Here is a 56,281-nt window from a genome sequence, read left to right on the forward strand (position 1 = left end):
AATACCGTTTCAATCGTCGAGCAGACCTGTGCGCTCTGATTCCTCGATTACTCAAAGCCGTGATGCAGGCTAAACCTTGTCCAAGAGGGGTATTTCAAGCCTTAATTGAGCAAGAGACATAATCAGGTCAATTGATACGATGAAATCACCCGCTCTGTTTACACAATAATATCCCGGCAATACTGCCAAAAATAATACTGTATTTTCTTTCAATGTTTTTGCACTGTCAGCACCTGAGTTTTACTAAAAGATCAGGTAAAGCGCTGCGGTTCATCTTTAAATAAGCAGCGGCCAGCGCTGATTGCCCGCATTTTTTAAAAATGCAGGAACAGCAGACTTAAGCAGCCAAACTAAGAAGCAATCACATGCCTTCCTTAATGCAAGACAAAGACGTGTTTTTATCGCCAAGCTGCGCCCAACTTTTGCCTTGGCAGGTAAAAAAAACAAATATTTTCCTGTTTTACAATTACTGACCTACGAATACCCGCAAGGCTCAGTTATGCTTGAAGTCGTGCTTGCCTGCCCCATACCTATGAAAAAAATATGAAAAAACTTTTATTGATTGCTTCGCTCTCTCTTTCCGCCAGCGCACATGCACGGCTGGATTTATCTTCCCTGCGTGAGGCGGCCCGCAGCCGTGATCTGCCTGCTATCGCAAAAATGGCCGATGCAAGCAATGGCGAAGCGTTAGAAATGTATCCGCGCTATTACTGGCTAAGCAGCCAGCTCACCACAATCAGTGAAAACGATGCACAAAGCTTTTTAAAAAACTACGATAACAGCCCTCTGGCAGAGCGCTTTCGTGGTGAATGGTTAAAAGAGCTGGGTCGCCGTAAAAGCTGGGCAAGTTTTAATCTGGAATATGCCAAAACAGACGCTCCAAGCAGCGAATTGCAATGTTTGCGTGCGCAATCGGCCATCGCCAGCAATGAAGCAGCGCCGCTATCGGCCGCCAAACCACTCTGGTTTTCTGCCAGACCACAAAGTGAAGCGTGCAACCCGGTCTTTGACGCCTTATTTAACAATGAAGAACTAAACCAGACCGATGCATGGGCGCGCATTCGCCTGGCACTGGCCGACAATCGCACGGATCTTGCCCGCCAATTGGGCGCGCGTGCAGGCAATCCTGCCGAATTCACGGCAAGAAATATCAGCGCGCTCGCCGCCAACCCTGAAAACCAATTTGCAAAGCAATCCTTATCCACTCAGGCAGGCCGCGAGTTGGCCATCTATGCCCTGGGCCGGATTGCACGGGCGAACCCGGATCGCGCAGCCAGCCTGCTCAATAACATAGAAAAGCAATTACCAGCAGCTGATCAACGCTATGCATGGCAGCAAATCGGCTTAATTGCCGCGAAGAAACAACATGAACAAGCCTCTGCATGGTTAAGCAAGGGCGATACGCTGGGCATGGATAGCGAAGATCGCGCATGGGCCATTCGCGCCGCGCTGCGTTTCTCTGATTGGGAAACCACGCTGGCCCGCATCGAAGCCCTGCCAGCCCAGGAGCAACAAACCAGCACCTGGCTTTACTGGAAAGCGCGCATTCTGAAAAATCAGAATAAAACCATAGAAGCCAATCAGCTTTGGGCCGCAGCCGCAGAAAGCCATGATTTTTACGGTCTGCTTGCCAGAGAAGAGCTCGGCCCCAGCATGGAGCCCGCTAATATCCGCTACAAGGCCAGCGATGCAGAAATCAAACAAATCCGCGCCATGCCGGGTGTGCAGCGCGCTTTAGCCCTGATCGATCAGGACTGGCGTATCGAAGCCATCCGCGAGTGGAATTGGGCCATGAAAGGGCTGACAGACCAGCAGCTGCTGGCCGCTGCTGAATTAGCGCGCAAGCAAAACTGGTATGACCGATCGATTTATTCGGCCGAGCGCACCCGCCAGCTGCATGATTTTACACTGCGTTACCCTACACCTTATTTAGATTTGATCGGGCCCGCAGCCAAGAACGAAGGCATTGATCCGGCCTGGGTTTACGGCCTGATGCGACAAGAAAGCCGCTTTATCAGTATTGCCCGCTCAGGCGTTGGGGCCAGCGGCCTGATGCAACTGATGCCTGGCACCGCCAAATGGGTAGCCAGCAAAATGGGCAAAAAACACTTTAATCTGGCAGAAGTTAATGAATTAACGACCAATATCAGCTTTGGCACCTTCTATTTGCGCTATATATGGGAGCGGCTGGACGATAACCAGATTTTAGCCACTGCGGGGTATAACGCAGGCCCCGGCCGGGCAAGGGCCTGGCAATCCAGCCAAGCGATGGATGGGGTAATCTATATCGAAACCATTCCATTTAACGAAACACGCGACTACGTTAAAAAAGTAATGGCCAACGCCATCCACTACGCCCACGCCTTTGAAGGCCAGGGCCTGCCACTGAAGCAACGCATCGCCAAAGTCGCAGGGCGGGGTCAGGCAGTAGACGCACCTTAATACTCAGGGCGGGCAAGCCACAGCAGGCTGCACCCGCCCTGCAACTTCAAAGAAGACTCGCATGTCAAAAATCTTATTAATCGGTGGTAGCGGATTTATTGGTAAACAACTGGCCGCCAAGCTGGCAAAAGCCGGGCATGCGGTCACCCTGCCAACACGCCACAAAGAAAACAAACGTGAAGATTTGCTGCCCCTGCCCTTCCTCAGCTTGGTCAGCGCAGATATCAATGAAGATGCCGCGCTCACTCAGCTGGTCGCAGGGCAGGATGTGGTCATTAATCTGGTAGGTATTTTGCAGGGAAACGAGGCGAGTTTTAAAAAAGCCCATGTCACGCTTACTGAAAGAATTATTGCTGCGTGCACCGCTCAAAATGTAAACCGCTATTTACATATGAGCGCCTTAGGGGCAGATATTTATGGCCCGTCCATGTATCAGCGCAGCAAAGGCGAGGCCGAAGCCCGAGTTAAAGCCAGCCTTCTGGACTGGACAATTTATCGCCCTTCGGTGGTATTTGGCCAGGAAGACCAGTTTCTCAACCTTTTTGCCTCGCTGCTGAAAATTGCGCCCTTTGTGCCATTAGCAGGTGCGGATACACGCTTTCAGCCAGTATGGGTGCAAGATGTCACCCAAGCTTTTGCCTTAGGTATTACAGATAAAACGCTAATTGGCAAAACACTCAGCCTGGTTGGCCCCAAGATCTACACGCTTAAAGAGCTGGTCGCTTATACGGCACAAACTATTGGCGTTTGTCGCCCAATTATTTCCTTACCCAATTGGGCTGCCAGGGTGCAAGCTGGTTTAATGAGCGTATTGCCAAACCCGCCGCTCAGCCAGGACAATCTGGATTCGCTGAAGGTTGATAATATCGATCCGGCAGGCTTTGCTCCTGAATTAGGCTGGCAGCCTGCGGCGCTTGAAGCCATTGCTCCCCTGTATTTAGCAGGAAAACAGAGCCGCTATAATCAGCTGCGCGGCCACGCTCACAGAAGTTAAGCCTGTCCTTTTTCCATCTTTAAAGGGTATTACCATGCAAATTGTAATCGGCAACCTTCCTCCGGAAACCTCGGCAGAAGACGTACGCAGCCTGCTGACTGATGAAATTGGCCTGAACGACTTTGGCTCAATCACCATCACCGACAGCAATAGCGAAAGTGTCCTTGCTCTCGTGCAGCTTCTTACCGATAGTGCAGCTGCGGCCGATGTGCTCACCGCAAAAATCACTGATTTTCACTGGAAAGGCCGCAACCTCACCAGCAGCCATACCCATATGTTTAAAGAAGGCTGAGCCTGGCCGATTGCATAGCCGCAACACCAGCTCATTTCACGATGAAACACGGGGGTAAAATCAGCCCCTGTTCTTCTTCTCAGCTCATGGGATCTCCCCAAAAATGACGGGGCTTTGCTTCTTGCCCAAACAATCGCTTCGCATCCATGATGCACAACATAATCAAAGTGCCGCAGGCACTACAACTATTGAACAAGCAGGTTTCCCATGCGCATTGCCGTTTTTGACAGCAAACGATACGACCGGGCCACGCTCAGCCAGGCCAACGAACACCATGGCCATGAGCTGGTGTTTTTTGAAGACCGCTTAAATATCCAGACCGCCGCACTGGCATCTGGCTTTGAAGTGGTTTGCCCTTTTGTAAATGACCGGGTTGACGCCCCTACTCTGACACAGCTGGCAAAACTAGGGGTCAAACTGGTCGCGCTTCGTTGTGCAGGCTTTAATGGCGTCGATTTAGCCGCCGCAGCAAAACATGGCATCGCCGTCACGCGCGTACCGGCTTATTCCCCCGAAGCCGTGGCCGAGCACGTTTTTGCCCTGCTGCTCACCCTCACCCGCAAAACACACCGCGCTTATAACCGCATTCGCGAAGGCAATTTCTCGCTGGATGGCCTGGTTGGATTTAACTTGCACGGGCGCACTTTTGGCGTGGTTGGCGCAGGTAAAATTGGCGCAGCCACCATTGCCATTGCCCGTGGCTTTGGCTGCAAAGTACTGGCGTTTGATCGCAGCCCCTCCCCCGAGCGGGCAGAAACATTAGGCTGCACCTTTGTTTCACTGCCTGAGCTGCTGGCACAATCGGATATCATCTCGCTGCACACCCCGCTCACCAATGAAACCAAGCATATGATCAATGCCGAAACGCTGGCGGGCATGAAGCCAGGCGCGGTGATTATCAATACCAGCCGCGGCGGGCTGATCGACAGCAGCGCCCTGCTCGACGCACTAAAAAGCGGCCAGGCAGGGGGTGTGGGGCTGGATGTTTACGAATACGAAGAAGGCGTATTTTTTGAAGACCTGTCCGGCTCAGCATTAGAAGACGACGTTCTGGCAAGGCTCACCACCTTCCCCAATGTCATGATCACCTCGCATCAAGGCTTTTTAACCGCTGAAGCGCTGGAAAACATCGCCGATACAGTACTGTGCGAAGTCAGCGCCTTTGCCCGGGGCGAGCCGCTGATTAATCCGGTCAGGTAGCTGCTTACGGCGCTCAATGATTTATGGCAGATCAATAAGCAAATATTTTGCGGGAAGGCCTGCCACACATGAATCAACGGGCCAAAAACAGTAATAAGCTAGGTACTGCGTAACAACAGCTAAAGCGTTTTAATCAGCCTTAAACTGACAATTGCAGTGTTACCTGGAGTACAAGGACGCAGCACTTGTACTCCATCAGCTGCATACAAAAGCCAGGGCGGCTGACATGCAACACACCTATATCAAGCCCAAAACTTAGGCTCTCCTGGACAATTACTGACATCTGTGGATAATTAATCTTTCACAGCCCGACTTTTTCGGGGTAACACCATGGCTTATCCAGATTGACTCTGCACCCTATCACCTTGTCCCCCCGTCTTGGCCGCTGGCTTCAACTGCTGCCCGGCCTGATTGCAGCGCTGTTTACGCTGGCTTTTGCCAGCTGGCTGCTGCTTACCACTGATGCCGATCAAAAACAGCGCAATAACCAACTGGAGCAGGATTTGCTCTGGCAAAAGCAGGCTATTCAGCAACAAATTACCGCCAATACCGACGCCATCAATGCCCTTGCGGTGACCGATTACAACAAACAATCGGCACTGTTTCAGGCACGCGCTTTTTCTTTAATTCAAAACAGCCCGGAAATTGTCAGCCTGGTGGTCAGAAATCAGGATGATTTCAAAGTCTGGTGGTCTGCCCCCCAACAAAAAGTACGGGCATTTAATGGGGAAAGCGGCTGGAGCACGCTGCCAGCAAAACATGATCAGCCCCCACTGGCCCAATATGCGGTGTCCAGCGCCGACGGGCACAACTTTATTATTGCTACTTTTTCTTTTGACCGGCTTTTGCAGCAGCAAGTGCCGTGGTGGATTGCCCAGCGCTATCAGGTTTTACTGCTTAACCATAATTATGTGACGCTGGCAGCCAAATCCAGCCGCCAGCTTGATCCAAGCGGCCTGAGCACGCGCATTGCTCTCGATACCCCGCCTCTGGGGCTGTCGATACAGGCCGAGCTTTATCATGTGCCCCGCCACCGGCTGACTGAATCGCTGCCCTGGGTGCTGCTCTTTTTAGCCATCGGCATGCTGGCTTCTACCGCGCTATTACACCGTGTGATGCGGGTTCGCTCTCAGGCAGAAATGCAATTACGCGCCGAAACCGCGCTGCGCCAGGCCATGGAAGACTCGCTGGTCAGCGGTATGCGGGCGATGGATAAGGATGGCCGCCTGATCTATGTAAACCGGGCTTTTTGTGAAATGACCGGCTTTAGTGCCGACGAGCTGCTGGGCCAGCAACCGCCGCTGCCCTACTGGCCCCCGGAAGAGCTGGAGCGCTGTCAGGCTGCATTTGATGCGATCCGTTTAGGCCGAGCCGATCCCAATGGGCAGGCGGTGCGCTTTATGCGCAAAAATGGCGAACGTTTTGATGTCAGCCTGCATGGCTCCAGCCTGATCGATGGCGCCGGGCGGCATATTGGCTGGATGGGCTCTCTCTACGATATTACCGAGCTAAAACGCGAGCGCGAAGTGCTGCAGGCCTCGCATCAGCGTTTTGTCACCGTGCTGGATGGTCTGGATACGGCGGTTGCCGTGAGCGATGCCGACAGTGGCGAGCTGCTGATGAGCAACCGCCAGTTTGATCGCTCGTTTAACCTGCCCGACTGGCGTGGCCGCTGCTGTATCGTGCCTTTCAGCGCCCGCCGCTTTGATACCCCTGTCGATTCAGAATGGTACGACCCGATTAAAAAACGCTGGTTTCAGATCAAAAGCCGCCACAGCCTGTGGGTGGATGATTCGGATGTCTGGCTGGAAGTAGCCACGGATATTACCGCGCTCAAATCTGCGGCCGAGCGCGAGCGCATGCAAAATGAAAAACTACAACAAACCAGCCGGCTGATCTCGATGGGCGAAATGGCCTCCAGCCTGGCCCACGAGCTGAACCAGCCCCTGGGCGCGATTGCCAGCTATGCATCAGGCTGCCGCAATATTCTGGCCAATCCTCAGCCAAATTTACAGCAATTATCCCAAGCCATCGAAAAAATGGGCGAACAGGCGCGCAGAGCCGGGCAGATTATTCGTGGTATTCGTGAGTTTGTGCAGCGCCGGGCACCACACCGCCGCCGCTGCACCATTACCGGCCTGCTGGATACCGTACTGGATTTACAATCGCACGAGGCAGTACGGCGCGGGGTAGAGATCAGTATTTCAGAATCGGGAGACTTACCGCCTTTATATGTCGATCCGATTATGCTGGAACAGGTATTATTCAATTTAATCCGCAATGCTATGGAAGCCATGAACGATACGCCTGCATCGCAGCGTACCCTGGCCATTATGCTGAGCAGGGAGCATGATTACTTACAAGTTATCATTGCGGATCGTGGCACTGGTATTAGTTCTGAACAAATGGAACAATTGTTTAAACCGTTTTACACCACCAAAGACACCGGAATGGGAATGGGGCTGAATATTTGCCGCTCTATTATCGAATATCACCAGGGCCGTCTTTGGGCAGAAAATAATCCTGGCGGCGGTTGCCGCTTTATCTTCACCGTACCGTTTTCCGAGGAAACCCAGGCAAATGAACCCTGATCGCCGCATTGCAATCGTTGATGACGATGACGCCATTCGCGATGCCCTCGTCTGGCTTTTTTCCACCCGCAATCACCGTGCTGACAGCTATGCCAGCGCTGAAGCGCTGCTTGCTGATTACACGCCCGAGCGCTACGGCTGCCTGCTGCTTGATGTGCGTATGCCCGGCATGGGTGGCTTAGAGCTGTTTGACCGAATCAAAGAGCATCCCTATTGCCCGCCCGTGGTGTTTTTAACCGGCCACGGCGATGTACCCATGGCCGTGGGTGCTTTAAAACAAGGCGCAACTGATTTCGTTGAAAAGCCATTTAACGATAACGATATCGTGGATCTGGTGGAACGCTGCCTAGCCAACGACGCCACCAAGCGCGGCGTTTGGCAAGTGAAGATGCAAATCACCAAACGTCTTGGCACCCTCACCCCGCGCGAGCGCGAAGTGATGAAGCTGATCCTGACCGGCCGTTTAAACAAGCAAATTGCAGATGATTTATCCATCTCAATGAAAACCGTCGAAGTTCACCGCGCACGGATTTTAGAAAAGATGCAGGTTAAAACCGCCATGGAACTCGCCGCCCTGCTGCGCGGATCCGGGGTAGAGCCTTAAACACCATTGCAACTGCACTGGTGTGCAAGAAAACCCAAATCTTGAACCACAAAGAACACAGAGTTCCACGGAGAAAATCCTGTACTATTTTTTTCTCCGTGCCCCTCCGTATTCTCCTTCCCTCCGAGGTTTAAGGTTTGGGTTTTATACTGTCAACGATCATTCCGTCTTCAAAGTCCGCCATGCTTATGCTGCTCTCTCCAGCCAAAACGCTGGATTACACCACTGCTCCCATCACCAAAGAATTCAGCCAGCCTGATTTTCTGGATCATTCTGCCAGGCTGATTGCTTTACTCAGGCAGCAGACGCCTGCGCAAATTGCCAGCCTGATGAAATTATCCGATCCGCTGGCAGTGCTGAATGTGGGGCGCTATCAGGCCTGGCATCCTAATTTCACACCGGACAACGCCAAGCAAGCCGTGCTGGCCTTTATGGGCGATGTGTACGAGGGGCTAAATGCAGGACAAATGACACCGCAAGAGCTGGCCTATATTAGCCAACATCTGCGTATCTTATCCGGCCTCTACGGCCTGCTGCGCCCACTGGATCTGATTCAGCCCTATCGCCTGGAAATGGGCACATCCCTGCCCAATGCGGCAGGCAATAATCTCTACGCTTTCTGGGGCGAAACCATTACGGCAGCAATTAACGCGATACAGCCCAAAGTCGTCGTCAATTTAGCCTCCACCGAATACTTTAAATCCGTCAAACCCAAGCTCTTAAACTGCCCGCTGATGACGCCAGTATTTGAAGACTGGAAAAACGGCAAATACAAAATCATCAGCTTCTACGCCAAACGCGCCCGCGGCCTGATGGTGCGCTGGGCGGCAGAGCACAACATCACTCAAGCCAGCGACTTAAAAGCGTTTAATGCGGAAGGCTATGCTTTTGATGCCGATGCATCCAATGGCGTGAGCTGGGTATTCAGACGGCAGCTGGCGGATTGATGTGATGTGATATGACAAACCCAGATCTTGAACCACGGAGGCCACAGAGAGCACGGAGTTTCACGGAGAAAAGCAAGTTTTGAATAATGTTGTTTGCCAAGTTTTAAGTATTTCAAAATTCAGCAATCAGGATTCGTATCGCAGCGGGTAGCACGCGGCTTAAATCTCCGCTTGAAACACGCCAGAGTGAGGAACAAGCGGGGCGGGGTTTCGGCCAGGGAAGGAGGATCCAGCCAATCCCGCCCGCCGCCGCTGTCCGCAGCGAAGGGGCTTTCGTGTTTCGTGGGGTCGCCTTCTTTGCTTACTTTCTTGGCGAAGCAAGAAAGTAAGGCCCCTGCGGGGGCTACCCGCACCTAAATCAACCTGCCGAAGGCACTGCATTGCTTTTGACTCTGCTAGAAGCTCATAACACACACCACGCTGAGTTTAATAATGCAAAACACTGCGGGTTGCAAAATTCAAACGCCCCCTTCCTTCTTTCCCTGCTGCCAATCCGCCAATTTACGAAACACCCAGCTTTGCGGTTCGGTTTTGCCTGTGCGGGCAAAATCTAATAGGTGAGTGGCTTCCTGCATGGCTTCATGGGCGCTCTGTGCTTCGCGATTACCCGCAAACAGCAGCTGATCGCCAAAAGTCAGCTGTGTATCTAAAGAAGGCCATGCCTGCAGCTCGTCACCGTGCACGTGCAGCAAAGGCAGGCATTGCAGCTTGTAGCCATGATCAAAAGGGTTATTAATCAAGTGTGCAAGGCGTAAAGGTGGCGAAGGATTGGCTAAAAAGGCGTGTACGGCTGCGGTGTTTTTGGCATCCAGCGTAATGCTCCAGATCTCCGGCACTTTGTGATCGCATAACAAAGCCAATTGATCAGACAATGCCTTGGCCCATGCTTCATCTTCTTCTTTAATTAAATCCAGAAATTGCGCCAATAATGGCGTTTCAATCGCGCGTAAACATTCATGCGCCACAATCTCACTGCGGATTGAGGTGATATCAGGCTTAAAAGCTTCAAATAATAAGTGGTTATCGCGCAGATTCTGCCTTGCCACAATAAACAATTTGGGATTAATCGCCCGGGCCGTTGCCAGCGCAGACAGATTATTAATATCGTGATCATGGCAAACCAACAGCCCCGAAGCGTGCTCAATACCTGCGGCAATTAATGAATCGGCACTCACACCCAGCGCCTGCACAAATTGCTCCGGCAATAAATCAGGCTGCGGCTCCGGATCAATCACCGTTACCGTAGCACCCTCTTTAAGCAGTGCGGCCCGCATCGAGATGCCAAATCGCCCATAACCGACCACCACCCAATGCCCGCAAGGCGGGCGCACTAAGGCCGCAATAGGCTGGCCAGGAAAATCAGAAAGCAAATTCCATAAGCGATAGCTATGCGGCGCATGCAGCAACATCTGAAAGCGCTGCCCCACCGCATTAAACATATTGATCACTTTATTTGCGCCAAACGACTGCATATTATCGGCCACAGCCTTATTTTTGCAGCGGCACACCGACACCAGATTAGGCTGTAAAACAAAAGCCGCCATTGCAATCGCCAAATTCACATTTTCATCGCCGGTAATGGCCAATACGCCCCGGCAACGCGGATGGGTAATTCCGGCAATCTTTAATAATTCAGGATTAGAAGCGTCCCCCGCATAAAAAACCGGGTCAGAATGAAAATCAGCTAAAGCCAAATTATTAACGCGCTCTTCTCTAAGCTCTATCACCACAAAGCGAATATTAATCCGATCAAGCACTTTACAGAGCAAACGCCCCGTTTGCCCATATCCACAAATTAAATAAAAGGGCTCACGCAGGCGCCTTACTTTATTATTAAACCGCACATACTGAATGGCTTTTTTTAAAGCCTGATCATTAAATAAAGTAAAAATAGCCCCTAAATTATAAGCCCAGCCGGTTACTGATAAATAAATACAGCACAAAACCCATAAGCGCTGAGAATAAGAAAACGCATAGGGCGTTTCGCCAAAACCAATTGAGGTAGCGGTATAGCTGATAAAATAAAAAGCGTGAAAAAAACCCATTTGATAGGGGCGGCCCTGATCATCCATACCGGGAATCAGCACTAGGCCCAGAACGGCAATTGAATAAATAAGAATCAGCGTGATAATCGGCGCACGCATGCGCCGCATCACCATAAAAAAGATATTCGGCATAATCAGCGGCGATGTTGTAAGGTTTCACCAATCAGCAAAACCACCGAAACCACATTAGCGGCCAGAGCACCGGCAGAAAAAGATACCACCATTGATGTCACTCCTGGGGTCATTCCTATTTGGCTTACATACATGGCATGGCCCCAAACCAGAGCCGCTGCAATTAATTGTAAATCAGCAACCAAACTGGTTGCCAAGTGCAGTGCCCCCACTTGTGTGCGGTCACCAAACTTAATCACCGTGGCAATAAAACTGACCACCATGGCAGAAAATAGCTCAAAGACATCATGTTGATGTGCAACATCAATCTGGCCCATTACAAAACCAAAATTAAGCGTAAATGCCAGCAGGATAAAAAACCCAAAAACTACTTTTTCTATATTCATACAACATTTAATCCATAGCAATAATCAAGGCATGATAAATCATAGAAGAGATATCACAATGTATATCTTTACCTTTTAATAAATTTTGATATCTAACTCACAATATTCAGTAATAAACATCCAGAAAACGGATTCGTAAGAAAAATACCGGCACGCTCTGTAAACAATGCCTTTTTTTTCAGATCAAGTAAAACTCAGCCCGTTTTCCAGCATAGCACCAACACGCCTTTATTTCTGAAACAATAAAAAAACTTACATACAACCACTACGCGCGGACACAATTCCCATTTTGCAACGATTAAATTAAATTTCGAGACAATCAAGTTCTGATATTTTATCATCTGTAATTGTATTTTAATAAGACGCAGCTACAGTCTGTGCATAATTTTATAATCGATAAGCCACTATCAGGCTTTATCTCCGATATAAAACACACTCAATAAAGGCCCACCATGTCTGTGGAATTGGCGTATATAGATAATAAGCATGCAAACAGTGAATCCCCTCTTTTAAAATCACCCGTTTTTCAGCAATTTTTATATATGGCGCTTCCCACTATAGTGGGTCTGGTCATTAATGGCATGTATATCGTTGTAAATGGCTTATTTATATCACGCGGCATTGGCCCCCATGCAATGGGGGCTGTTTCTGCCGTTTTCCCTATCCAAATGTTTTTGCTTGCAATCAGTACTATGCAGGGCAGTGGAATGGCCTCCATTATTTCAAGGCATTTAGGGGCAAAACAACAGGAAGAAGCCTCACGTGTTTTTTCTGCATCACTGCTGCTTGCCGTCGGCAGTGCCATTATTATTTCGGCCCTGTTTTTAATTTTCAGGCCAGCCATTTATGCATTACTGGCTGTGCCCTATGAATTTATACAAGAAGCTGATAGCTATCTGGTTCCGGTACTTATTTTCTCTGTGATTGGATTTATCAGCAATCAGATCACCGAAAGTTTCCGTGCATCAGGCAATCCCAAAGCAATGATGCAGGTATTATCCACCGGATCAGTTTTAAATATTGTTTTTGATGCGCTGTTTATTTTTGTATTTAAATGGGGTGTTGCCGGAGCAGCATGGGCCACAGCCTGTGCGATGGCCTTAGCCCTGCTTTTAGCATTACAGCTGCAAAGCAAAGGTGAAAATGTAGCAAAATTCAAACCACAATATCTGATATCCAAATTTAAAGTCTACGCAGATATCATTAGTTTTGGCATGCCTGTTTTGCTCTCGCACGGTGGTTTTTCAATCATCATGGCCATATCGGTTTACTCTATTTCTATCGTCATACCAGAGCAATCCGCCACACTGATCAGCGCGCACGGCATTTTAATGCGCTGCTATATGTTTTTATTCCTTCCTATTATTGGCATGATGATTGCGCTGCAAACTCTTTCTGCATTTAACTACGGTGCAAGGCAATATCAAAGAGTACAGAAAGCGTATATTTCTGCTCTAATTTGCAGTACCGCATGGGGGCTTATTGTAACTGCGCTGCTTTGCTTTAATCCTGAATGGCTGTTACAGCTATTTACGCAAAACCATGAAATTATTATGGAAGGAAAAAAGATCGCCGCAATTTGCTTTCTTGGTATTCTTGCTTCCGGAGTATGCATGATGTCCAGCGGTTTATTTCAGGGAATGGGAAAAGCACTACCCGCAATGCTGCTTGATGCTGCCAGAACCTATATTCTGCTTATTCCTCTTATTTTTGTTCTGCCCATGTTTTTTCACAGCACAGGTATCTGGATATCTTTCCCTATTGCTGATTTTATTGGCGGAACCATAGCACTTACATTTTCAAGCCGCTATTTAATGAAGCTGACAAAAACACACAAGCACTGATTCAGTTTATTCATCGCGGCAGTCATGCTGGGCATGCATATACCAATAGCTGATGCCCTTTGATCCAATAAAAAAAGGCAGGGCAATCATTGCCCTGCCTTTTTATTCATTAATCCCGTTTATACGCGGCCTGAAAATATTTCACCGGCAATAGCATGCGTTGTAAAATTGGGAAAATCACGAACAGAAGCATGTACTTCAGGGTCCCCCGTCACCATCCTGATCAATTGGTTAGTACCTTTTACAAAATAATAGGTTGAAGGTCCTTTGCCTGGCTTTGTAAATGTCCACGCTTCGGTTTCTCTGCCCAGCAAATTCTGACTTCCTGCGTAGCTGGCCTGATATTGCAGTAAAACATCCTGCGTTAATAAAACTTCATGGCAAGCTTCTGAATCATCCTCAAGCACAACGGCTTCATACTCCGTTACCCCCTCAGACGGCTCACGATAGTAAGCAATTTTAGACTTCTTCGTTTGCCCCTCGCTGGCAGTCACAATTTCTGACATCCAAAGGCGATGGCCTGTTTTTTCCTCAGACCATGGATTAAACAAGCCATCAATCCGGCAGCGGTTTTGCTCGTAATCAAACCAGCAGATGCCGGAAGTAATCTGGTCATCTTTCAGCATGGGCTGCCAGTAAGAAATATAGCTGCTGCTCCATTGCTCGGGTAAGCGTGGCGGCACGATTTTTTCTGAAATCATTTAAGCTTCCTTACGCGATAAGGCGGCACCCAGCGCCTGTGCCAGAGCAGCAGGCAGAGGAGGCAGCTGCTCGCGGCGCTCAGCAAAACTCTTTGCCAATTCGCCAGCGCTTAAATCCATTCTTTCTGCTGCCGTTTCAAACCAGGTACGGCTGATACCCGCGTGCCCGCTGAATAATTGCATAAGCGGAATAACCTTCTCATTAAAATCTTCTAAGGCAGAATCAAGCACATCGTGATCATATAAAGCTTTTACCAGCATTTGCGCTGCAACCACCGCCATTGTAGTGCCATGGCCAATAGAAAAATGGCCGGTTTGCAATGCATCGCCGATCAGCACTAAATGACCTTCATATGCTTTTTTATGGCTAAGCGTCACAAAATTCCGCCATTGCAAACCAGGCTGAACAAAGACCGCTTGCTGATCAAGCTCTGCGCTGAAAATATTGGCAATAAATACTTTTGCTTCTTCATCAGATAAAGATTCAATACCCGCAGCGTGATAAGTTTCTTCACTGCACTCAACCACAAAAGTACTCATTGTGCTGGAATACTTATATGCATGTGCAATAAATACGCCGTGCGCTGTTGCTTTAAAAATCAGATTCATTGAATCAAAAATTTGCGGTGTGCCATACCACATATAGCGATTCTTACCAAACTCAACATCAGGTGCTAATGCTTCATTAAAATGATTAGAGATATTATTAATGCCATTGGCAATGACGATTAAATCATAGGCCTCTGTATCAAGGCCTTCTCCATCAAATAATGGCGAAGAATAGCCGATTGGAATATGTAAATCGCTGCAAAGTGCTCTTAATGCCCCAACTAAAGCGCGTCTTTCTGCACCACACAGCGTAATACCTGTACTTGCCTTTGCATGCTCACCCTGATGCACAAGACAAAACTCATCGATATATTGCGCATCAATCTCTTCATGATTTGGCAAATAACTTAATGGGTTTGCAGGATGCTGCGGTGCCCTGCCGGGTAAAACCACCCCCCAACCTGTAATTTCATCCACTGTATTTTTTTCTACAATGGCGATATCCCAGTCTTGTTTAATTTTCTTTAACTGACTGGCAAACATGAGGCCCGCTGGCCCGGCTCCAACAACTAAAATTTTCATTAGTTTACTCTCCCTAGTTTGTACCAAACATTTTGCTTCTGCTGAATATCTCTTAGCTCGCTATAAGCCATAGAGGTAAAATAAAGCTTTTCAGCCATATCCGGAGGATAGCTGGATGGGAATTTAGTGCTCATATAACGGGTATATCTTGAGCGCATAAAGAAAATAGGGTCAGACTTACTCAGCACTTCATAATTATTAATGGCCATATCCTGCATTGCATCGGCCTCTGCTTTTCTTAACTGCGTAAACTCTGGCAGCATTTTTGCAAAATCTTCACCGTATTTTTCAAATAATCCATCCAGAATATAAGCATCTTCCAGCGCCATATTCATTCCCTGCCCCAGAAAAGGCGCAGTAGCATGGGCAGAATCTCCTAATATCAGCGCATTCTGCTTATAATGAAAAACAGAAGATTTAACATTAATTAAATCATTACTCGGTTTTTCCATAAACTGCGATAACATTTCTTTTCTGGTTTCTTCAGGCAGCATTGCATAATACTTATCAAAAAAACGCCCCATTGTTGCCGAGTCTTTTGCTTGTAAACTAATATCCCCCTGGTAAGGCAGACACACTGCAAAGCTGATACTGCCATCAGGAATAGTGGCCGCCCGCCCTGCAAACAATCCACCTGAATCCATACCAAAAAAATAGATTAAATCTTTTCTTAAATTTAACTGGCTGGCATCAGGAATAACCAGCGTTTTATAGCCGTGTTTAAAAAATGATTGCTGGTATTCAAATCTGCGGCAATTATTTTGCATGGCTTGCCGAACAGCAGAACGGGCGCCATCTGCACCAATCAGCAAATCTCCTTTGTGCTCAACAATCAAGCCGTCATTATCTTTTGTAGTGATTGTTTTATCGTCTAAATTAACTTCCAGGCAGCGCTGGCCATAGTGATAATGCACATTATTGATAGCCGCATATTTATTCAATAACTTCTGAAAATCTGCCCTGCTTAATGAAAGTGGAGATAATGAATCTACAGGGGCTAATTCTCTGGTTTTAAATTTACCCGCAATACAAAATGACATTCCTGAAATAGGGATACCACATAAATCCAGCTCTTCCTTAGGAATACCTGCATTTAAAACGGCCTGAATGCCGCGCACCGTCATACTTACACCAATGGCCCGCGAGCTGACCTGATCTATATAATCTGAATAAGCCAAAAATGGATCGCCGCGTTTTTCAAAAACATGCACATCGTGACCGCGTTTGGCTAAATAAATGGCAGCTAAACCACCCGCTAAGCCACCTCCCACAATAATGATTTTTTTCATTTGTCAGCCTTCCCGTGAAAGTTTTCCGGTTGCAAGTTCCATCATTTGCTTATCATAAAACTCAAGTAATTCAATTAGCATCACTGCTGGCTTAGTCCCTTTAATTTCTCTGGCGTATTGAGCAAGGGCCCGACATTGCTTGGCGAGAGCCTCACAAGCGGACTGAAAATCAGCAATTTGATTAAATTGAATTGCCTGCGGCACAGGTGGCCCGGCATTGCGGCCAGGAATACCTGAGGGTATTGACATAATTTGCACCGACAATGGTCTTAATATGCCGGCCATAATATCAATAGCCGCATTCATTACTCTTGATCGGCGCAAACTGCCTGAAGGTTTTTGTCCAAAGTGTTGAATCATCATATGAAAGGTAAGCTCATGGCATCCCTTATATAAAAGCATAAGTTCTCTGGCTTCCGGATTTAATACCGTATTGCAGCCCGGAGTCGGATCTAATACAGGATTTTTTAAAACCGGAATGGCCGGTTCAAATGGCATTTCACTCGCGAGCAGCGTGCGCGATATTTCTCTCAGCCGCTTAAAATGGCTTTGGGCATAATGAGCTGAATCTGCGGCAGCCCCTTCACCCTGCTCAGTAATAAAATCAATAGCAAACAACGCTGTTTCACGATTATTTACTTCTAATTGATAAGCAGGGAATTTCCGGTTTGTCAGCTCATTAAGAAACAAATGATGCTCGCCGCTTGTTTTAGCTGATTCGCTGCTAAATAAATCAGGAATATTTGTAAATGCCCGGCGAATTAAGGCGTAAAAATCGGCTATCGATTTTCCTGCAGAAGGAAAATAATGAGGCCATTCAAAGCGGACAAACCTTGCCAGCACATTTTCAGAAAATGGCTCAAAAGAAAATTCAGTATCAAGGCCAAATTCTTCAGCTGCCTTTAAGCCGAATAAAGGCGTACCGGGAAAAAATGGCTCGCCCAAAGACATCAGTAAATTATTCACAATCAAATAATGAATCATTTCTTCGTGGGCAATTTCTAAAATAGTTCCCCGCCAGCCAGAATTTTGTCTTCGGTCGGCTGTACCGCAAACCAGAGCTAATTGTTCTTCGCTCCATTTTTTACTGGCCACTAATTGCTCGCCAGCCGCATAGTTTGGTAAGGAATAGGCTGTATAAATATACTGCAGCATAATAGACAGCTCTAAATTTACGGCTTGCTTTAATACCTTAACCAATTCTTCTTTACTGCTCACTTCACCATTTTTTAAATTTTTTGTGACAGATATTTTTTTCTGATCATTTAAAGCAGACGCCTCAACATTACTTAAATACTTGAGAAACAGCATCGATTTTGCATAAGACATTTCTCTGGTACTTGGCATGTAATAGCTTTTATCACGATTCAGCGGATCACACATTTGCCACATTAATCGTGCATAGGTTTCACATTTACACTGATCAGCCATGCTGAACACTTTATCTGCCATAAACGGGTAAATAAGCTCGTAATAGCTCATCACCTGCTCATAAAGCAAAGTGTAATCCACCTGATGATCAGGAATGTCCAAAAGCGCCCAATCATCAGAAAGCACGCGGACTAATATTTTTCCTCTGTAATCACCAATGAAAACCTCGCTGACACCTGGTTTCAGACTGGTAAGGGTCAGCGCAGCCACACCGCTTTCATTGCTGCTGATGGTGAGCTGAGAAGTACTGACAATCGATTTATTTTCAATAAATACACTGATATCTTTTTTCTGTTTGGGCTGGCCACGGTAATAGCTGAATATTTTCAGCTCTTTAGAGAAATAAGTATTATTTCTTTTGTCCGGGGCTTCTAAAGAAATAATATTTTCCTCAGCCTGAATCAGCCAGTCCGATTCTTCCCATTGATTCCCCTCACCACGCAGTATTAATGAATCATCTGTGGCAGAATTTATTAGAGGGACATCAATCACTCCAGCCGTTTTCCAATAAGGCAGATAAACCGATTCGGGCACTCTGGCCAGCAGCACTCCGGATTTTGTTCTTAGCTCTAATGTACCCAATGAATATTTTGGCCCTAGGGCATGGGTGAGCTGCGGCCCGGTACATTGAGTCTCCCGGCTGGTAAATGGAATACTGCAAGGCATGCTGATACTTGCCCATTCACCCTGAATTTTAATTGCTACAGGCCCAAATCCCTGATGCTGATCAGGATATAAAACCCTGTCACTGGCAAACGTGGCCATATCCTGCTTCAGCCATAAGCCAATTGTGCCGCTTAAATCATAAAATACCGGTGTATCTGGCTGTTGTGGTGCAGACATATTAAAAACGCTGTACTGAATACTCAGCCCAAGTACATTGTCTCTTTCTAACGCCTGCTGCAAACACTCAATAAACTCTGATTTAAGCGATAGTTGCTTAAGATTAAAATGCTCTGAGTCTTTGCTTACAGAAAATTGAAACACTCTGGTTTTAGAAAACTCCGCCTCTAAAAAATGGGCCTGTTTTTGCAGAATATGATTCTCACCATAGCTGCGTACAGAGTGCACACAATCAATATCTGAAGTAAATAAACAGGGGGTATTTGCCGCAGCAGCCGCTTCTTTAATACATAACTGCCCGGCATAGATTTGCGAAGAATCATTGCGGCTTGGGTCTATATCTACCCACCTGGCCCGATTAAATGTTGTACGCAAATATTCATTGTAATGCCCCCATAGCTCCAGCTTGCAACCGAGCAATGAATCATTTTCCAGCAACTGTCCTGGCTCTGTTTGCAGCGCGGTAATCTGTGTGTTTTCCCATGAGAAATGGTTATTTCCCATGAAATTATGTCCGGCCGCCTGATTAAAAACCCCCTCATCATCCGGCAAGCCCTGTAAATTAAATCTTGGTGGCAATTGCCTTAAATATTGATGAAACACACTTGGGTGCTTTTTTAAATCAAACAGCACGCCATCCTGATACACACGATTATTTGCAATATCTAAAGTACCGGCAATATTTCTATTCCCTGTTGGCACATTCAGCCGTGCAGCACCTTTAAAGTGAATACGTGGAAAACTCAGAATGCTCATTAAATATATATACCTGTCAGAAATAAAAAAAAGGGGAGTCCGGTAGCAGCGGTGAAATTAATTTACTTCCGCCTCTTCCACTCCTGTTTTTTCTAATTGCTTTAACAGATAATCTGCCGCATTTCGGCCAGCAAGAATGCCGCCCTCCATCCAGCCACAATGAGGTGTATATGCGTCTGATGTGGCAATAATTGTGCCATTATTTTTTGATAAAACCGGAGGGTGTTCAGGTGATGTTTCTATGGCAAATTCAACGCCACTGGGCCAGTATTTAAATTTATTTTCCACTGGCCATGGCAGTTCATTAATTGGAATATTTAGTGCCATACTGATTAAATTCATAATCGTATTTATATATTCAGCCTCACCTTTTTTTGTTTCTTCATACCAAAAATCGGCACAGGCACTGTCTGCGTAAAAGAATATATATTTATCGCTTTTGAAATATAATTTTCGTAATGGATTATCTACAATGGTAACTTTGTTTTCTAAATTGTAATCCTGCCACCAGGGATGATCAAAAAAGATAAAACCTTTAAACAAGGGAATAGAACCATAGGTGAAATTACTCCAGCTGGCAGGGAAATCCAGATTAAGCGAGGCCATAGCCGTAGGCGGGAGCGCCAATACAGTGTAGCTGCTGTTATGCCAGATTTCCTGCTGATCGCGGCCAGAAAATTCAAGCAAGGTGCTGTTTGATTTTGTCTGAAGACTGACTAATTGATGTTCAAAATAAAACTCAACACCCAGTATTGCGGCTCTTTCATATAAGCTTTTTACCAGCGCGGAAAAACCATCGACCAGATTAAACCATTCATAGCCAGCATTTTCTGAAAAGCACTGAATTTCCGGATGCTTTTCAATAATATCATATGCAATTTCAGGTGAGATTTGGGGTAAATACAGTGAGTCATAACCCAGGCCATTAATAATAGCATGTGATTTCTCATCTCCCAGATGATTGCACAGGAATTGAAAAAAGGATTCATTGTAACTGCTGACAACTTTTGGCTTTAATTGTGCCAGTATTTCTTTTAAGCCTGCATGCTGCGGATGCGGGCATACAATCTTTGTAAAAGGGAAAACTTCTGTTTTCTCTGCCAATTCACTCACAATTTTTGAAACATTCGGATGTAAAACAGGCGAAAACCGCCCTGCTCCAAGATCTATACTGAAATCATTCACTTTAATTGAATGAGCCCTGCCCCCTGTTCTTTCTCCATTTTCAAAAATGCGTATCGTATAGCCTTTGCTTAGCTTTGAACCCGCTAATTTTAAAGCACAGCTTAGCCCTGATATCCCGGCACCTACTATAGAGATTACTTTGTTGTTTAACACAGTCAAATACCTCAATGTAAATCAAAAGGAATATTTATCTTTCGTATTTAATAAAATACTCAGAGCTATGCCACAAAAAAAAATGTTAAAACTCAATTACGTCATCTGTACAAAGTCCAATGATCTGGATCATTCATATTCTGGCAACAATAATTGCAATAACATCAGGCGCAGCAATACCACTCAGCCGCAAAAAATTGCGGCTTTTATTTACCCAATATGGGTTGTGGTTTATTTCATTTGACTTTGCATCTTGGTGCAAATGTGTAAAGTTCCGGGCAAAGCTTCACTTTTATTACGTTAGAATTAACTAATGTAGTGAGAATGTAGAACAACAACGCAGCGATTGTAAACACAAGAAATGGACTTGTTGTAAATACAACGAAAATTTAATAAAAGATTAACAAAAGAATTTGTAATTATGACGTAAGCATTTACATAAAAAAGAGTATAAACTGCCCAAAAAATAAGCTAATACGCCAGTTTATAAACTAAGAAACACCTTTTGCCCCATACCAAAGCTATTTACAACTCACTCCTGCTGTTTGGCTGTGCCCCATTTTCTGAACTGAAAATTTTTTTGTATGCTGCTTTTACAGCACAGGCAAAAAAGCGTGCTTATTTTGCAGCACTTGCAGCACGCATGCCTTGCCTGTTCACCTCTGCACGCCTGCCCCCATTCACAGCTAATGACTCCGCTTAGTTTGCTTACTTCAATGCAGCCTGTCCCCAAGGCTTGTTAAGTACTCCGAAGGCCCCCCTGGCTGGCCACCACTCAGACTAAAAATATGCTCTTACATGGGCAAGTTTCAAAACCGGCCGGGCCTTCAAATACTTACAAACACAGCAGCGAACACCCTTGGCACCATCAAAATATTTGTCAGGAAATGATAAATACCTCCCTGACTACTTAGGAGAAGAGGCGAGCCGATTTTTCTTTTTTTCATGACAATTACGTAACTAAAAAAAGAAAACTACACAAATGATATTAACAACGTAAAAGTGCCATTACCCACATTCACTTATACATTGCCTATTCTCAAAGATTGGTACCACTAATAACTACAACACTGTATTGCATGGTGCCATTTAAAATCCTCACAACTACACTTCTGTTAACAAAGATAAAAAATAGCATCTTAAGTCATTGTTTATAATATATTTTACAATAAATACCACTAAATAAATTTCAATCATTTTTATAAAAACAAAGCAAAATAATATTTTTTCACTCCAATAAATAAATTTCAAAAAAGCTAAGATCATGATTGCTATATGTTTTATTTTTCTAGGGAAAACCTCTATCCGGGAAAGAATACCAATTTTGTTTTTTATCAAAAAAAATGTAGTTCAAAAAGCCCAAACTACGAACTCCTACTGCTGTGAATCATGCTCAAGCCTAAAAAAACTAACTTACACCACATAGAAAACACCTTTGTTTCAGCACCTCCATTACTTACAAGATTTGGCGTAAAAACCAGTAAAAGTAGCGTTTTTCTTATTCCGTACCGAGGGCTCTAATCATGACGCAATCGTCCCATAAGCTAAGACTGACCGCGCTCACCGCGATGGTGGTCGGATCAATGATAGGCGGGGGGATTTTTTCTCTGCCACAGAACATGGCGCAAAGCGCCGGAGCGGGGGCCACACTGATTGGTTGGGCAATCACGGCGGTGGGGATGCTGATGCTGGCCTTTGTGTTTCAGACCCTTGCCAACCAAAAACCAGAATTAGATGCCGGTGTGTATGCCTATGCCAAAGCAGGTTTTGGTAATTACATGGGGTTTTCATCGGCTTGGGGCTATTGGATCAGCGCCTTTCTGGGCAATGTCAGCTACTTTGTTTTGCTGTTTGGCACGCTGGGTTATTTCTTTCCCATGTTTGGCGATGGCAATACCGTGCCCGCCATCATCGGCGCATCTGTTTTGCTGTGGTCGGTACACTTTTTAGTATTACGCGGCGTTAAAGAGGCTGCGTTTATTAATCAGGTCACGACCGTAGCCAAGATTGTGCCGCTGGTGATGTTTATCATCCTGGCCGCCGTGGCTTTCAAGCTGGATGTATTCACCGCCGATTTTTGGGGTAAGGGCAATCTTAAGCTGGGCAGCGTGATGGATCAGGTGCGCAATATGATGCTGGTCACCGTTTGGGTGTTTATTGGTATTGAAGGCGCAAGTGTTTACTCTGCCCGTGCCGAAAAACGCGCCGATGTGGGCCGCGCCACCGTGATTGGTTTTCTCAGCACCTTACTATTATTGGTGCTGGTAAATGTCTTATCACTTGGGGTGATGAGCCAGCCAGAATTAGCAGGCTTGAAGAACCCATCAATGGCCTATGTGCTGGAGCATATTGTGGGCCACTGGGGTGCGGTGTTTATCTCTATCGGGCTGGTGATTTCGCTGCTGGGTGCTTTGCTTTCATGGACATTGCTTTGCGCCGAGATTCTGTTTTCAGCTTCCCGCGATCAGACCATGCCCAGCTTTTTACATAAAGAAAACGCCAATGGCGTGCCGGCTAATGCGCTTTGGTTATCAAACAGCGCGGTGCAGGTTTTCCTCATCATTACCCTCTTTGCCGCCAGCACCTATACCAGCCTGCTGCTGCTCGCCACCTCGATGATTTTAGTGCCCTACTTCTTATCTACTGCTTATGGCGTGATGGTGGCTTATAAGGGCGACGGCTATGCAGAGCATGGTGGCAATCGCACAAAAGATTTAGGTATTGCTGTGATTGCCACCCTGTACAGCGCATGGCTGATTTACGCGGCAGGCGTGCAATTCTTACTACTCTCTGCCCTGCTCTACGCACCAGGCGCAATCCTTTATACCAAGGCGCGTAAAGAAAGCGGGCAGATTGTTTTTACCACCATCGAAAAGTTCATTTTTGCAGCCGCTGTAATTGGGGCCATTGCGGCAAGTTACGGCCTTTACACCGGATTTCTAAAGCTTTAACTGGAGCTATGTGATGAGTACCGAAAATCTAAAACTAGGCGTTCACTCTGAAGTTGGCATGTTAAGAAGGGTAATGGTTTGCTCGCCTGGGCTGGCCCATATGCGGCTAACCCCCAATAACTGCGACTCTTTATTATTTGACGATGTGCTGTGGGTAAGCCAGGCCAAGCGTGATCACTTTGATTTTGTGTCCAAGATGCGGGAACGTGGTGTAGATGTCATTGAAATGCACAATCTGCTGACTGCTACCGTGGCGATTCCTGAAGCTAAAAAGTGGATACTCGATCGTAAAATCACCGCAGATTTGGTCGGCATTGGTTTACTGGATGAAGTACGCAGCTGGCTGGATTCACTAGAACCCCGCCATCTGGCCGAATACTTGATGGGCGGCGTGGTTGCTCCTGATTTGCCGGTAGACACCCCATCCGAAGTGCTGAGCATCTTCCGTGAAAACTTTGGCAATGCCAGCTTTATCCTGCCACCGCTGCCCAACACCCAATTTACCCGCGATACCACCTGCTGGATTTACGGCGGCGTAACGCTCAACCCGATGTATTGGCCGGCACGACGACAAGAAACACTGTTAGTCACCGCTATTTATAAGTTTCACCCCGATTTTGCCGCCGCCGATGTCAAAGTCTGGTGGGGAGACCCCGATGTAGATCACGGCAGCGCCACGCTAGAAGGCGGCGATGTCATGCCAATTGGCAACGGCGTGGTCCTGATTGGTATGGGCGAGCGTACCTCGCATCAAGCCATCGGCCAGGTTGCGATGTCTTTATTTAAAGCCGGAGCCGCCGAAAGAGTGATCGTAGCCGCCCTGCCAAAATCCCGCTCTGCCATGCACTTAGATACCGTCTTCAGCTTTTGCGATCGGGATTTAGTCACCATCTTCCCTGAAGTAGTCAAACAAATTGTCGCCTTCAGCCTGCGCCCGGACGAAAGCAAACCCAACGGCATCGACCTGCGTCGTGAAAGTAAACCCTTCCTGGATGTTGTTGCCGAAGCGCTCAAATTGCCTGCCCTGCGCGTGGTGCAAACCGGCGGCAATTCATTCGAAGCCGAACGCGAGCAGTGGGATGACGGCAACAACGTCGTCGCCCTGCAACCCGGCGTGGTTTTAGCTTACGACCGCAATATCCACACCAACACCCTGCTGCGTAAAGCCGGCGTAGAAGTCATCACCATCAGCTCCGCCGAACTAGGCCGTGGCCGAGGCGGTGGCCACTGCATGACCTGCCCAATTATCCGCGACCCGGTTGATTACTGAGTAGCTGAACACTTGTAAAACCCAAATCTTGAACCACGGAGGACACAGAGAACACGGAGTTTCACGGAGAAAACCAACTTTAGAATTAAGGCGTTTGCTTTGGATTCAAAACACTTGCAATCCCACAAATCTGAATTGTTATCTCCACTCGTAGCACGGGGCTTAAAAATCCCCTTGAAACACGCCGTAGCGAGGAACAAGCGGGGCGGGGTTTCGGCCAGGGAGCGAGGAACGAGCTGATCCCGCCCGCCGCCGACTCGATTGGACCGCAGAAGGAGCCTTCGTGCTCTCGAGGTTGCGGTTTTGCTTCCTTTCTTGGCCGTTCAAGAAAGGGAGTCCCACGCGGGGGAATCCCGCACCTAAACCAACGTGCCGAAGGCACTTAAACGATCTTTTTTGCTTTGCTCATAGGAAATCAGCGGAATCCCAATACCGCCAGGTTCATTTGTACTTCTTTCGTTTACCGGAGAATCATCATGTCCTTCAATATGCATAACCGTAATCTGCTTAGCCTGATGCATCACACCCAACGTGAACTGCGCTATCTGCTGGATTTATCCCGGGATCTGAAGCGCGCTAAATACACCGGTACCGAGCAGCAACATTTAAAACGCAAAAACATCGCACTGATTTTTGAAAAAACCTCCACCCGCACCCGCTGCTCGTTTGAAGTAGCCGCCTACGACCAGGGCGCAAACGTCACTTATATCGACCCAAGCTCATCACAGATTGGTCACAAAGAAAGCATGAAAGATACCGCCCGCGTGCTGGGGCGGCTGTACGATGCCATCGAATATCGCGGCTATAGCCAGGAAATTGTTGAAGAGCTGGCCGCCTTTGCCGATGTGCCGGTATTTAATGGCCTGACCGACGAATATCACCCCACCCAAATGCTGGCTGATGTACTGACCATGCGCGAACACAGCGACAAACCGCTGCACGATATCAGCTACGCCTATCTGGGCGACGCCCGCAATAATATGGGTAATTCGCTGCTGCTGATTGGTGCAAAGCTGGGCATGGATGTACGTGTTGCCGCCCCCAAAGCACTCTGGCCACACGAAGATTTCGTCGCCCAGTGCCAGCAATTTGCAACTGAATCCGGCGCGCGCATCACACTAACCGAAGACCCGCTGGAAGCCGTAAAAGACGTCGATTTCATCCACACCGATGTCTGGGTATCGATGGGCGAGCCGGTTGAAGCATGGGCCGAGCGCATCAAACAACTGCTGCCCTACCAGGTTAACAGCGCCATGATGAAAGCCTCCGGCAACCCGCGCACTAAATTTATGCACTGCCTGCCCGCTTTTCACAATAGCGACACCAAAATGGGCAAACAAATCGCCGAACAATACCCCTTCCTCGCCAACGGCGTAGAAGTCACCGAAGAAGTGTTCGAATCCCCGGCCAACATCGCCTTCGAGCAAGCAGAAAACCGCATGCACACCATTAAAGCCATTCTGGTTTCAACCTTGGGGGATATCTGATTCTGCCTGACGCAGGCATAGCAAAACCCAAATCTTGAACCACGGAGGACACTGAGAACACGGAGGAATGCGGGTTTGAAGTACGCCTGTTTTCCTTGAATGTTGAGCGTGTTCAAACTCAGCAATCTGGCGTTTTTCCGCCGCTCATAGCACGGGGCTTAAATCTCCCCTTGAAGCACGCCGAAGCTAGGAACAAGCGGGGTGGGGCAGTCGTCAATTCGTGTTTGAGCGAAGCGAGTTGACACAACGCCACTGTCCGCAGTGAGGGGCCTTCGTGCTGGTCGGGGCGGCCTCTTTGCGTACTATGATTTCTGGCCGTTCAAGAAAGGGAGTCCCCTGCGGGGGATTCCCGCACCTAAATCAACGTGCCGAAGGCACTAAAAGGATTCATTATGCGTATCGTCATCGCCCTGGGCGGCAATGCTCTGCTTCGTCGAGGCGAAGCCATGAGTGCAGATAATCAGCGTGAAAACGTCATCATCGCCGCCCAACAAATCGCTAAAGTAGCGCCAGGCCATGAGCTGGTCATCGCCCACGGCAATGGCCCGCAAGTGGGGCTGCTCGCCTTACAAAATGCAGCATACAGCCAGGTCAGCCCCTATCCGCTCGATGTATTAGGCGCCGAAACCGAAGGCATGATCGGTTATATGATTGAGCAGGAGCTGGGCAATCTGCTGCCCGTCGAAACGCCTTTCGCCACCATTCTGACCCAGGTAGAAGTCGACGCTGCCGACCCAGCTTTTAAAAACCCGACCAAGCCCATCGGCCCGGTTTACAGCAAGGAAGACGCCGACAGACTCGCCAGCGAAAAAGGCTGGTCTATTGCCGCAGATGGCGACAAATTCCGCCGCGTGGTGGCCAGCCCAAGGCCTAAACGTATTTTTGAAATTCGCCCGGTAAAATGGCTGCTGGAGCACGGCACTATCGTGATTTGTGCGGGCGGAGGGGGGATTCCAACTTGCTACGATAAAGAAGGCAAATTACACGGCATTGAGGCGGTTATCGACAAAGACCTCTGCTCCGCACTGCTGGCAGAAGAGCTAAGCGCCGATTTGCTGGTGATTGCCACCGATGTAAGCGCCACGTTTATCGACTATGGTAAGCCCACCCAAAAAGCCATCGCCAGCGCCCATCCTGATGAATTAGAGCGCCTCGGCTTTGCCGCAGGTTCAATGGGCCCCAAGGTACAAGCCGCCTGCGAATTTGCCCACAATACCGGCAAAGTAGCCGTGATCGGCTCGCTCAGTGATATCGAAGCGATTGTGCAGGGCACGGCAGGCACGCGGGTTTCAATACTGGCAACCGAGCTGAGTTATCGTTGAGATTGATTGCGTCCTTCACTTCCATGCCGTAGCGCAAAGCGTTACGGCATCTCAATCCCCGCTAGTAAACTAGCCAACATCTCATCTGATTTTTGAAACTCCTGCCTTAGCCAATCCAAAAACACTAAACGCCGCTTATCTTGAGCAAACGGTTCTGCGGACAAAACAACATAGCTGGAGCCATCGGGCAGCAAGCCATAGGGGGCAATCAGGCGGCCATTTTTTAGCTCTTCTTCTATCATATAGGCCGAAGCAATCGCCACGCCTAGACCTGCCGTTGCAGCCTGCAGGCTTAAATAAAAATGCTCAAAATATAAATTTTGATGATTCGTTACGCCTTGCTGCGCCAGCCCCCCCCAACGCGCCCAAGCATCCGGGCGGGTACGGGTATGCAAAAGACGGCGGTGTTCAAGATGAATCTGCCCATCTTGCAGCTGCTCAGGCACGCACACAGGCCCCACTTTTTCCTGCCCTATTTCTTCAGAGTAACAATCTTTCCCCCAGTTGAAATCATTGCGCCTGATCGCTAAATCAATATGCCCGCCCTGAAAATCAACCACACCACCCGCCGTAAATAAATGCAGCTGAATCTCCGGATAACGAGTATGGAAATCGCTTAAACGAGGAATCAGCCAGCGCATGGCAATCGTCGGCTCACACGACACCACTAAGGGTCTGTCGTAAGGATTTCCCTTGAGTTTTTGCAATGTAATTGCCAGCTGTGCCAGCATCTCCTGGCAGGTATTTTTTAATAGCTCGCCTTCTCTGGTCAAAAAAATCGCCCGATTACGGCGCTCAAATAACAACACGCCAATGCTTTCTTCTAGTTGCTTAATTTGGCGGCTTACCGCTCCCTGAGTCACAAACAGCTCTTCTGAAGCGCGAATCAGGCTGAGATGACGCGCTGCGGCCTCAAAGACTCGCAAGGCATTAAGTGAAGGGATTCTGATGCTCATCGTTGAGTTTTTCTCATGTATTTTCATGAGCATAAATCGATTTTACTCAAACGACAAGACAGCCAAAATAAAGGAATAAATCGAAAAAGCTGAATTTAACTTTCTTTAGGACGAGCCAATGAATGAAATTTTTGCAGTTGCCCTGATCACTATTCTTGCTGTCATCAGCCCCGGCGCTGATTTTGCAATGGTCACTCGTAATAGCTATCTTTATGGGCGAAAAGCCGGCTTATTGGCTGCGCTGGGGATTGCCTTGGGTGTGCAAATCCATGTGATGTACACCATGCTGGGCGTGGGGCTAATCATTTCACAATCTCCCGCATTGTTTACCGCCATCAAAATAGCGGGCGCTATTTACTTGATTTATATCGGTTACACCACGTTCACCAACAAAAGCAAACTTAATATAGATTTAAGCGCAGATGCGGGTTTAAGCCCTTTTGCTGCATTAAGAAACGGTTTTCTAACTAATGCGCTTAACCCTAAAACCACACTGTTTGTGGTGAGCACCTACACCCAAGTTGTAAACCCAAGCACCCCGCTGGCGCAGCAAATTGCCTATGGCTTATTTATGTCTCTAGCACACGGCCTGTGGTTTTCGCTCGTGGCGCTGTTTTTCTCTCACCCAACCTTAAGATCCACCATGATTAGTGGACAAAGCCTGCTCAATAAAATCATCGGCAGCGCCCTGCTTGGGCTGGGTGTATCGCTTGCCTTTGCACCGCATTAATATCGTGCAACAGCACAAGCATTTAATTAAAAGTAACGACCCAAGCTTACGGAAAAACACCGTGTTATCCGTGGTTCAAATCTTGGGTTTTGCTACATAACACCCGTCAATTAAAACGAACCCGGCGTGTTGGCGCTGATGACTTCGGCAGCGCCATCGCCGATATTGCGAAAACGATGCGGTAAGTTGCTGGGAAAATAATAGCCATCCCCCGCCTGCAAAAGATGCACCTGCCCGTCTATGGTCAGCTCCATCTGGCCGCTAACCAGCACACCGCACTCCTGCCCCTCATGCTGCAGCATCTCACTGCCAGTATCGGCCCCTGGCTGATATTGCTCGCGCAGCAAACCAATAAGCCTGTCTGCTACTCCTGCCCCAACCAAATGCATATTCACACCTGCATTGCCTAAATTGGGCTGGGTGCCTGCGGGGAAAATATAGCTGGGCGCGGTGCTCTCCTGCTCAAAAGTAAAAAATTCCGCCAGAGTCATCGGAAACCCTTCCAGCAGTTTTTTTAAAGAGCTAACCGACGGGCTAACCCGGTTTTGCTCAATCAAAGACACCGTGGCATTGGTCAGCCCCGCCCGCTTGGCTAATTCGCGCTGAGATAAAGCAAACCGGCCCCGCACTACTTTAAGCCTTGCCCCAACATCCATTGGCTTTGCCCGTTCAAAATAATCAACACACTCTAAAAATATGCCATGCCCGGCCAATTAGCCAGAAAGGCGGCTAACTTTTTGCTGCAGCACCACAAAACAGACACGCCGGGCAATATTGCGCGTACAGGAAAATAATTACAGCCAGAATAAGCGCAAAAGCTTGTCAAATATAATTAACGAACTAAGCTTAAATCTATATAGGGTGGGAGTCGTCTGTGCCTGCTCTGTGCATCACATGCAAACCGGGGCCTGTTATGACTCAGCCTGTTATTGGTATTCCCTGCTGTCGCTGGTGGTTAAAAGACAGCCATTTTTTTCACCTTGCGGGTGAAAAATATATTCATGCTGCGCTGGCTGCGGGTGGTATTCCGCTGCTGATCCCTGCCCTTGGTGACGCCAGCCAGATTGCGCAAATATTAGGCAGCATTGATGGCCTGCTGCTGACCGGCAGCCAATCCAATATCGAGCCGCAGCACTACCACGGCAAGCTTTTAGAAGATGATTTTAACGACCCGCAAAGAGACGCCACCACCCTGCCCATGATTCGTGCTGCGGTGGCTTCAGACATCCCCGTATTTGGAATATGCCGTGGTGCACAGGAAATGAATGTGGCCTTTGGCGGCACGCTGGAACAAGCCGTCCACCAGCAGACAGGCATGCTGGATCACCGCGAAAAAGACGGCAGTACCGATGAAATGTACGAGGAAGCACACGATATTCAGCTGGTATCCGGAGGCCTGCTGGAGCAGCTCTACGGCCAGAACACAGCCAGAGTGAATTCACTGCACCACCAGGGCGTGGCAAAACTTGCCGACAAACTGCAAGCCGAAGCCCTCGCCCCCGATGGCCTGATCGAAGCCTTCAGCGTCAAAAACGCCGCCTTCGCAATTGCAGTGCAATGGCACCCGGAGTGGAAATTCCAAAACAATCCGCTGTCCCTCGCCCTGCTGGCAGGCTTCGGCGCCGCCTGCAAAAAACGCCACCTGGCGAGGATGCTTAGCAACTGATGTTCCGCAACCCAAATACTGAACCACGGAGGGCACAGAGAACACGGAGTTTCACGGAGAAAACAAGGCTTGAATTAAGCTGCTTTGTAGGTTTTAAGTATTTTAAAACCCAGCAATTAGGATTCGTATCACGACTGGTCGCACTGGGCTTAAATCCCCCCTTGAAACACGCCGTAGCGAGGAACAAGCGGGGCGGGGTTTCGGCCAGGGAGCGAGGCAGCGAGCCAATCCCGCCCGCCGCCGACTCGATTGTCCGCAGCGAAGGGGCCTTCGTGTTTCGTGGGGTCGCCTTCTTTGCTTACTTTCTTGGCGAAGCAAGAAAGTGAGGCCCACGCGGGGGACTCCCGCACCTAAACACCGTGCCGAAGGCACTAAAAATAACGGTTTTAGAGTTTTCTTGATGCAATAAAACACCCAACCCAACAAAGCCACCACCATGTCTCAATCCACAAACCTAGCGCTTCAAAGCTTCCGACCATCCAGCACCACCATGCGGGCGTTTGGGCAGGCGAAAGTGCGCGTGCAACACACCAGAAATACCGCACAGCCACTGCTCATATACATGATCAGCAGTCTGATGCAGAGCCGCTACTTTTTCATCCAGATGATGCAGAATCTGCGCCTCGCTTTGCACCGAGCTTTGCCCCTGCCACTGCTGCAACACCTGTCTGTCCTCGGCGCACCACTGGCGAATACTTTGCGCGGTCACTTCCAGATGCGATTGCAAGCCCAGATGCGGGCCCAGTGCAAAGCCTTTATTCATGCAGTAATAGCCAAACAGCGTGCGCTTAGCACCGCGCGGCACTTCAAAGGTATCGAAGTGCCAGTGAAACATATCCAGCTCACGCTTCTCGCCCATCCATTGGCGCGACTCATCAAACTTGGTCACCAGCACCTTGCCCCAGCCGATTTGCGGCACCGTATTACGACGTACCTGGCCCCCCAGGCTTTTGGATAACAGCTGCCCGCCAAAGCAATGACCAAGAATCGGGCGCTCCAGCCTTAAAGCATCCTTAAGCAGAGCCTCCTCTCTTTTAATCCAGGCCAGGCCATCGTTCACCCCCGCATTGGAGCCTAAAACCACCACACCACTAAATTCGGCAGCACAACGAGGAGGTGTATCCCCTGCATCAATCGCAAAAACACGATAGGGAATGGCATGCTTTTCTAAAAAAGCCTGTAAATATCCAGGCCCCTGAATCGCTTCATGACGACAGATTGCAATGGGCTTCACGACGGATTTCCAAAGGAGTAATCGACACATCAAGCCTAAGCAATCCCAAAGAAAGAAACCGTAAAAACACACAGAGCTGTTATTAAATTTCTATAAAAATGCCCGCTTAACGAAGTGCTCAAACACGGAGTCAACCATGAGCTTAATCAGCGACTGGCTGCGAGAACGTCGAATCACTGAAGTTGAATGTGTCACGCCCGATTTCACCGGCATTGCCCGCGGCAAAATCGTGCCCAAAGAAAAATTCAGCGAAGACGAAGGCATGCGCCTGCCCGTTACCGTACTGGTGCAAACCGTAACCGGTGAATACGCCGAACACATCACCCCCATCACCGATCCCGATATGCTGCTGATTCCGGATCCCAACACCATCCGCATTATTCCTTGGGCAAAAGACCCGGTGGCGCAGGTGATACACGATTGCTTTCATTTTGACGGCACGCCGGTTGAGCTATCACCCCGCTATGTGCTGCGCCGCGTGCTCAAGCTCTACGAAGACCGTGGCTGGAAGCCGGTGGTTGCCCCTGAAATGGAATTTTATCTGGTCGATATCAACCGTGATCCGGATCTGCCCTTGCAACCGCCCGTGGGCCGCACCGGCCGCCCGGAAACCGGCCGAAAAGCCTATTCTGTAGACGCAGTGAATGAATATGACGACCTGTTCGAAGATGTTTACGACTATTGCGATGCACAAGGCCTGCAGATAGACACGCTGATCCACGAAATTGGCGCTTGCCAGATGGAAATCAACTTCTTGCACGGTGATGCGCTGGAGCTGGCCGATCAGGTGTTTCTGTTTAAACGTACCGTCAGAGAAGCGGCCATCCGCCACAATATGTACGCCACTTTTATGGCCAAACCCATGGAAAACGAGCCAGGCTCGGCCATGCATATTCATATGAGCGTAGTGGATGAAGTCAGCGGCCAGAATGTGTTTTCTAATGTGGACGGCACGCCCAGCGAGGTGTTTTATCAATCGGTAGCGGGCATGCAAAAATACTTCCCTCAAGTGATTGCGCTGTTCGCCCCCTTTGTAAACAGCTACCGCCGCCTGACCCGCTACTACGCAGCGCCCATCAATGTGCAATGGGGCTTTGATAATCGCACCTGCGGCATACGCGTGCCGCACTCCGACCCCATCGCCCGCCGCATAGAAAACCGCCTGCCCGGCGTGGATTGCAACCCCTACCTGGCCCTGGCCGCCACATTGGCCTGCGCCTGGCTGGGCATAGAAGAGCAGCTTACCCCCAGCGAGCCCCTCACAGGCGACGCCTACACCCTGCCCTTCGCCTTCCCCAGAGGTCTGGATGCCGCCACACAAATCCTAAGCGACTGCAAACCCATAGCCGCCGTCCTGGGCGAGCCCTTTATCAAAGCCTATTGCGCAGTAAAAGAAGCCGAATACGTGGAATACGCAAGAGTCATCAGCCCATGGGAAAGAAAACATTTACTGCTGCATGTGTGATGGCTGGTGGACCGTGAAAACCCAAATCTTTAACCACGGAGGGCACAGAGAACACGGAGTTTCACGGAGGAAAAGCTTTTAGAGTTGAGCCGAGTCTTAGGTTTTTAATTGTTTCAAACACTGAAAAATAAATTTATATCACGACTCACAGCAAGGGGCTTTTACCCTCCCCTGAAAACACGCCGAGCGAGGAACAAGCGGGGCGGGGTAGTCGTCAATTCGTGTTTGAGCGAAGCGAGTTGACACAACGCCACTGTCCACAGCGAGGGGCCTTCGTGTTTTAGGGGTCGCCTTCTTTGGCTTCGTTTCTTGGCGAAGCAAGAAAGTAAGTCCCACGCGGGGGATTCCCGCACCTGAACACCGGGCCGAAGGCTCTAAAAAATACAGTTTTTGACTTTAATTAACGCACATGGGCACACACCCCACCCCGCAACAAGGAGACACCCGATGAATCCGAATCCCATCAGCCCGGGCCACTCCAGCCCTGGCCGCAGCACGGCACAATACCAGGCGCTGGATGCCGCCCACCATATCCATCCCTTCTCGGATACTGCCGCGCTCAACGCCCATGGCTCGCGGGTGATTACCCATGCCGAGGGGATTTATTTATTTGATTCAGAAGGGAATAAAATTTTTGACGCCATGAGCGGGCTTTGGTGCGTCAATATCGGCTACGGCAGGCAGGAGCTGGCCGAAGCGGCTTACCAGCAAATGCTGCAACTGCCCTTTTACAATACCTTTTTTAAAACCACCCACCCGCCGGTGATCGAGCTGTCCAGCCTGCTGGCACAAGTGGCCCCCGAAGGCTTTAATCACGTTTTTTATACTAATTCCGGCTCCGAAGGAAACGACACCATTATCCGCATGGTGCGCCACTACTGGGCCCTGCTCGGCCAGCCGCAAAAGAAAACCATCATCGCCCGCGAAAACGGCTATCACGGCTCCACCATAGGCGGGGCCAGCCTCGGCGGCATGCACTATATGCACGAGCAAGGCGATTTACCGATTCCCGGCATTGCCCATATCGAGCAGCCCTACTGGTACGCCAATGGCGGTGAGCTTAGCCCCGGGGAATACGGACTAAAAGCCGCAAGGGCGCTGGAGCAAAAGATTCTGGAGCTGGGCGTGGAAAACGTAGCGGCTTTTATTGGCGAGCCGGTGCAAGGCGCAGGCGGAATTATTATTCCGCCCTCCACCTACTGGCCGGAAATCCAGCGCATTTGCGATCAGTACGGCATTTTGCTGATCGCCGACGAAGTGATCTGCGGTTTTGGCCGCACCGGCTCATGGTTTGGCAGCCAGCACTACGGCATACGCCCGCATTTAATGACCATCGCCAAAGGCTTAAGCTCTGGCTATATCCCGATTGGCGGTGTGTTAGTCCACGATATTGTGGCCAAAGTGCTGACAGAAGGCGGCGATTTTAACCACGGCTTTACCTATTCCGGCCACCCGGTCGCCTGCGCGGTGGCAGCTACCAATATCCGCATCCTGCAAAAAGAACGCATTATCGAGCGCATGAATGAAGACGTCGCCCCCTACGCCGCCCGGCTCTGGCACGACGCTTTCGACAATCACCCTCTGGTAGACGACGTGCGCAGCCTGGGCTTTTTCTTTGCACTTACCCTGGTGGAAGACAAAGCCAGCCGCAAGCGTTTCGAGCACGGCAGCAGCATGGCCCTGCGCTGCCGCGATATCTGCCTGAAAAACCAGCTGGTCATGCGCGCCACCGGCGACAGCATGATCGCCGCCCCGCCACTGGTCATGACCCGCGCACAGGCAGAAGAATTTGTGAGACTGGCCAAGCAATGCATTGATGAATATGCGCGGGAGCTGGGAGTTTTATAAAGCTGGTGCGCACAAATCTTGAACCACAGAGAACACGGAGGACACAGAGTTCCACGGAGAAAACCGAGGAAAAATGATCCGTTTTTTGTGCCTTTCGTGTTTTTCTTGGATACCTGCTTTATTTTAGCGTCCCTGAGTAATTACGTATTTTCATTCGCAAACAACACTGTAAATGTAATTACCTCGCAATCGGCATAGGGCTTTTGCCCTCCCCTGAAAACACGCCGAGCGAGGAACAAGCGGGGTGGGGTCGTCGTCAATTCGTGTTTGAGCGTAGCGAGTTGAATTGACGCCACCTCGATTGTCCGCAGCGAGGAGCTTTCGTGTTTTAGGGGGCGCCTTCTTTGGCTTCGTTTCTTGGCGACGCAAGAAAGGAAGGTCCAGCGGGACGCCCGCACCAAAATCAACGTGCCGTAGGCACTAAAAAGGTCTTTTTGACTTTGATTAGTATCTATGGAGTAAAACCCGCCCTACATTTCGCGATGAGAGTAAAAATGGACAACTGGAATGATCGCCGCCTTGCCGCTACCCCTCGTGGCGTGGGCATCAGCACGCAAGTTTTTATCGCCAAAGCTAAGAATGCCGAGGTTTGGGATATAGACGGGCGGCGTTATATCGACTTTGCCGCCGGCATTGCGGTGCTCAATACCGGCCATTTGCATCCCAAGGTTAAAGCGGCGGTAAGCGAGCAGCTGGATGCGTTTTCGCATAGCTGCTATCAGGTCATGCCTTATACCGGCTATGTGGCGCTGGCTGAAAAGCTGAACCAGCTCGCCCCCATCAGCGGCCCGTGCAAAAGCTTTTTCCTGACCACAGGCGCTGAAGCCGTAGAAAACGCCATCAAGATTGCCCGCGTGGCCACAGGGCGAGCGGGCGTGATCGCTTTTTCTGGCGGATTTCATGGCCGAACGCTGATGGGCATGGCGCTGACCGGCAAGGTGGCCCCCTATAAAATCGGCTTTGGCCCCTTTCCCGCCGATGTTTACCACGCGCCTTTTCCATCTGGAGAGATCAGCAGCAGCGCGGCTTTGGCCTGCCTAAAAGCGCTTTTTAAAAGCAGCGTGGACCCAAAACGCATCGCTGCCATGATTATCGAACCCGAGCAAGGCGAAGGCGGCTTTTACCCCGCACCGCGCGAGTTTATGCAAGGCTTGCGGCAAGTTTGTGATGAGCACGGCATTTTGCTGATCGCAGATGAAATTCAAACCGGCTTTGCCCGCACCGGCAAACTGTTTGCGATGGAGCATTTCGATGCTGAGCCTGATTTAATCACCGTGGCCAAATCCTTAGCAGGCGGCTTTCCGCTTTCCGGCGTGATTGGCAGGGCTGAGCTCATGGATGCCGCAGCCCCCGGCGGCCTTGGCGGCACTTACGGCGGCAGCCCGATCGGCATTGCCGCTGCGCTGGCGGTGCTGGAAATTATCGAAGAAGAACAACTCTGCAGCCGTGCCAATCTCATCGGCAGAAAAATCAAAGCCTGCCTAGAAAGCTTAAAACCCGGCACCCCGCAAATCCACGACATCCGCGGCCTTGGAGCTATGGTGGCGGTAGAATTCACCGAAAACGGCCAGCCATCCCCCGAATTCACCACAAAAGTAAAAACACAAGCGCAAAACTTAGGCTTGATCCTGCTCAGCTGCGGGATGTACGGTAACGTCATCCGCTTCCTATGCCCGCTCACCATAGAAGACAGCGTGCTGGATGAAGCTTTGGAGATGCTGGTGCAGGCGATCAAGAGCGCTTAAAACGTCTGTAGACACAGAAATCCATGAGAACACAGAGCACACCGAGAAAACCCAAATCTTTAACCATGGAGGCCACAGAGAATACGGAGTTTAACGGAGGAAACCAGTTTTTAAACTTCAACCTATGCAAAACTTGTTAACAGCGCGACTCGTTGCACGGGGCTTAAGAGTCCCCTTGAAGCACGCCGAAACGAGGAACAAGCGGGGCGGGGTTTCGGCGAGGATGTTTGAGCGAAGCGAGTCCCGCAGCCGCCGACTCGATTGTCCGCAGTGAGGGGCCTTCGTGCTGGTCGGGGCGGCCTTCTTTGCTTACTTTCTTGGCCGTTCAAGAAAGTAAGTCCCCAGCGGGGGATTCCCGCACAAAAACCAACGTGCCGAAGGCACAAAATAGATCTTTTTTTCTTAGTAAACGCAGCGCAGCGCCATGGCGGGTTACGGCCGAAAAAGATCCGCCCCCCTAATAACCATCGAGAGCGACCTAACCCACCCTACGGTACATTTGTATATTTCAACTTGTGTGGATACTTTTGCCCGCAGAGGCTACCGCTCTTAAACACCCTGCCGAAGGCACTTAAACCCCCTTCACGCGTGGGCACAGTCCCCACCCAACAAAGGAAACCCCATGCTCCACCTCAACAACCCTGCCCTGTTAAAACAAGCCTGCTATATCAACGGCCAGTGGCAGGATGCTGCAGAGAAAATCGCGGTCACTAACCCCGCCACCGGGGAAATCATCGGGCATATTCCTAAGATGGGCACGGCAGAAACGGCCCAGGCCATTGCCGCCGCCAAGCTCGCCATGCCTGCCTGGCGACAGAAAACAGCCAAAGAGCGCAGCGCGATTTTGCGCCGCTGGTTTGAGCTGATGCTGGCTAATCAGGAAGACCTCGCGCAAATCTTAAGCGCCGAGCAAGGCAAACCATTGGCCGAAGCGCGTGGCGAAATTGCCTATGGAGCCAGCTTTATCGAGTGGTTTAGCGAAGAAGCCAAACGCGTTTACGGCGATGTGATTGCCGCGCCACAAGCCGACAAACGCATGCTGGTGATCAAACAAGCTATTGGCGTGGTAGCCGCCATTACGCCCTGGAATTTCCCCAATGCCATGATCACCCGCAAGGCTGGGCCAGCGCTGGCGGCAGGCTGCGCCATGGTGCTTAAACCCGCCACACAAACGCCTTTTTCTGCGCTGGCACTGGCCGTATTAGCCACAGAGGCAGGCATTCCCGCTGGCGTATTTAACGTGATTACCGGCACCGCCAGCCAGATTGGCGGCGAGCTGACCAGGAACCCCGATGTGGCCAAGCTCAGCTTTACCGGCTCCACCGATATCGGCAAATTGCTAATGCGCGAGTGCGCCAATACAGTAAAAAAAGTCTCGCTGGAGCTGGGCGGCAATGCGCCCTTTGTAGTGTTTGACGACGCCGATCTGGACGCCGCTGTAGAAGGCGCCATGATCTCCAAATTTCGCAACGCCGGGCAAACCTGCGTCTGCGCCAACCGCATCTATGTGCAAGAAAGCGTTTTTGATGCCTTTGCCGCCAAACTCAGCACAGCAGTAAGCCAGCTCAAAGTCGGCGTTGGCACGGAAGAAGGCGTGACCCAAGGCCCGCTGATTGATGAAAAAGCGGTGCAAAAAGTGGAAGAACATATCAAGGATGCGCTGGAGCAGGGCGCAACACTGGCGCTGGGCGGCAAGCGCCATGCGCTGGGGCATAGCTTTTTTGAGCCAACCGTTTTACTGAATGTCAGCGCCAAAATGAAAGTGGCCCGCGAAGAAACCTTCGGCCCGCTCGCACCACTATTTAGATTTAGCAGTGAAGCAGAGCTGATCCGGCTGGCCAACGATACCGAATTTGGCCTTGCCAGCTATTTTTACAGCCGCGACATCGGCCGCATCTGGCGCGTCGCCGAAGCGCTGGAATACGGCATGGTGGGCATCAACACCGGCATGATCTCCAACGAGCTAGCGCCCTTTGGCGGGATAAAACAATCGGGCCTAGGCCGGGAAGGCTCTAAATACGGCATCGAAGATTATATTGCTATCAAATACCTGTGCATGGGCGGGATTGATCGCTGATTGATATTCCACCGCAAAACCCGCTCTTGAAACACAGCGTTTCACAGAAAAAAAACCTGAATCCCATGACTGAGCAGACATAAAACGCCTGCAATTACCTTGGCAAAATTGAGGGAGGGGCCAATTAAATTTAACTGACCTTTTTGAACAAAGCGACAACATCGACAAGCTGTTGCCTGACCCAAATATGGGCAGGGTCGCTGTGGAAGCGCTCGTGCCAGATCATGGCGGGCAACAAGGGCGCAACTTGTAGCGGCAGATCCAGCAGCGCGAGCGGAAGCCTTTTCGCAAGCAGGCGTGCCAAACGGCCCGGCAAGGTGAGAATCATATCGCTATCCGCCACCAGCATTGCACCAGCAAGAAAGTGAGGCACTCGCAACGCGACGTGGCGAGTGCCCCCCATTTTCGAGAGCGCAACTTCAACCGTGCTCTCTCCCACACCAGAAATGGTCACGGTGATGTGGCGCAAGGCCAAATACCGCTCCAAACTGAGTCCGCCTGCCACAGGGTGACCAGACCTCACCACACACACCAGACTATCGGTGTAAAGGCCGCGCCGATGGAGACTGCCTGGCAGTGCATCGAAAATACCCAGAGCCAGATCTGCATCCCCCTGCTCAACAAGCCGCACATTGTCCCCAATGGATTGCGCGATATGGAGACTTAGCGCAGGCGCATGGCGCTCGAAGCGGGCAATTAAACCAGCAAGGACGATGAGGCTCAGATGGTCGTGAGCGGCAATCGTGATCCGACCCGTTGCAGAGGCAGGGTCAAAAACGGCAGGCGAGACGATGCCCCGGGCATCGTCCAGCAGCTTAGTTACTGGACCTGCCAGCGCCTCACCGCGTGGCGTCAGCTCCAACCCAAGTTTGCCGCGAACCACCAAACGATCACCCAGCATCTTGCGCAGCCGCCCCAGTGCGCGGCTTGCGGCCGGTTGGCTTAAGCCCAGACGCAGGCCAGCCTGGGTGACACTTCGCTCCCGAACGAGTGCTTCGAACAGCTTTAACAGGTTGAGATCGACGGCAGATAAATCCACTTGGCGCATTATCGCTATGCCTTTCATGTTATTGATGCATGTTGAGCAATCATCCATCCTTGTGCTTCATCTGAAAAGGAGATTTTTGTATGACTGCTTCCTCACACCTTCCTTACGTTGTATTCGGCGTGACCGGCCGTACCGGCGCCGCTACCGCCGATGCACTTTTACGTTCCGCCCAGGCTGTGCGCGCCGTAGTGCGCGATCCCGACCAAGGCCGGCCATGGGCCGAACGCGGCGCAGAGGTTGCCGTGGCCGATCTGACAGACCTGGCATCAATGGTCAGCGCGCTCAGTCAGGCTCAAGGCGCTTATGTACTCAGCCCGCAGCACTACAACCGTGAAGACCTGTTCGAGAGAGCAGACTTGATTGCCGATATCACGGCGCGTGCCGCAGTGGCAGCTGGCGTGCCAAGACTTGTGGCCCTTTCCTCCGTGGGAGCCGACCGTGAAAACGGAACAGGGTGGATCCGGATGAACCGCATGCTCGAGCAGCGTTTGACTGAGGCTGGTCTGCCTGCCATTTTCCTGCGAGCGGCCTATTTCATGGAAAACTGGATGCCGATGGTCGGGCATGCTGTGCGTAGCGGCACCCTGCCGGCGTTTCTCTCCCCGCCAAATCGCTCTCTGCCGATGGTGGCAACGGTGGATGTTGGTAACGCAGCAGCTGTTTTGCTGCAAGAAAAAAAAATGGAAAGCTGCGTCGTCACACTATCGGGGCCCAAAGACTACGCCCCGAACGATGTCGCCGCCATCGTTTCAGCCACGCTCGATAAGCCTGTCGATGTGGCCGTCCTGCCGGAAGCAGAGTGGCCCAAAGCGCTGGCCGATGCCCATTTCTCAAAGGCCGCCCTTGCTGGTTTTACCGAAATGACCCGTGGCCTTAATGGCTCGCATATCGACATCAGGAGCGACCCCAGCGCAATCGAATGGGCAGGAACAACGACACTCGGGCAAGTCATCGCCGAACTGACACAGCGTCAGCGCTAAAAGCAGGCAGGCCTTATTTGGCTTAGGGTAAGAGCACAGGGTTTTGCCAAGGGGGTGCGACTTTAGTTGTTTTCTTGAGCATTCAAGAAAGCAAACCTGCAAACCCCATCCCCCATTTCTGTGCATCATTTCCCCTATAAAGCGTAATTTATTCTCTTCGAATATCTGGGCAATTCTGTGACACTTAAAACACTGTCACCCAAATAAAGTGAAGCAAATGAATTGGATTGAAATTCTGCAAGCCCAGGCAATCAGCTATGCGCCTAAATTATTTTCTGCACTGATTACACTTTTTATAGGCTGGAAGCTGATCGGTATTGCTACGCAATTGCTCGATAAGATGCTGACGCGCAGCAATGTTGAAGCCACACTCAGGCACTTCTTAGGCAGCCTTGCCAATGTGGCATTAAAAGCGCTGCTATTGATTAGCGCCGCTTCAATGATTGGTATTGAAACCACTTCATTTATTGCTATTTTAGGTGCGGCCAGTCTGGCTATTGGTTTGGCGCTGCAAGGCAGCCTGGGCAATTTTGCAGGTGGTGTGCTGATTTTAATGTTTAAGCCATTTAAAGCAGGCGACTATATCGAGGCGCAAGGCCAGGGGGGCACGGTAGAAGGCATTCAGATTTTTACTACCCGTTTACGCACTGGCGATAATAAATTAATTGTGGTACCTAATGGCCCATTAGCCAATGGCAATCTCATCAATTACTCTGCCCTGCCTACCCGCCGTGTTGATTTTGTATTTGGTATTGGTTATGACGATGATATCGATTACGCACGAAAAGTTATTTTATCTGTATTAAATAAAGATAGCCGCATTCACCATGACCCGGCCCCTATGGTGGTGGTTTCATCGCTGGCAGAAAGCTCGGTTAATTTCACAGTGCGTGTTTGGGCCAATAGCGAACATTACTGGCCGGTCTTTTTTGATACCACAGAAAATATCAAAAAAGCCTTTGATGCGGCAAAGATTTCTATTCCCTTTCCGCAGCGCACTGTGCACCATATTCAGCATAATGAAGCGGCTAAGCCTTTATCAAAAGCCCAGCCTGAGCACGTCAATTAAACGAGCCCCGATGCAAGATTCCCCTGCAGGCAGTTATTCATGCCCGTGAGTAATACGGCAAGAAGGGATAACAGCGCTGGGGAATGTTTGCCTGAACACTTATAATCTTCAGGGTCTGGTTTCCACCCCTGAAGGTTTCTCCATGCCCCATCTGAATATTGAATACAGCAAGAACCTGAGTACATTCAACCCACGCCTTGCTCTGCAACAATTAAACAATGCCCTGATTGAATCAGGGCACTTTGCTGAAGGTGATATTCAAAGCCGGGCAATGGGCTTTGATGATTTTTTGATTGGCAATGTGGACGAGGGCCGCGCCTTTATTCATATCAAACTGCAAATTCTGAGCGGCCGCTCACCCGAAGTTAAAAAAGCACTTTCAGAGGCCCTGCTGCAGGCGCTGAAAACAGACACACCACAAGACATAAAGCTGCTGATCCGTACCGAGATTATCGATATTGATCGCCCATCCTATTGCATGCTGAATACCGGAAGCTAACCCGCGTTTAAAGCATGCAGCTTAAATTGTGAAATTAATCCTTTCATTTTAAGCGCCAGCTCATTCAGACGTGCGGTGGTATCTACCGCACGCTGAGTTGCCTCTACGTTTTCACCCGACATTGCCACAATCTGCTCTATACCACGCGAAATCACATCACTGCCTTTATTTTGCTCCTGCATGGCCGTAGCAATATCAATTACCGATTCAATCACATCGCCAGAACCTGTGCTGCTCTGCTGCACCACTAAGGCCACCGCTTTGGCCTGCTCGTTGCCATTTTTAACCCGCTGTACCCCTTTTTCCATGCTTTCAATGGCGGCCTTGGTGCCTTGTAAAATGCCATTGATTACCCCACCAATTTCCTGCGTGGCCTGAGTGGTTCTATGGGCAAGGGTGCGCACCTCGTCGGCCACCACTGCAAAGCCCCTGCCCTGCTCGCCCGCTCTGGCGGCCTCGATTGCTGCGTTCAAGGCCAGCAGATTGGTTTGATCGGCAATTTCTTTAATCACATTTACAATCGAATTGATTTGATCGGATTGCTCACCCAGGCCCTGGATAATGCCAGCGGTTTCAGTGACGGATTTTTCAACTTCTTCCATCCCAAGTAGCACCCCGGTAATCATTTTAGCGCCATCATTAGACAGCTCTGCCGATTCTGCAGTCAGGCTGTGCGCGCGCTGTGCACTGCTATTCACTTGCTCAATACTCACCACCATCTGGCCAATTGATTTGGCAATAGCCCCCGCCGAGGCGTTTTGATTTTCTGATGCGGTTCGGATTAAGCCAGACTGGGCCGCCAGCTCCTGCCCGTAGCAAATCACCTCTTCTGCGCTATCGCTGACCTGACGGATAATATTTTCTAAATGACTTTGCATCGCCCTGAGTGATAGCAATAACTGCCCCATTTCATCTTTGCGCGAAGTCTCAATATCATTGCAAAAATCGCCATGAGCAATGTTTCTGGCAATTGAGATGGCCTCGCTTAATACCGCCGATATTTGCCTGGTTACCAGAGTAGAAACCAGTGTCATTGCAATAATCACCAGCACCAGAAATACCAACATATGCAACTGAGACTTTTCAAAAACTTCTTCAGAGCCTTTTGACTGATCAGCAGACTGCTTTTCTATTAAATCTGATAAGGCTGCCATTTCTTTTTCTAATACATCAAATTGCTGCTGAAAAACAGGCAAGTCTTTTTCCATTTTTTCTGGTGTATTTTTTGCGTTGGCAAATAACTGAGTGGCTAATCCAATATATGCATCAACAACTGGCTTTACCGTAGCTATTTTATTTTTAATTTGTCCGCTATGCTCCAATTTTTCATTACTGGCAAACATCTCTTTAAAGTGATTGCCATGCTCTGCTAAATCTTTTTCAGCAGAATCAACTTCTTTCATATCATTATTTTTAATGGCCAATATTGCCGACAAAACATCTCCGCGTATTGCATCGTGCATCATGTCGGCCTCCATATGATTACGCATAATGGACTGGCCACCGAGCAAATCATTCACACTATCACGTGATGAATTTTGTCCGCTCAAGCCAATAAAACCCATGATCAGGACCGCAGCGACACCTGAGAGCCCCATCAAAAACAATCTGAATTTCAATGACATTGCCGTATTCCCTGTCTGCGCATCAAACACATAAAAGATAGAACATTGGCAACAATGTGGTATTTTTATTTACTTACAAGCAATAAACTTACAAAAAAAGCCCCGCACTAAGGCGGGGCTTTTAATATTCAATAAGTAAATACTTATTTTATTAAAACAATTCAAATGGCGGATTAGCCGGAACGTTTTATCCCCGCTGCAAAGTAATTCGCGTTATTTCCGAAGGTGCAAACAAACGTTTAGGTGGCCCCCAATAGCCAGTGCCCCGGCTGGTATATACCCAGACATTACCCAATAAATTCAATCCGGCAGTAAAGGGCTGCTGAAAGCGCACAAAAAAGTTCCAAGGGAAAAACTGCCCGCCATGGGTATGGCCGGATAATTGCAGATGCAGGCCTAAATCCTGTGCCTTAAATGCGCTGCGCGGCTGATGCGCAAGCAGCAATTTAAACGGCGAATCGGGCGATCCGGCCAGGGCAGCCTGAGCATCGCTTTGATGATCAGGATAAAAATGCCCGGCGCTGTAATCTGTCACCCCCGCCACCACCAACTGATGGCCGGCGTGTGAGAGTAAAACATGCTCATTCAGCAGCACTTGCAAGCCTAAACGGCGCAACTCGGCAATCCACGGCAGCGCGCCAGAATAATACTCATGATTACCCGTTACAAAAAACGTGCCGTGTGTGGATTTTAATCGCTCAAGCGGCGCGGTATGCGCGGACAAATCAGCCACATTACCATCGACCAGATCGCCTGTTACCGCCACCAGATCCGCACCAAGGCTGTTTACCTTATCCACAATGGAATCAAGATAAGGCTGCTTAATCGTTGGGCCAACATGAATATCGCTGATTTGGGCGATGGTAAAGCCCACTAATTCTGCAGGCAGATTCGCCACCGGCACGGCCACATCCACAATAGCCGCGCTGCGCCGTGCATTGATCAGGCCAAGTAATGTAAACAACACAGCGCCGACAAGCACGCCCACAGCGCTCTGAAGCTGCCAGCTGCTATACGCCGCATCGCTTAATAAATATGCAAGGGGCAGCAAGGAAACATCGCGCAGCAGGCAAAGCGCAAACACCGATGAAGATAAACCCATCACAGTTAAACCCAGCCACGCAAGGCGATCAGCCCATGGCGGCTGGCTGATAAATCTGGCCGCCAGGCCCAGAGGCAGCAACAGGCTGGAAACCACAAGCGCAAGCCAGCCCAGCAACAAGCCCGATCCCTGCAAACCCAAAGCAGGAAACAAACGCATGCCCAGGTAACTATGTGCCAGTAAAATAATGCTGAACATGACAAGCAGCGTTGAACGGGGCGGCGTGGTGTGTTTCAAGTGGGTTTTCCTATGGAGGTAAAAATACGCGGCAAACGCCCGCACTCAAGCTGAGGGGTTCGCAGGAGGGGCTTTAACCGCTCCTGCGCTGAGCACTTAAATGGACAGGATTGAATTTCGCCCACCAACGTATGGCCTTGCCGGAACGTACAGAGGGTAAAACATCCCGCCCGAAATTTAATCCTTAGCCTGCGCATCCCGCATATTGCGGCCAAGCGGATTGGGCTGATTACGTTTTTTAGCCAGCTCAATCTGTTTTTGCCGCTCGCGCGCGCCGTTTCTGGTTTTTTCGCTCAGCGAATTCCAGCAGTGCGGGCAGCTGATTCCGGCCACATAATGCGGTGACTGGCGCTCTTCTGCCGACACCGGCTGGCGGCAGGCGTGGCAGAGGTCGAAATCGCCTTCGCTTAAATCGTGACGAACGGTAACGCGGTTATCAAATACAAAACAATCACCCTCCCATTTGCTCTCTTCCTGTTTTACCGTTTCCAGGTATTTAAGAATGCCGCCTTTAAGGTGGAAGACTTCTTCAAAGCCCTCGCCCAGCATATAGCTGGAGGCTTTTTCGCAGCGGATGCCGCCGGTGCAAAACATGGCCACTTTCTTGTGTTTGGCAGGGTCGAAATGCTGCTTAATATAATCAGGAAATTCACGGAAGCTGGCCGTTTTTGGATCAATTGCACCCTCAAACGTGCCGATGGCCACTTCATAATCGTTGCGCGTATCAATCAGCAATACTTCAGGATCACTGATCAGTGCATTCCAGTCTTCTGGCTCTACATAGGTGCCCACAGCCTGATTAGGATCCACACCCGGCACGCCCAGCGTAACGATCTCTTTCTTTAATTTAACCTTGCTGCGGTAAAACGGCTGCTCATCACAATAAGATTCTTTGTGATCCAGATCGATAAAGCGCGCGTCGCTTTTTAACCATGCCAATAAGCCATCAATCCCGGCGCGGGAACCAGCTACCGTGCCATTAATGCCTTCAAAAGCCAGCAGCAAAGTGCCTTTTACTTCGTTATCCAGCATGGATTGCAACAGCGGCTCTTTAAGCGCTTCAAAATCGGCCAGCGTTACAAACTTGTACAGGGCAGCCACAACAATGGCCTGAGCGTTATTTTGAGTCATTTTTTATATATCTCCAGGTGGTCATCCACGCAAAGGATGGACCGGATAAATGCGGGCAAAAACCAGCGAGGCCGCAGTTTACCTGAAGCAAAAATGAATAACAGCCCGCCAGTCTGCCGGCTTGTTTTCTATATATGGCCTAAACATAAAATATCAATACTGCCTTGCTTAAAGCACAGGGTAAGGGCTAGTTTTAATGGACTGCCTGCCCCCGGAATGAAGAGAATTGATCACGATAATATGCTGGCGAAGATGGGCTTTTAATAAAGCAGCGAAGCCGCAAGCGGCAGATTTGGCGGTTAGCGGGTTTCTCTCATTTGGCCCAGCCTGGCTATTCAGGCAATAAATGAGTGAAATACGCCAGTCCGACATTGACGCAGCAAATCAGCCTTAAAGATAATTGGGGTTAAAAAATGGCAATACCCACCATGAAAAGAATATTTATAAGCAGAGCCATTTTATTCCTGGCTTTTATTGCTGCGCTATATGTGATTATTTTTTATAACAAAATAAATTCAGATCAGCTCTATTTGGCACAGCGGCAAGAGCACGCTGCCTTATGGATTGTAAATCAATTATATGCAGGCCATGATATTGCGGCGCAAGCACACAGCCAGATTATTTTTAATGAGATAAAAAATGAAGAAGACACCTTTAACGATAAAGCATTGCTTATTGCTGCCAGATTTAACACCAAAGAGCAATCCTTACTGAAAGAGATCCTAAGCGCCTCCCTTCAGCCTGCACAAAAAACACAATTAATTAATCAATTATCTGAATCACTGGTAAAAAAGCATGCTGAAATCATTCAGCAAAAATATCAGCAACAGCAAAAGTTCTTTTATATTATTTCAGCCTTCACCCTGATATTGTGCATTATATGTGCCTTGTTTATTTCCCAAACCTATATGGGCATTATCCATAGAATAGGCTGTGGCCCAGGCGAGGCAAGACGCCTGATCATGGAAGTAGTGGCGGGCAATTTACGCGGGGAATTTTCTGCAAATCATAAAAACAGCCTGCTTTATGCACTGCACAGCATGATTGAAAAATTGCATGAGGTATTGGCCGAAATATCTGAAGCATCACATTTACTGGCCAAAACATCACATTTAATTAACACCTCCGCCAAAAACCTCACCTACAACGCCATGGAGCAGGCCACCAGTATTGAAGAAACCAGCGCCTATTTAGAGCAGCTGACCGCCACCGTGGCACAAAACAATGAAAACACCCGCATTACCGAAGATATCTCCGCGCATTCATCCATGAATGCCATAGAAGGCGGCGAAGCCGTTAAAAAAACGGTATTGGCCATGCGCGAAATTGCCAAAAAAATCAGCATAATTGATGATATTGCCTATCAGACTAATCTATTAGCCCTGAACGCCGCCATTGAAGCTGCCCGCGCTGGCGAGCAAGGCAAGGGCTTTGCGGTAGTGGCTGCAGAAGTACGAAAACTGGCCGAGCGCAGCCAGACCGCCGCGCAGGAAATCAGCATTCTGGCCAGCAATAGCGTAGAGCAGGCTGAGCGTGCTGGTGAATTACTGAACGAAATTGTGCCTTCCATTAAAAAAACCGCTGATTTAGTACAGGAAATTGCCGCCGCATCGCGCGAGCAATTTATTGGCATTGAGCAAATTAATCAATCCGCCACTAAATTAAGCAATGTCACCCAGGCCACCGCCATTGCCGCAGAAGATTTATCCAATACATCGGATGAATTATCCATGCACGCGCAAAAGCTGGAAGACGTGATTGGTTTTTTCCAGATGAAATCTTAAACCGTACAGGGTGCCATTTTAACTGCCGCCCTATCCATCAGCGGCACCGCCAAAATAGCCAGCGCAGCACAGGCAAACCAAACACTATGCCCGCCAAAATGGCTGTATATCTGGCTGCTAAATACCGGTGAAATCAGCATGCTGACACTCCAGCACACCCCGTAAAGCCCAAAATAATGGCCGCTTTTACGCCCCTCGGCACGCAGCATCACCAGCACACTCATTGTGGGCATAAACAAGATTTCACCTATGGTCCAAATCGCAGTAGAAAGGCAAACATAGGCAAAGCCCCACTGCACCCCAAAAGGCAGCATGCCCAGCCCAAGCGCCAGTAAAACAGCGCCAAGCGCAAGCTGGCCGCGCTCGCCCCAGTGCTCTGTGGCGCGAGTTAACGGAATCTGTAAAGCCACCACCAGCAGGCCATTAATCGTAAATTGCCAGCCTAAAGCCCCGGCACCCAGCTGATAAAAATCCAGCAGATAATTGCCCAGCATGCTGTTAACCGTTTCGTAAGCCAGCCCCAGCATTACCCCCACCAGCAAAAAAACCATAAAGGGCCAATCCGAATAGGGCGAGGCCAGCCCCTGCTCTGGCCCGGCTGGCGTACTGCCCGCCATAGGCACCGCACTCCAGCGCCGCAAAGCCCAGCGCAACCAGCCAGCCGCCCCAAAAGACATGCTGGCACTCACCACAAATACCCAGCGGTAATCCCAATGCGCTAATACCCCGCCCAGCACACCTGCAATCGCCACCGCCAAATTAACCGCCACCCGATTCAAAGCCTGTGCCCGTGGCCGCTCTGGCAGGCTGCAGTTTTCCATAATCAGGCGCTGGTTAAGAGGCCGCGCTCCCCCGTCGCACACTCCCGATAAAAACAACAACAGCGCCAGCAACCAGGGCGACTCAAGTAATGTAAGGCTGAGCAAGAGTACACCACTGGCAAACATCAGCCGCACAGCCAGTTTGCCTGTGGGCATATGATCGCTCAGCACACCAATGGCGTAAGACCCCAGCAATAAACCCGCCCCGCTGCATGCCAGCAACCAGCCGATGGTATCAATCGAAAACCCCAGCACCTCGCGCAGATACAAAGCCATAAACAGCTTCACCATCACGCCAAGGCGATTAACAAACAGCGCCCCCGCCAGGCCCCAGGCCATTTGCGGCAAATCAGACAGCTTATTTTTAAATGTATTCAGCGATGTGAGCAGCATCAGGCATCCCCATAAAGAAGCCTGAAACTCTACAGATATGCCCTGAGTATAAACAGACGCAATTTAATAAAAGTAAGGGGGTACAGTTGGAATGGTCCCTTTAGATGTTCAGGGCAAGTAAGCGAAACCGGCAAAAAGCAAGATCGAAACATTTCAAAAGTACTTTGAATTTAACAGATTCATGAAATAGATTTAACAATGTAACTTAACAAAAAATTACTTTAATATTTTTTAACGCTTACTAATTAAGCTAAAATTTGAAGGAGTAAGAAATGGAACCATATCTTGGCACTATTCTGGCATTTGGCTTTGATTATGCGCCTCCAGACTGGGCACAGTGCATGGGACAAACCTTACAAGTATCGCAAAACCAGGTCTTATATGCCGTTCTCGGCAACCATTATGGAGGCACCCCTTCGCAAAACTTTATGCTGCCCAATCTTACAGGACGCATGCCCATCGGTGTTGGCCCGGCACAGTCAAGCGTCCCCTTGCCGGCTTATAACATTGGTAATACCGGCGGCCACCAGGCTGTTACCCTGCTTGTAAATAATCTGCCTGCCCATATCCATGCCATGCAAAGCCTGAGTGTTAATTTTCAAGCCGCAGGCACAGCCACCAGCCCGCTGAGCACTCCCTCTGCCACTAACTCATTTATTGGTGCTTCTGGTACAGGTACCGGGCTGGCCACCATCTGGTCAACCACGTTGAGTAATCCGGTCAATGTCGGAGGGCTGAGTGCCAGCGGCAGCACCTCACCAACAGGGAGCGGCCAGGCCATTAATGTGGTGAATCCATATCTTGCCCTGAATTTCTGTATTGCCATTGCCGGGCTGTTCCCGGTAAGGCAATAATTTGGCCTTAAATACGCAGCCACATGATGGAGAGCACCATGCTGGGAAACGTTTGTGCAGAGGATTTTCTACCGCTGCTGGGTAAAGTTTGTTATTTCCAGACAGAGCAGCTGGCGCCGGTAGCAATGCGGGTAGATGCCGTAACCATGCGCCCAAAAACAAAGTTACCCAGCTACTTAAACATCAAACGCCTGCCATTTATGGTTGAGCTCAGCTCGGCCACCGCCAGCAATCTGGCAGATGCCACCGGCACGCTGGCACTGCCCACCGAAGAGCCTGATGCATACAAACAGCTGCATTCTGTGTGGATAGGGCGGGTAGCCTCGCTTGGGCGAGACCCCTCCCTTGCCTATTTTCAACTGCTGTTCAGCTGATTACACTCTTGCCCTGGCCGGGGAATGCTGCGGATACCATACCAGCTTATCTGCCATCACCCCCGGCTCTTCCACTACAAAACCCAACTGCTGATAAAGCAGCCTTGCCTGAGGGTTGTTATGCCAGACAACCACCGCAAGCGGCGTTTTGACTTGAACAGAAGCCTGCTGCAATCCCAGCAGCACACCCCGCCCATAGCCAAGCCCGCGCACCTCGGGCAGCAAGGCCAGAAAAATAATCCGCACCTCGTTGTGGCCAAAATCAGTCATCACCACACCCACTGCTGAGCGCGTTTTTTCCACAATAAAATGCATCGCCCCCGGGAAATGGTCCCCCGTGCCTATCTGCAAAACCTGATACTGCTGCTCAACCACCGAATTAATCAAATCAGCATCACCATCAATACACTGCAAATCGGGGCGGGCACTGCGATACAGGCTGGCAATAAAAGCCGAATCACTATCGCGCGCAGGCCGCAAAGACAAACCATCAGGCAAAGCATTAAACATAACAGCCCTCTTTTAATTGAAAACAAACTGAATCTGAAAACCCTGCCCCTGCAAAACACAACGTGGCCGCAGTTGATACCAGCCAGCACATGCATTATTTATAAACCAAAGACAAGATATAGAAAGCAATTTGAAAGCAAAAAAGAAACAAGCTAATACAACAGACTGCAGTCCGCTTTTAAATACAAAAACAAAATAATTATCTGGCAATGTGCAGCGCAAACCCCTGCTGATCCGGAGCGATATCTGCTTTTAGCGTTAGTGCGGGAATATCGTAATCACCTGCATTTTGCGGGCGAAACGGGATGGGGGCTGTGATCCAAAGATCATCAAGGCGCTGACCCAGCGCCTCACAAACACGGGCAAACATAGCCTCATCAATCCGGCTGGTCCGATAAACCACAAACGGCGGCAAAACATCAAAGCCGGGGTAATGCAAAATGCCATGCTGAATGGGGAACAACAGATCATCAATCGGGCCATTAATCCCGCGCGGGCTGTAGTGAGACTCCCATCCTCCGGCGGTGACCATCAGCATCGCCCGCTTTCCTGCCAGCGTGCCTTCCCCGTAACGATCACCCCAACGGGCATCAGAATGCTCGCCAACGCCATAAGCAAATCCACAGGCATAAACGCGCTCTACCCAGCCCTTAAGAATGGCCGGCATTGAAAACCACCACAGGGGAAACTGCAAAATCAGAGCATCCGCCCACAATAATTTAGCCTGCTCCCGGGCAATATCTGCGCTCTGAGTACCGCTCTCAAACGCATGATCCATCGCCGGATCAAAACGTGTGCCCTGCCTGGCCATGCAATCGCTGGCATCCAGCGTGGCCTTCCACTGCATGGCATACAAGTCTGAAACCTGGACAGAGTGCCCTAAGCCCTCAAGGTGTTTGATGACAAAATTCTTAAGCGAGCCATTCAAGGATTGCGGATCAGGATGGGCATAAACAAGCAGGATATTCATAGCGATGCTTTCAAGATTTAGGAATGCACAGCTTAGGTTTTTGTCAGGTATATTAAAAATGAATTCCCAATATACCAGGTATTAGCATGAATAATCTCCGAAGGCTGGATCTCAACTTATTGCTAACGCTGGATGTTTTGCTTGCCGAACACAATGTAACGCGAGCGGCGCAGCGGCTGAACCTGTCCCAGCCATCGGTAAGCGTGCATTTAGCCAAGCTGAGAGAAATATTTTCAGACCCGCTTTTGCTGCCCGGCCCAAGGGGAATGCGGCCTACAGCAAGAGCAGAAGAATTACGCGAGCCTTTACGGCAAGCGCTCAATGCACTGGAACACGCGGTAGCCCCGGCCAGCCCGTTTAATCCGGCCGAGGCTAAGCACACATGGCGCATTGCCGCTGCCGACTACAGCGAAGCCAGCATCCTGCTCCCCGCCCTGCCCGGCTTACGCTCCGCCGCGCCCAATACCCGGCTTGCCGTTCTGAACCTGGCCCCCGCACGTATTGCCAGGCAAGCAGAACAGGGGGAAATTGATCTGGCCTTCCACACCAGTGCCGGATCACCACAGGGATTGCGCCGCCGGGTACTGTTCTCGGAGCGCTACGTACTGGTCAGCCGGGCAGACCACCCCAGCCTGAAACAAAACCCAACGCTGGCCCAGTTTTGCGAGCTGGATCACGCCATTGTTTCTGCAGACGGAGGAGGATTTTATGGGGCAACCGATGAGGCGCTACAAGGCCTGCAGCGCAAGGTTGTGCTCTCTGTGCCGCACTTTCTGTTTTTAAAATCAGTATTAGAAAACACCAACCTCGTAGCCATGCTGCCTGCACGTTTAGTCAAAGGCAGTAAAACACTGCAAGTGCTGGAGCCACCACTTGATCTGCCCAACTTCGAAATGGCCATGCTCTGGCACGAACGCACCCACCGCGACCCGGCCCACCAATGGCTGCGTGAATACATTGCAAATTCAATTGAGGCGGATCAGGGGATTGGGTAACAGCAAGCTATTCGCGAAGCGGGTGAAAAACCCAAGACCTGAATCCATTTTTGTCTGCAGGCAATAAATACAGCGCTGTCTTGCAGATTAGAATCAACACAGCCTTTAACCAACATTCGCAGAGACCACAATGCCGAAAAATATATTTTACGAAAGCAGCCCGCCAGCCACCGGTGAACGTTTCGAGCCTTTGCACACCCAGCCCGGCCTGCTGATCGAGCGCATCATCAGCTCCCCCCGCATCGCCCACACCGAATACATCCAGCCGCAGGACGAATGGGTACTGCTGCTTCAGGGCGAAGCCAGGCTGGATGTGGCGGGTAAAACCGTGGCCTTGCACAGCGGCGACTACCTGTTTATCCCCGCCCAAACCCCACACACCGTGCTGGAAGTGAGTGATGGCGCGATTTGGCTGGCGGTGCATATTGGGGAGGGGGTGGGAATCCAGCCAGCAGATCAAGCTTGAGAAGCTTTTTAAGTGCCTTCGGCACGTTGATTTAGGTGCGGGTGCCCCCGCAGGGGCCTTCCTTTCTTGAACGGCCAAGAAAGGAAGCGAAAGAAGGTCGCCCCACGAAGCACGAAATCCCCTCGCTGCGGACAATCGAGGCGGCGTCAATTCAACTCGCTTCGCTCAAACACGAATTGACGACGACCCCACCCCGCTTGTTCCTCGCTCGGCGTGCTTCAAGGGGACTCAAAAGCCCCGTGCAAAGAGCGCGGTTATAACTTTCCAAGCTGTATACTTATTGCTGAAATCTAAGCCTTAATTTCAATTAAGGGAATTAACCCAGACAAATACTAATAAAAAAATAAATATATTAACGACATAGTTTTCAAATCTATCTGGCGTAATACCTTGCTTTAACTCATTTCCAGCTGCAAACAAAGAAAAAACATCCATGCTGCGCTAGTAGCACAGGGCTAAAGAATCCCCTTGAAGCACGCCGAAGCGAGGAACAAGCGGGCGGGGTTTCGGCGAGGACTGTTTGAGCGAGCCTGCGAGCGAGTTCCGCAGCCGCCGCTCGATTGTCCGCAGATGAGGGGCCTTCGTGCTTCCGGGGTCGCCTTCTTTGCTTACTTTCTTGGCGAAGCAAGAAAGTAAGTCCCCTGCGGGGGATTCCCGCACCAAAATCAAGGTGCCGAAGGCACTAAAAGTGAAGCAGTCCAAAAAGATCTCTTCAATCACACCGAAACGCTTTCTACTGCAAGGAAGGGCGCGAATACACTAACGACTTATCTCCGATAGTTTATGAAAAGCAACATTCTGATCGGCCCGAAATTGTCTAGAAAACTCTCAGCGTCTCAGCGATTCAAGATATTGATGGGCTCAGCTATGTAATTGATGTCTTGTAGGATAATATGCTAGAAAGATTACAGACAAGGACAGATCAATGGAAGCAAATGCAGAAGTTGAAGTTCAAAAAGATGAGTTTGTGCAGTGGTTCTCAACTAGGCCAAAGTGGGTTCAAACAGCGGCGACCCGGCTTGCTGCCAGTCGAAAATTCCCCACGAAAGAAGAGATAGAGCAGTTGGCCAACCTATGTGTAGCAGAGGCTAATGGCGAAGCTGGCACGGTTTACGAACCAGTCACATACGGGATGCTGGGCACCGCCGCCGGTTCGGCTTCATTCAAGCTCACGAAGCTAGATAAAGTCGTTGGAGTAAACGCAATACGGCACAACGCGAGCCTCGATTTCGGCAATTCAGACTTGTCAGTGGTATTCGGAATGAATGGGACCGGCAAGTCCGGATTCGCAAGGCTCTTGAAACATACCTGCGGCACACGCCACAAATCAGACCTCCTCCCTGACGTTTTCAGTTCGACAAATACCATCCCTTCCTGCGAGGTGGTGATTTCCACTGCCAGCGGGAACGAATTACTCCAATGGCAAGCAGATGCCAAAGGACTCCCACGACTCAGGTCAGTTCATGTGTTCGATACCCCCCTATGTCAGACTAGTTGTCGCCTCTGAATTTTCATGGGCTTGAAAAAAACATAGGCTTCATCATGCAAAAAATTACGTATTCTGACGACTTTAAACACCAAGCATTGAGCAAGGTTTATCAGCGCCAAGGCCGTACGATTGCGTCGGTGGCGCAGGGGCTTAATCTGCCTCAATCGACATTAAAGGGCTGGATGGCTGCCGCTAAAAAATCACAAATGGTGCTCCT

46 protein-coding genes are annotated in these 56,281 nt (G+C 49.7%); 29 read left to right on the plus strand and 17 right to left on the minus strand.

All coding sequences use genetic code 11. The features are described 5' to 3' along the window. Positions 1-301 precede the first annotated feature (301 nt). The 8 genes from CSQ88_RS10090 to yaaA all read left to right on the plus strand — a co-directional run bounded on the left by CSQ88_RS10090 (position 302) and on the right by yaaA (position 9,070). Entirely contained in the window at positions 302-547 is a 246-nt protein-coding gene (locus CSQ88_RS10090) for a hypothetical protein (RefSeq protein WP_099397979.1), read from the plus strand. After that, a complete protein-coding gene (locus CSQ88_RS10095; RefSeq protein ID WP_099397980.1) occupies positions 544-2,442 on the plus strand; it encodes a lytic transglycosylase domain-containing protein in 1,899 nt (632 codons plus the stop codon). The genes CSQ88_RS10090 and CSQ88_RS10095 overlap by 4 nt, the downstream gene beginning before the upstream one ends. 61 nt (positions 2,443-2,503) lie before the next feature. After that, entirely contained in the window at positions 2,504-3,436 is a 933-nt protein-coding gene (locus tag CSQ88_RS10100; RefSeq protein ID WP_099397981.1) for a complex I NDUFA9 subunit family protein, read from the plus strand. A 34-nt stretch (positions 3,437-3,470) separates the two neighbouring features. Then, positions 3,471-3,728, plus strand: coding sequence for a hypothetical protein (locus CSQ88_RS10105; RefSeq protein ID WP_099397982.1), 258 nt, complete (start codon positions 3,471-3,473; stop codon positions 3,726-3,728). A gap of 207 nt (positions 3,729-3,935) precedes the next feature. Continuing rightward, on the plus strand, positions 3,936-4,928 hold the full coding sequence (locus tag CSQ88_RS10110) for a 2-hydroxyacid dehydrogenase (RefSeq protein WP_099397983.1): 993 nt from the start codon (positions 3,936-3,938) through the stop codon (positions 4,926-4,928). A 344-nt stretch (positions 4,929-5,272) separates the two neighbouring features. Further along, a complete protein-coding gene (locus CSQ88_RS10115; protein WP_099397984.1) occupies positions 5,273-7,519 on the plus strand; it encodes a PAS domain S-box protein in 2,247 nt (748 codons plus the stop codon). After that, a complete protein-coding gene (locus CSQ88_RS10120; RefSeq protein ID WP_099397985.1) occupies positions 7,509-8,123 on the plus strand; it encodes a response regulator transcription factor in 615 nt (204 codons plus the stop codon). Before CSQ88_RS10115 ends, CSQ88_RS10120 begins: the two co-directional genes overlap by 11 nt. Before the next feature lie 182 nt (positions 8,124-8,305). Next, positions 8,306-9,070, plus strand: a complete 765-nt coding sequence (gene yaaA / locus CSQ88_RS10125; protein WP_099397986.1) for a peroxide stress protein YaaA — start codon at positions 8,306-8,308, stop codon at positions 9,068-9,070. Positions 9,071-9,528: 458 nt separating this feature from the next. Here yaaA and CSQ88_RS10130 read toward each other — a convergent pair whose 3' ends face one another. Further along, positions 9,529-11,247, minus strand: a complete 1,719-nt coding sequence (locus CSQ88_RS10130; RefSeq protein WP_099397987.1) for a TrkA family potassium uptake protein — start codon at positions 11,245-11,247, stop codon at positions 9,529-9,531. A 2-nt stretch (positions 11,248-11,249) separates the two neighbouring features. Beyond that, a complete protein-coding gene (locus tag CSQ88_RS10135; RefSeq protein WP_099397988.1) occupies positions 11,250-11,633 on the minus strand; it encodes a DUF6394 family protein in 384 nt (127 codons plus the stop codon). A gap of 542 nt (positions 11,634-12,175) precedes the next feature. On the opposite strand from CSQ88_RS10135, the gene CSQ88_RS10140 reads away from it, so the two are divergent. After that, positions 12,176-13,477: an MATE family efflux transporter gene (locus tag CSQ88_RS10140; RefSeq protein WP_218963063.1), complete on the plus strand. Its 1,302-nt coding sequence runs from the start codon at positions 12,176-12,178 to the stop codon at positions 13,475-13,477. A 119-nt stretch (positions 13,478-13,596) separates the two neighbouring features. Here CSQ88_RS10140 and vioE read toward each other — a convergent pair whose 3' ends face one another. From vioE to CSQ88_RS10165, 5 genes are read right to left on the minus strand one after another with little or no spacing between them, the layout of a single operon-like run. Further along, positions 13,597-14,178 (minus strand): violacein biosynthesis enzyme VioE, encoded by a 582-nt coding sequence (gene vioE, locus CSQ88_RS10145; RefSeq protein WP_099397990.1) that lies wholly within the window; start codon positions 14,176-14,178, stop codon positions 13,597-13,599. Next, positions 14,179-15,309 carry a tryptophan hydroxylase gene (locus tag CSQ88_RS10150; RefSeq protein WP_099397991.1) on the minus strand — a complete coding sequence of 377 codons (1,131 nt, stop codon included), beginning with the start codon at positions 15,307-15,309 and terminating at the stop codon, positions 14,179-14,181. Then, positions 15,309-16,598, minus strand: a complete 1,290-nt coding sequence (locus CSQ88_RS10155) for an NAD(P)/FAD-dependent oxidoreductase (protein WP_099397992.1) — start codon at positions 16,596-16,598, stop codon at positions 15,309-15,311. Before CSQ88_RS10155 ends, CSQ88_RS10150 begins: the two co-directional genes overlap by 1 nt. 3 nt (positions 16,599-16,601) lie before the next feature. After that, positions 16,602-19,628, minus strand: coding sequence for an iminophenyl-pyruvate dimer synthase VioB (vioB, locus tag CSQ88_RS10160; RefSeq protein ID WP_099397993.1), 3,027 nt, complete (start codon positions 19,626-19,628; stop codon positions 16,602-16,604). A 57-nt stretch (positions 19,629-19,685) separates the two neighbouring features. Then, positions 19,686-20,966, minus strand: a complete 1,281-nt coding sequence (locus tag CSQ88_RS10165; RefSeq protein WP_099397994.1) for an FAD-dependent oxidoreductase — start codon at positions 20,964-20,966, stop codon at positions 19,686-19,688. Positions 20,967-22,489: 1,523 nt separating this feature from the next. Here CSQ88_RS10165 and arcD point away from each other — a divergent pair. From arcD to arcC, 4 genes are all read left to right on the plus strand, one after another. After that, positions 22,490-23,917, plus strand: coding sequence for an arginine-ornithine antiporter (gene arcD, locus CSQ88_RS10180; protein ID WP_099397997.1), 1,428 nt, complete (start codon positions 22,490-22,492; stop codon positions 23,915-23,917). Between the two features lie 13 nt (positions 23,918-23,930). Beyond that, positions 23,931-25,187, plus strand: a complete 1,257-nt coding sequence (gene arcA / locus CSQ88_RS10185) for an arginine deiminase (protein ID WP_099397998.1) — start codon at positions 23,931-23,933, stop codon at positions 25,185-25,187. Positions 25,188-25,663: 476 nt separating this feature from the next. Then, on the plus strand, positions 25,664-26,674 hold the full coding sequence (locus tag CSQ88_RS10190; protein ID WP_099397999.1) for an ornithine carbamoyltransferase: 1,011 nt from the start codon (positions 25,664-25,666) through the stop codon (positions 26,672-26,674). A 392-nt stretch (positions 26,675-27,066) separates the two neighbouring features. Next, positions 27,067-27,996 carry a carbamate kinase gene (gene arcC, locus CSQ88_RS10195; RefSeq protein WP_099398000.1) on the plus strand — a complete coding sequence of 310 codons (930 nt, stop codon included), beginning with the start codon at positions 27,067-27,069 and terminating at the stop codon, positions 27,994-27,996. Between the two features lie 41 nt (positions 27,997-28,037). On the opposite strand, the gene CSQ88_RS10200 is transcribed toward arcC, so the two are convergent. After that, on the minus strand, positions 28,038-28,952 hold the full coding sequence (locus CSQ88_RS10200) for a LysR substrate-binding domain-containing protein (protein WP_099398001.1): 915 nt from the start codon (positions 28,950-28,952) through the stop codon (positions 28,038-28,040). A 118-nt stretch (positions 28,953-29,070) separates the two neighbouring features. Here CSQ88_RS10200 and CSQ88_RS10205 point away from each other — a divergent pair, with 118 nt between their 5' ends. Further along, the gene (locus CSQ88_RS10205; RefSeq protein ID WP_099398002.1) at positions 29,071-29,682 is read left to right on the plus strand and encodes a LysE family transporter; all 612 of its coding nucleotides are present in this window, start codon (positions 29,071-29,073) and stop codon (positions 29,680-29,682) included. Positions 29,683-29,792: 110 nt separating this feature from the next. Here the strand turns inward: CSQ88_RS10205 and CSQ88_RS10210 are convergent, their stop codons facing one another. After that, positions 29,793-30,338, minus strand: a complete 546-nt coding sequence (locus CSQ88_RS10210; protein WP_099398024.1) for a cupin domain-containing protein — start codon at positions 30,336-30,338, stop codon at positions 29,793-29,795. Between the two features lie 257 nt (positions 30,339-30,595). On the opposite strand from CSQ88_RS10210, the gene CSQ88_RS10215 reads away from it, so the two are divergent. Then, the gene (locus tag CSQ88_RS10215) at positions 30,596-31,348 is read left to right on the plus strand and encodes a gamma-glutamyl-gamma-aminobutyrate hydrolase family protein (RefSeq protein ID WP_099398003.1); all 753 of its coding nucleotides are present in this window, start codon (positions 30,596-30,598) and stop codon (positions 31,346-31,348) included. 454 nt (positions 31,349-31,802) lie between these two features. Here CSQ88_RS10215 and CSQ88_RS10225 read toward each other — a convergent pair whose 3' ends face one another. After that, complete coding sequence (locus CSQ88_RS10225) at positions 31,803-32,582, minus strand: type 1 glutamine amidotransferase (protein ID WP_166827438.1); 780 nt, start codon at positions 32,580-32,582, stop codon at positions 31,803-31,805. Between the two features lie 136 nt (positions 32,583-32,718). On the opposite strand from CSQ88_RS10225, the gene CSQ88_RS10230 reads away from it, so the two are divergent. From CSQ88_RS10230 to gabD, 4 genes are all read left to right on the plus strand, one after another. Beyond that, a complete protein-coding gene (locus CSQ88_RS10230; RefSeq protein WP_099398006.1) occupies positions 32,719-34,047 on the plus strand; it encodes a glutamine synthetase family protein in 1,329 nt (442 codons plus the stop codon). A 447-nt stretch (positions 34,048-34,494) separates the two neighbouring features. Further along, a complete protein-coding gene (locus CSQ88_RS10235; protein ID WP_099398007.1) occupies positions 34,495-35,895 on the plus strand; it encodes an aspartate aminotransferase family protein in 1,401 nt (466 codons plus the stop codon). Between the two features lie 494 nt (positions 35,896-36,389). Then, complete coding sequence (gene gabT / locus CSQ88_RS10240; protein WP_099398025.1) at positions 36,390-37,640, plus strand: 4-aminobutyrate--2-oxoglutarate transaminase; 1,251 nt, start codon at positions 36,390-36,392, stop codon at positions 37,638-37,640. Positions 37,641-38,262: 622 nt separating this feature from the next. Beyond that, positions 38,263-39,717 carry an NADP-dependent succinate-semialdehyde dehydrogenase gene (gene gabD / locus CSQ88_RS10245; protein ID WP_099398008.1) on the plus strand — a complete coding sequence of 485 codons (1,455 nt, stop codon included), beginning with the start codon at positions 38,263-38,265 and terminating at the stop codon, positions 39,715-39,717. Positions 39,718-39,847: 130 nt separating this feature from the next. Here the strand turns inward: gabD and CSQ88_RS10250 are convergent, their stop codons facing one another. Then, a complete protein-coding gene (locus CSQ88_RS10250) occupies positions 39,848-40,765 on the minus strand; it encodes a LysR family transcriptional regulator (RefSeq protein WP_099398009.1) in 918 nt (305 codons plus the stop codon). A gap of 80 nt (positions 40,766-40,845) precedes the next feature. Between CSQ88_RS10250 and CSQ88_RS10255 the strand changes: the two genes are divergently transcribed. The 3 genes from CSQ88_RS10255 (at position 40,846) to CSQ88_RS10265 (ending at position 43,313) form a co-directional block, all read left to right on the plus strand. Continuing rightward, positions 40,846-41,745 carry an NmrA family NAD(P)-binding protein gene (locus CSQ88_RS10255; protein WP_099398010.1) on the plus strand — a complete coding sequence of 300 codons (900 nt, stop codon included), beginning with the start codon at positions 40,846-40,848 and terminating at the stop codon, positions 41,743-41,745. 217 nt (positions 41,746-41,962) lie between these two features. Beyond that, on the plus strand, positions 41,963-42,814 hold the full coding sequence (locus tag CSQ88_RS10260) for a mechanosensitive ion channel family protein (RefSeq protein ID WP_099398011.1): 852 nt from the start codon (positions 41,963-41,965) through the stop codon (positions 42,812-42,814). Positions 42,815-42,956: 142 nt separating this feature from the next. Next, positions 42,957-43,313: a 5-carboxymethyl-2-hydroxymuconate Delta-isomerase gene (locus CSQ88_RS10265; RefSeq protein WP_099398012.1), complete on the plus strand. Its 357-nt coding sequence runs from the start codon at positions 42,957-42,959 to the stop codon at positions 43,311-43,313. Here CSQ88_RS10265 and CSQ88_RS22965 read toward each other — a convergent pair. The 3 genes from CSQ88_RS22965 to CSQ88_RS10280 all read right to left on the minus strand — a co-directional run bounded on the left by CSQ88_RS22965 (position 43,310) and on the right by CSQ88_RS10280 (position 47,408). Then, positions 43,310-44,938, minus strand: coding sequence for a methyl-accepting chemotaxis protein (locus tag CSQ88_RS22965; protein WP_099398013.1), 1,629 nt, complete (start codon positions 44,936-44,938; stop codon positions 43,310-43,312). The genes CSQ88_RS10265 and CSQ88_RS22965 overlap by 4 nt on opposite strands. Before the next feature lie 187 nt (positions 44,939-45,125). Then, positions 45,126-46,277 (minus strand): metallophosphoesterase, encoded by a 1,152-nt coding sequence (locus tag CSQ88_RS10275; RefSeq protein WP_257212551.1) that lies wholly within the window; start codon positions 46,275-46,277, stop codon positions 45,126-45,128. 177 nt (positions 46,278-46,454) lie between these two features. Continuing rightward, positions 46,455-47,408 carry a rhodanese-related sulfurtransferase gene (locus CSQ88_RS10280; protein ID WP_099398014.1) on the minus strand — a complete coding sequence of 318 codons (954 nt, stop codon included), beginning with the start codon at positions 47,406-47,408 and terminating at the stop codon, positions 46,455-46,457. Between the two features lie 428 nt (positions 47,409-47,836). Between CSQ88_RS10280 and CSQ88_RS10290 the strand changes: the two genes are divergently transcribed. Then, on the plus strand, positions 47,837-49,192 hold the full coding sequence (locus CSQ88_RS10290) for a methyl-accepting chemotaxis protein (RefSeq protein WP_180273624.1): 1,356 nt from the start codon (positions 47,837-47,839) through the stop codon (positions 49,190-49,192). Here CSQ88_RS10290 and CSQ88_RS10295 read toward each other — a convergent pair. Then, a complete protein-coding gene (locus CSQ88_RS10295; protein WP_218963064.1) occupies positions 49,189-50,406 on the minus strand; it encodes an MFS transporter in 1,218 nt (405 codons plus the stop codon). The genes CSQ88_RS10290 and CSQ88_RS10295 overlap by 4 nt on opposite strands. Positions 50,407-50,678: 272 nt before the next feature. Between CSQ88_RS10295 and CSQ88_RS10300 the strand changes: the two genes are divergently transcribed. Continuing rightward, positions 50,679-51,260 (plus strand): phage tail protein, encoded by a 582-nt coding sequence (locus tag CSQ88_RS10300; protein WP_099398017.1) that lies wholly within the window; start codon positions 50,679-50,681, stop codon positions 51,258-51,260. Positions 51,261-51,298: 38 nt separating this feature from the next. Next, complete coding sequence (locus CSQ88_RS10305; protein ID WP_099398018.1) at positions 51,299-51,634, plus strand: hypothetical protein; 336 nt, start codon at positions 51,299-51,301, stop codon at positions 51,632-51,634. Here the strand turns inward: CSQ88_RS10305 and CSQ88_RS10310 are convergent, their stop codons facing one another. Both CSQ88_RS10310 and CSQ88_RS10315 read right to left on the minus strand, forming a co-directional pair. Further along, entirely contained in the window at positions 51,635-52,144 is a 510-nt protein-coding gene (locus CSQ88_RS10310) for an N-acetyltransferase (protein WP_099398019.1), read from the minus strand. Positions 52,145-52,343: 199 nt separating this feature from the next. After that, positions 52,344-53,114 (minus strand): NAD(P)H-dependent oxidoreductase, encoded by a 771-nt coding sequence (locus CSQ88_RS10315; protein ID WP_099398020.1) that lies wholly within the window; start codon positions 53,112-53,114, stop codon positions 52,344-52,346. An 86-nt stretch (positions 53,115-53,200) separates the two neighbouring features. On the opposite strand from CSQ88_RS10315, the gene CSQ88_RS10320 reads away from it, so the two are divergent. The 4 genes from CSQ88_RS10320 to CSQ88_RS23660 all read left to right on the plus strand — a co-directional run. Continuing rightward, positions 53,201-54,109 (plus strand): LysR family transcriptional regulator, encoded by a 909-nt coding sequence (locus CSQ88_RS10320; protein WP_099398021.1) that lies wholly within the window; start codon positions 53,201-53,203, stop codon positions 54,107-54,109. Between the two features lie 130 nt (positions 54,110-54,239). Beyond that, positions 54,240-54,575, plus strand: a complete 336-nt coding sequence (locus CSQ88_RS10325; protein ID WP_099398022.1) for a cupin domain-containing protein — start codon at positions 54,240-54,242, stop codon at positions 54,573-54,575. A 925-nt stretch (positions 54,576-55,500) separates the two neighbouring features. Then, positions 55,501-56,082: a hypothetical protein gene (locus CSQ88_RS10330; protein ID WP_099398023.1), complete on the plus strand. Its 582-nt coding sequence runs from the start codon at positions 55,501-55,503 to the stop codon at positions 56,080-56,082. 35 nt (positions 56,083-56,117) lie between these two features. Further along, on the plus strand, positions 56,118-56,281 hold a 164-nt coding region (locus CSQ88_RS23660), incomplete at its 3' end, for a transposase (protein WP_143449458.1).

The sequence above is a fragment of the Iodobacter sp. BJB302 genome, assembly GCF_002735645.1.
Classification (GTDB): Bacteria; Pseudomonadota; Gammaproteobacteria; order Burkholderiales; family Chitinibacteraceae; genus Iodobacter.

Bases quoted from the DNA above. Each gene is read 5' to 3' on its own strand.
- CSQ88_RS10215 (WP_099398003.1), top strand. From the start codon at position 30,596: ATGACTCAGCCTGTTATTGGTATTCCCTGCTGTCGCTGGTGGTTAAAA.
- CSQ88_RS10330 (WP_099398023.1), top strand. From the start codon at position 55,501: ATGGAAGCAAATGCAGAAGTTGAAGTTCAAAAAGATGAGTTTGTGCAG.
- CSQ88_RS10130 (WP_099397987.1), bottom strand. From the start codon at position 11,247: ATGCCGAATATCTTTTTTATGGTGATGCGGCGCATGCGTGCGCCGATT.
- CSQ88_RS10310 (WP_099398019.1), bottom strand. From the start codon at position 52,144: ATGTTTAATGCTTTGCCTGATGGTTTGTCTTTGCGGCCTGCGCGCGAT.
- CSQ88_RS10315 (WP_099398020.1), bottom strand. From the start codon at position 53,114: ATGAATATCCTGCTTGTTTATGCCCATCCTGATCCGCAATCCTTGAAT.
- gabT (WP_099398025.1), top strand. From the start codon at position 36,390: ATGGACAACTGGAATGATCGCCGCCTTGCCGCTACCCCTCGTGGCGTG.
- CSQ88_RS10265 (WP_099398012.1), top strand. From the start codon at position 42,957: ATGCCCCATCTGAATATTGAATACAGCAAGAACCTGAGTACATTCAAC.
- CSQ88_RS10305 (WP_099398018.1), top strand. From the start codon at position 51,299: ATGCTGGGAAACGTTTGTGCAGAGGATTTTCTACCGCTGCTGGGTAAA.
- CSQ88_RS10295 (WP_218963064.1), bottom strand. From the start codon at position 50,406: ATGCTGCTCACATCGCTGAATACATTTAAAAATAAGCTGTCTGATTTG.
- CSQ88_RS10150 (WP_099397991.1), bottom strand. From the start codon at position 15,309: ATGAAAATTTTAGTTGTTGGAGCCGGGCCAGCGGGCCTCATGTTTGCC.
- vioB (WP_099397993.1), bottom strand. From the start codon at position 19,628: ATGAGCATTCTGAGTTTTCCACGTATTCACTTTAAAGGTGCTGCACGG.
- CSQ88_RS10290 (WP_180273624.1), top strand. From the start codon at position 47,837: ATGAAAAGAATATTTATAAGCAGAGCCATTTTATTCCTGGCTTTTATT.
- CSQ88_RS10105 (WP_099397982.1), top strand. From the start codon at position 3,471: ATGCAAATTGTAATCGGCAACCTTCCTCCGGAAACCTCGGCAGAAGAC.
- CSQ88_RS10135 (WP_099397988.1), bottom strand. From the start codon at position 11,633: ATGAATATAGAAAAAGTAGTTTTTGGGTTTTTTATCCTGCTGGCATTT.
- gabD (WP_099398008.1), top strand. From the start codon at position 38,263: ATGCTCCACCTCAACAACCCTGCCCTGTTAAAACAAGCCTGCTATATC.
- CSQ88_RS22965 (WP_099398013.1), bottom strand. From the start codon at position 44,938: ATGTCATTGAAATTCAGATTGTTTTTGATGGGGCTCTCAGGTGTCGCT.
- CSQ88_RS10320 (WP_099398021.1), top strand. From the start codon at position 53,201: ATGAATAATCTCCGAAGGCTGGATCTCAACTTATTGCTAACGCTGGAT.
- CSQ88_RS10260 (WP_099398011.1), top strand. From the start codon at position 41,963: ATGAATTGGATTGAAATTCTGCAAGCCCAGGCAATCAGCTATGCGCCT.
- CSQ88_RS10280 (WP_099398014.1), bottom strand. From the start codon at position 47,408: ATGACTCAAAATAACGCTCAGGCCATTGTTGTGGCTGCCCTGTACAAG.
- CSQ88_RS10325 (WP_099398022.1), top strand. From the start codon at position 54,240: ATGCCGAAAAATATATTTTACGAAAGCAGCCCGCCAGCCACCGGTGAA.
- yaaA (WP_099397986.1), top strand. From the start codon at position 8,306: ATGCTTATGCTGCTCTCTCCAGCCAAAACGCTGGATTACACCACTGCT.
- CSQ88_RS10300 (WP_099398017.1), top strand. From the start codon at position 50,679: ATGGAACCATATCTTGGCACTATTCTGGCATTTGGCTTTGATTATGCG.
- vioE (WP_099397990.1), bottom strand. From the start codon at position 14,178: ATGATTTCAGAAAAAATCGTGCCGCCACGCTTACCCGAGCAATGGAGC.
- CSQ88_RS10190 (WP_099397999.1), top strand. From the start codon at position 25,664: ATGTCCTTCAATATGCATAACCGTAATCTGCTTAGCCTGATGCATCAC.
- CSQ88_RS10140 (WP_218963063.1), top strand. From the start codon at position 12,176: ATGGCGCTTCCCACTATAGTGGGTCTGGTCATTAATGGCATGTATATC.
- CSQ88_RS10255 (WP_099398010.1), top strand. From the start codon at position 40,846: ATGACTGCTTCCTCACACCTTCCTTACGTTGTATTCGGCGTGACCGGC.
- CSQ88_RS10100 (WP_099397981.1), top strand. From the start codon at position 2,504: ATGTCAAAAATCTTATTAATCGGTGGTAGCGGATTTATTGGTAAACAA.
- CSQ88_RS10095 (WP_099397980.1), top strand. From the start codon at position 544: ATGAAAAAACTTTTATTGATTGCTTCGCTCTCTCTTTCCGCCAGCGCA.
- CSQ88_RS10155 (WP_099397992.1), bottom strand. From the start codon at position 16,598: ATGAAAAAAATCATTATTGTGGGAGGTGGCTTAGCGGGTGGTTTAGCT.
- arcA (WP_099397998.1), top strand. From the start codon at position 23,931: ATGAGTACCGAAAATCTAAAACTAGGCGTTCACTCTGAAGTTGGCATG.
- arcD (WP_099397997.1), top strand. From the start codon at position 22,490: ATGACGCAATCGTCCCATAAGCTAAGACTGACCGCGCTCACCGCGATG.
- CSQ88_RS10200 (WP_099398001.1), bottom strand. From the start codon at position 28,952: ATGAGCATCAGAATCCCTTCACTTAATGCCTTGCGAGTCTTTGAGGCC.
- CSQ88_RS10250 (WP_099398009.1), bottom strand. From the start codon at position 40,765: ATGCGCCAAGTGGATTTATCTGCCGTCGATCTCAACCTGTTAAAGCTG.
- CSQ88_RS10120 (WP_099397985.1), top strand. From the start codon at position 7,509: ATGAACCCTGATCGCCGCATTGCAATCGTTGATGACGATGACGCCATT.
- CSQ88_RS10235 (WP_099398007.1), top strand. From the start codon at position 34,495: ATGAATCCGAATCCCATCAGCCCGGGCCACTCCAGCCCTGGCCGCAGC.
- arcC (WP_099398000.1), top strand. From the start codon at position 27,067: ATGCGTATCGTCATCGCCCTGGGCGGCAATGCTCTGCTTCGTCGAGGC.
- CSQ88_RS10210 (WP_099398024.1), bottom strand. From the start codon at position 30,338: ATGGATGTTGGGGCAAGGCTTAAAGTAGTGCGGGGCCGGTTTGCTTTA.
- CSQ88_RS10110 (WP_099397983.1), top strand. From the start codon at position 3,936: ATGCGCATTGCCGTTTTTGACAGCAAACGATACGACCGGGCCACGCTC.
- CSQ88_RS10230 (WP_099398006.1), top strand. From the start codon at position 32,719: ATGAGCTTAATCAGCGACTGGCTGCGAGAACGTCGAATCACTGAAGTT.
- CSQ88_RS10205 (WP_099398002.1), top strand. From the start codon at position 29,071: ATGAATGAAATTTTTGCAGTTGCCCTGATCACTATTCTTGCTGTCATC.